Source organism: Kitasatospora sp. NPDC059722 (genome assembly GCF_042733235.1).
GTDB lineage: Bacteria > Actinomycetota > Actinomycetes > Streptomycetales > Streptomycetaceae > Kitasatospora.
Map to the genome: position 1 here is coordinate 5128 of NZ_JBHWGD010000018.1, position 48961 is coordinate 54088.

Consider the following 48961-nt stretch of genomic DNA (forward strand, 5'->3'; position numbering starts at 1 on the left):
CGGCGGTGGGGGCAGCCCCGGGGTTGCCATCCCGGCCCCCGGCCGCCCGGCGGACACCCCGGGCGGCCCCCCCCCGCGGGGGGGGGGGCGGCCCGCCGGGGGGGGGGCCCCCCCCCCGGCGTACGACTGTCACCGCATCAGTAGCGGTACTGCTCCGCCTTGTACGGGCCCTCGACCGGGACGCCGATGTAGTCGGCCTGCTCCTGGGTCAGGGTCGTGAGCTTCACGCCCAGCGCGTCCAGGTGCAGACGCGCGACCTTCTCGTCCAGGTGCTTCGGCAGCACGTACACGCCGATCGGGTACTGCTCGGTCTTCGTGAACAGCTCGATCTGCGCGATCGTCTGGTTCGCGAAGGAGTTGGACATCACGAACGACGGGTGACCGGTCGCGTTGCCCAGGTTCAGCAGACGGCCCTCGGACAGCACGATGATCGTCCGGCCGTCGGCCTTGCGCCACTCGTGGACCTGCGGCTTGACCTCGGTCTTCACGACGCCGTCGAGCTTGGCCAGACCGGCCATGTCGATCTCGTTGTCGAAGTGGCCGATGTTGCCCACGATCGCCTGGTGCTTCATCCGGGCCATGTGGGAGGCCATGATGATGTCCTTGTTGCCCGTGGTCGTGATGAAGATGTCGGCGGTCTCGACGACGTCATCCAGCGTGGCGACCTGGTAGCCGTCCATCGCCGCCTGCAGCGCGCAGATCGGGTCGATCTCCGTGACGATGACACGGGCGCCCTGGCCGCGCAGCGACTCCGCGCAGCCCTTGCCGACGTCGCCGTAGCCGCAGACGACGGCGACCTTGCCGCCGATCAGGACGTCGGTGGCGCGGTTGATGCCGTCGATGAGCGAGTGGCGGCAGCCGTACTTGTTGTCGAACTTCGACTTCGTCACCGAGTCGTTGACGTTGATCGCCGGGAACAGCAGCTGGCCGTCACGGTGCATCTCGTACAGCCGGTGCACACCGGTGGTGGTCTCCTCGGTCACGCCCTTGATGGTGGCGGCGACCTCGGTCCACTTGTTCGGGGTGTCCTTCAGGGTGCGGTTCAGCAGCTCCAGGATGATCCGGAACTCGTCGTTGTCCGCGGTGGACGGGTCCGGAGCGGCACCGGCCTTCTCGAACTCGACGCCCTTGTGGATCAGGAGGGTGGCGTCACCGCCGTCGTCCAGGATCATGTTCGGGGTCTTGCCGTCCGGCCAGGTCAGCGCCTGCTCGGTGCACCACCAGTACTCCTCCAGCGTCTCGCCCTTCCAGGCGAAGACCGGGACGCCCTGCGGGTTCTCCGGGGTGCCCTCCGGGCCGACCGCGATGGCCGCGGCCGCGTGGTCCTGGGTGGAGAAGATGTTGCACGAGCACCAGCGGACCTCGGCGCCCAGCGCGGTCAGGGTCTCGATCAGCACCGCGGTCTGCACGGTCATGTGCAGCGAGCCGGTGATGCGGGCGCCGGCCAGCGGCTGCGACGCCGCGTACTCGGCGCGGATCGACATGAGGCCGGGCATCTCGTGCTCGGCGAGCTGGATCTCCTTGCGGCCGAACGGCGCCAGGGAAAGGTCGGCGACCTTGAAGTCACCGGTGATGTCGGTCGACATGCGTCTGCTCCTCGCTGATGGGGTGGGGCAAGGCCAAGGTCCTGGGTGTGCGTCGCAGCGCGGCGGTGCCGTACGAGGGTGCACGGCCACGCCGGGGCGGCCGGGCCCGCTGTACCGGACCGGCTCCCTGTGCGCAGCACAAACCGTCGGAGGACCTCTCTCCCTCGACCGGGGCACACCCTACGGGTGCGGACCGCCGATCGACCGCCATCAGCAGCGACGTTCTGGCTCTGGTGACGAATCTACACCGGTGACCCACCGGCCGTTCCCGGTTACGGATTTTCGGGGCCCGGCCCGCCGGGCGTGGCCGCCGGGTCGGCTCCGGCCGCGGCCTTGGCCGCGCTGTACACGTCCGGCTCCAGGTAGATCGCCCGGGCGATCGGGACGGCCGCGCGCACCCGCTCCTCGGCGGCGTCGATGGCGGCCGCGACCCGGGCGGCGCTGTCCTCCGCGTTGACCGCGATCTTGGCGGCGACCAGCAGTTCCTCGGGGCCGAGGTGGAGCGTGCGCATGTGGATCACGCCGGTGACCGCGTCCCCGTCGACCAGGGCCGCGCGGATGCGGGCCACCGACTCGCGGTCGGCGGACTCGCCGAGCAGCAGCGACTTGGTCTCCAGAGCGAGCACCACGGCGATCAGCACCAGGAGGACGCCGATGCACAGGGTGCCGACGCCGTCCCAGACGCCGTCGCCGGTGATCACGGTGAGCGACACGCCGAGCAGCGCGAGCACCAGGCCGATCAGCGCGCCGGTGTCCTCCAGCAGCACCACGGGCAGTTCCGGCGCCTTCGCGGTGCGGATGAACTGCACCCAGCCCTGGCCGCCCTTGGCCTTCGCCGACTCGCGCATCGCGGTGAGGAAGGACCAGCCCTCCATCGCGATCGCGAACACCAGCACGCCGACGGCCCAGCCCCAGGAGTCCAGCGCCTCCGGGTGGCGCACCTTGTGCCAGCCCTCGTAGACCGCGAAGAGGCCACCGACGCTGAACAGCACGATGGCCACCAGGAAGCCGTAGACGTAGCGCTCGCGGCCGTACCCGAACGGGTGCTCCTCGTCGGCCGCCCGGCGCGCCCGCTTGCCGCCGATCAGCAGCAGCACCTGGTTGCCGGAGTCGGCCACCGAGTGGACGCCCTCGGCCAGCATCGACGACGACCCGGTGAAGCCGAAGGCGGTGAACTTGGCCACCGCGATCGCCAGGTTCGCCGACAGCGCCGCGATCAGCGCTTTCGTCCCACCCTCTGCACTCATGCGCTCACCGTAGCGTGCGCCTCTCCCGCGCCTGCTCCCTACGACTGCGCGGCGGCGAGTCCCAGGTAGACGGCGGCGAAGTCGGTCAGCGCGACGAGGTCGGCGAGCGCGTGCAGCGGCTCGGGCCGGGCGCTGGCGTACTCGGTGAGCCGGACGTCGTGGGCGGCGGCGAGGCGGTGCGCCCGGGAGACGCCGAAGGCGCGCGGGCCCTCGTCGTCCTCCGGCACCTCGGCCGGGCCCTCGTCCTCGTCCAGCGGGCCGCCGGGCGTGCCCGGGACGTGCCGCAGCAGCAGGACCTGGAGGTGCAGCGGGTCCGGCTCGTCGACGCGGTCGCGGAAGAAGTCGTCCGGGTCGGCGCCCGCGCCCAGCTGGCCGGTGAACATGCCCCGGTGCGCGGTGAGCACCTGCGGCAGCAGTCCGGGCAGCGCCGGGCGGCCGGCCCGGTCGGCCAGTTGCGCGGCGAAGCGGGTGACGACGGCCCCGGCGACGGCCCCCTCCGCCCACAGCAGCGGGACGGTCCCGGCCAGCCTGGCGGCCAGGCCCTTGGCCGGGTTGGTGTAGGCGGCGGCGTCTGGGCGGCAGCGGACGGCCGACGCGTCGAGGAGGTCGGCGGTGGCCGGGAGCGCGTCGTACGGCAGCTGGGTGACGCCGATCTTCTGGGCGAGCGCGAGCATCGGGGTCAGGTGGGCCCACAGCGCACCCGGGTCCTCGGCGGGCAGGTCCGGCTCGGCGGCGCGCTCGGCCGGCGGCTCGTCCTCGGGCCGCGCGGACGGCACGTACGGGAGCGGAAGGGCCCGCACCTGGAGCGCCGCCGCGGCGAGCGGGCTGCCCTCGGGCGCGGTGACGACGATCGCGCAGCCGCGCGCGTAGGCCTGCTCGGCGAGGCCGATCAGGCCCTGCTCGTCACCGTCGGCGGAGCTGATCACCAGCAGGTCGAGCGGTCCGGCCCAGCCGGGCAGCTGCCAGCCGAGCCCGGCGGTGAAGACGGGCGGGGCGCCGGCCCGGTCGGCGCGCGGGGCGGTGGCGTCGGCGGGCGGCAGCGGGGTGACGAGGCTGCCGGTGCCGGCCAGCGCGGCGAGGATCTCGCCCGCGGTCAGGGCGCTGCCGTGCCCGGCGACGAGGACGGCGCGCGGGCGGCCGTCGGGCCGCAGCCGGTCGAGGCCGGCCGCGTCGGCGAGCCGCAGCGCGGTGCGCACCCGCGCGCCGGAGCCGGCCAGCGCGAGCAGGGCGCGGTCTCGGTCGGCGCGCTGGAGGGCGGCCGGGTCGTCGAGCAGGGTGTCGTCGAGCATGCGGCGGTCCTCCGGCTGCGGTCGGCTGCGGTCCTGGGGGCGCTGAGCTGGCGGGGCGCTGGGCTGGCGGTGCGCTGGACTGGCGGGGCGCTGAGCTGGCGGTGCGGGGCTTCGCCCCCAAGGATCAGGCCGGGCGGCGGGCCTCGTCCACCAGGAGGACCGGAATGCCGTCGCGGACCGGGTACGCGAGGCCGCAGTCCGTACCGGTGCAGACCAGCTCGGGCTGCTCCTCGGTGCCGGACTCGGCGAGCGCGGCCCGGCACTGCGGGCAGACCAGGATCTCCAGCAGGAAGGATTCGAGCTTCAAGGGGCTCTCCAAGAGTCGGGAGGTGGCGCGGCGGGGGGGGGGCCCCCCCCCGCCCCCCCCCCCCCCCCCGGCCCCCCCGGCGCTCCGGCTCGGGCGCGTCGGCGCCCGGGGCGCGTCAGGCGCGGACGATCGCGAGGACGCCGTCGCGCAGCTCGGCCATCTTCGCCGGGTCCTTGGCCTCGACGTTCAGGCGCAGCAGCGGCTCGGTGTTGGACGCGCGCAGGTTGAACCACCAGTCCGGGCCGGCCACGGTGAGGCCGTCCAGCTCGTCGACGGTGGTGCCCTCCAGGCCGGCGTAGGCGGCGCGGACGGCGGCCGAGCGGTCGGCCTGGTCGGCGACGGTGCTGTTGATCTCGCCGGAGGCCGCGTAGCGGTCGTACTCGGCGGTGAGCGCGGACAGCGTGCCCGGCTGCCCGCCGAGGGCGGCGAGCACGTGCAGGGCGGCGAGCATGCCGGTGTCGGCGCGCCAGAAGTCGCGGAAGTAGTAGTGGGCGGAGTGCTCGCCGCCGAAGACGGCGTCGGTGACGGCCATCTCCTGCTTGATGAAGGAGTGGCCGACGCGGGTGCGCACCGGGGTGCCGCCGAGCTCGCGGACCACCTCGGGGACGGTCCAGGAGGTGATCAGGTTGTGGATGATCGTCGGCTCGGCCTCGCCGGCGGCCTGGGCGCGGGCGATCTCGCGGGCGGCGACCAGGGCGGTGATCGCGGACGGGGAGACCGGCTCGCCGCGCTCGTCGACGACGAAGCAGCGGTCGGCGTCGCCGTCGAAGGCGAGGCCGAGGTCGGCGCCGACCTCGCGGACCTTCGCCTGCAGGTCGACCAGGTTCTTGGGGTCGAGCGGGTTGGCCTCGTGGTTGGGGAAGGTGCCGTCCAGCTCGAAGTACATCGGGACGAGCTCGATCGGCAGGCCGTCGAAGACGGTCGGCACGGTGTGGCCGCCCATGCCGTTGCCCGCGTCGACGGCGACCTTCAGCGGGCGGATCGCGGTGAGGTCGACCAGGCCGAGCAGGTGGTCGGCGTAGCCGCGCAGGGTCTCCTGCTCGGAGAGCGCGCCGGGCTTGACGTCCTTGGCCGGGACGGTGACGGCGTCGTCCTCGCCGGTCCAGGACTCGACCAGCTCGCGGATCTCGGAGAGGCCGGTGTCCTGGCCGACCGGGGCGGCGCCGGCCCGGCACAGCTTGATGCCGTTGTACTGGGCCGGGTTGTGGCTCGCGGTGAACATCGCGCCGGGCAGGTCGAGCTTGCCGCTGGCGTAGTAGAGCTGGTCGGTCGAGCAGAGGCCGATCTGCACGACGTCGGCGCCGTAGGCCGCGGCGCCCTCGGCGAAGGCCCGGCTGAGCGACGGGGAGGAGGGCCGCATGTCGTGGCCGACCACGATCGCGGTCGCACCGGTGACCTGGACGAAGGCCGCGCCGAAGGCCCGGGACAGGCTCTCGTCCCACTGGTCCGGGACGACGCCTCGGACGTCGTACGCCTTCACGAGCTGCTTGAGGTCGCGCACTGCGGCTCCACCCTGGTCTCTGTGCTGATCGTTCACGATACGTCGGGGTCACCGCGCGTTCGGTCGACGGGACGCGGTGACGGTAGACGGGCAGCGTACCCGGGCCGGGGGAACGCCCCGTGCGGGGCGAGCCGTCAGTTGTCGGGCGAACGGAGGACCCGGAGGTGGCCGCGGCGGCCGCCCTCGGTGGACTCGCCCTCGGGGGCGCGGCCCTGACGGGGGGTCTGCGGGCGGGCGGCCTCGCGGACGGCGTTGGCGAGGGCCTCCAGGTCGTCGCTGCTGCGGCGCAGCGGCCCGGCCTCGGCGGCGAGGCGGACGACCTCCCAGCCGCGCGGGGCGGTGAGGCGCTCGGCGTGCTCGGCGCACAGGTCGTAGCAGTGCGGTTCGGCGTAGGTGGCGAGCGGGCCCAGGACGGCGGTGGAATCCGCGTAGACGTACGTCAGCGTCGCGACGGCCGGCCGGCCGCACGCGGTCCGCGAACAACGACGTACAGAGCTCACGAGGGTGGACGGTACAGCACTCCTCGCCGGGGAGCGAAGACCGCCTGCCCTCGTGGTGCGACGTGTCGCGCCGCGCGCCCCTCGGACTCCCCCTCCGCCGCGCCCGGGGGGCGCTTCGGCGCGGAGCCGCTCCTTCGACTGCTCCGCTCGCTCCGCTCGTTGCGGCGTACGCCCCCGCCCCGGGCGTTTCCCTGCCGGAGTGGTCCACTTCCGACCGTCCAAGGACTACCCTCGGCAGTGATATGGACAGCTCTGCACCGCAGTCATCGACGGGACCCTCGCGCCGACCCCGGCACCGCGACCGGCACGGCAGGGGGCTGCGCGGCCCGCTGGCACCGCCCCAGGTGCCGATCTCGCTCACCCGCTCCGAACTGTTCGACGACTACGTGCGCGAATCGGTGGAGCGTCTGGAGCGGCGTTGGCCGCAGCTGATCGAGGTGGAGTTCGCCGTCCAGGAGGTGCCGCTGCACGAGGCGGACGGCGCGGACTCCGAGGACGGCGTGCCGCTGGGGCGGGTGTCGCCCGGCAAGCAGGGGCGCAAGAGTCAGATCGTGGTGTACCGGCGGCCGGTGGAGATCCGGGCGAAGACCCGGGAGGACCGGGCGGCGCTGGTGCACGAGATCCTGATCGAGCAGGTCGCCGAGCTGCTCGGCCTGTCGCCGGACGCCATCGACCCGCGCTACGACGAGGAGTGACGCTCCGGGGGCCCGCAGCCGGGCCCCCGGAGCGCGCGGTCAGCGCTGGACGACGCCCGGGTCCTGGGAGGCCTGCGGGACCTTGACGGTGCTGCGGTCGTCCCGCAGCGCCTGGACGGTGAACATCGGCACGTCCTTGGCGGGGATCGCGAGCATCCGGGCGGCCACCACCGGGCCGCCGGAGGCGGTCTCCACGGTGAGCGCGAAGGAGCCGTTCAGCCCGCCGGGCTCGGGGGCCGGGACGGCGACCGTGGCACCGGCCGGCACCTGGACGTCCTTGGTCACCGGGGTGCCGCCGTTGCTGCCCGCCGAGGCGGTGACGTGGACGGTGGCGGCGTCGCCGGTCGACGTCAGGAACAGGGTGGACGCGCCGGCCCGGTTGTCGGCCACCGTGGCGCGGGCGCCGACCGGGGCACTGCCGGTGAGCCAGGCCGCGTCGGACTTGCCGTTGGAGCCGGCCCGGTCGATCCGGACCCCGGCGACGACCGGGGTGGGGTGCTTGTCGTCGCTGGGCGACAGCCGCAGCCCGGCCACCTCGTCGCGGGTGACCTTCCCGAGGTCGACGGCGGCGACCATGCCCGCCTTGACGTGGATGGACTCGTTGCCGGCCGGGGTGAACCAGCCGTTCTTGCCGGAGAGCTGGATCTTCAGGTCGGCGTCGTCGTCCGGCGACGCCCAGACGACCAGGCGGGCGGCCGAGGTGTCGGCGGGCAGGCCGGGCAGCACCTGGGTCGGGGCGGGCTCGACGGAGGACGGGATCCAGTCGGCGCCCTTGCTGCCGTCGGCGGCGTGCAGGAACGCGCCGAGCCGGCCGCTGCGGGCCACCACGTGCACGGCGAGGTCGGTGACCGGACCCTTGGTCAGCGTCGGCAGCAGGATCGACTGGGAGCTGCCGGGGGCGACGGTGATGCCGTTGGCGGCGTCGTTGTCGATCGGGCCCTTGTCGCCGTAGAGCTTGATGTCGACGACGGCGGCGGAGGACTCGGTGTTCACCAGGCTGACGTAGTCCGTCCGGTCGCCCGCGGTGCTGGCCCCGGCGAACCAGAAGCTGGTGCCGGCCGGGGTGCAGGTGACGCCGGACAGGCCGAGGCCGCGCTGCTCGGTGACCGTGGTGGTCTGCGAGACGGTGAAGCCGGGGGCGAGGGCGCCGGTGGCGAGGGCCCCGGTGCCGGGCGCGGTGTCGGCGTTGGCCGCGGGGGCCGAGACCGGGGTACCGGGCTTGGCCAGCGTCAGCCGGGCGTCGGCGGGTGCGCCGCCCTTGTCGGGGGCGGCCGAGCCGGTCGGCGCCGGGGTCGCGGGGGCGGACGGCGTGGCCGGGGCCGACGGGGCCGCGGTCGGGGGCGTCGCGGGCGCGCTGGCGTCGGAGAGCCAGCCGGCCCCGCCGGTGGCGGCGCCGGTGCCGGGCGGGGTGTAGGCGGTGAGCGTGGTCGAGCCGGTCAGGCCCTGGAGCGGCTGCGGGCAGACCGCCGCCGTCCGTTCGACCTGCGCGGTGGTCGCCGAGGCGCCGGTGTCGCCGGTCGCGGGGGCGGCCGGCGGACGGACCTCGGAGATGCCGAACACCACGGCGAGCACGGCCGCGGCCGCCAGCAGCGACTGCGTCGTGCGGCTGCCGCCCGAGCGCCCGGCGGGGCGGGCCGGCGCCGGGGCGCCGTCCGCGTCGGGGGCGGCGGCCGGAGCCGGCGGCGGGTAACCGCTCTCCTCGGCCTCGGCGGGCGCGGACTTCTTCCCGAAGGAGGGCTTCTTCATCGCGGGTCAGCTCCCCGATCCGTGGTGGTGCGGGTACCGGCCAGTCCCGTTGGGGTCGTTCGGGTCGTAGTAGGGCTCGGCCTGCGGCTGCCCCGGCACCCAGGGCTGCTGGTGCTCCGTCTGCTGGTAGGGGTCGTAGCCGTACTGCTGGTCCTGGTACGGCTGCTCGTAGCCCTGCTGCTGCTCGTAACCCTCTTGGGGGTAGGCCTGCTGGAAGTCCTGATGGGAGTGGGCCTGCTGCTGCTCGTAGCCCTGCTGGGCGTGGGCCTGGCCGCCGTACGGCGCGGCCGCCGGCTGCTGCGCGGCGTACGGGTCGTAGCTGTACGGGTCGGCCTGCTGGTACGTCTGGTACGGGTCCGTGTACGGCTCGGTGTCCTGGGCGGCCGCGGCCGCCTGGACGGCCTCCGTCATCGGATCGGCGGCGGGCTGCGGCGGCACCGCGCCCTCGTACACCCCGCTCTCCTCGGTGCCCGGCTCGGCGCCCTCGCCGCGCTCGGCCATCCGGCGGGCCCGGCGGCTGCCGGGGGCCGGGGCCTGCGCCTGGGCGGCGGCGGCCAGCGCGGCGGCGGCCACCACGTCCTCGGGCAGGTCGTCGTCCTTGTGGCTGCGGCGGCCGGGCAGGGCGAGGACCAGGATGGTCAGCCCGATCAGCACCTGCGCCCAGATCCAACCGGTGTGCAGCAGGCCGGCCTCGCGGGTGACGGACAGCTTGCCGCCGCCCGCCGGGAGCTTGAAGCCCTGCGCCCAGCCGTCGACCGTGGTCGGCTCCAGCGCGGTGCCGTCCAGGGTGGCCTTCCACTCGGGGGACGCGCTCTCGGCGAGCCGCAGCACCCGGCCGTCCGGGCCGGCCGCGACGGTCGTGGCGATGTCGCGGACGCCGGACGGGACGACCACGGGGGCCGCGCCGGGGGCGGTGATCACCGCGCGGACCGCCGCGGCGCCGTTGACCTGCCAGAGCGCGGCGGCACCGTCCTCGTTGGCCTTGACCAGACCGGGGGTGGCGTCCAGGACGTCCTTGAACACGTCGATCACCGGCCGCTCGACCACCACGTACGCGATGCCGTAGCCCGACAGGGCGCCGGCCTGGTCCGCGCCGGAGCCGGCCAGCAGGCTGCCGACCACCTTGTTCAGGCCGTCCTGGGTGCCGGTCGCCGGGTCGACGGTGGACTCGGACTGGCCGAGCGTCAGGCCGGCGCCGCGGACCAGGGTGTAGCGGACGGCTCCACCGCTCTTCTCCCCCGTCACGACGAGCGTGCGGGCGCGGTCGGTGGTGCCGGCCTCCTCCGCGACGAACGCGGGCACCTGGCTGGCATCGGCACGGTGCAGCGGACCGTCCGCGCCGGTCACCGCCCACCAGAGGCCGGTGCCCAGCGGGGCCAGCGCGGCCGCGGCCACCACGAGGGCGGCGACCGGCTGGCGCCAGCCGAAGGCGATGCCGGCCACGCGGGCGTTGGCGCCGTCGGCGCCGATCGCGGCGGCGGCCAGCAGGGCGATCCCGGCGACCAGGGTCGCCGGACCGGCCCAGGCGGGCACGGCCGGACCGCCCGAGGCGGGGGTCACGGAGGTGCCGGCCACGGCGACGGCGAAGACCATGCCCGCACCGGCCGCGCCCCACGCGGCGAGCACCGCGCGACGGCGGTCGGCGCGCAGCAGCGCCGCGAGCGCGGCGAGCACGACACCGGCCGACAGCCACACCGGGGGCACCCCGGCGCCACCCGGGTTGACGAGCACCAGGCCGACGGCGCCGGCGCCACTGCCGTGCAGGCCCGGCAGGCCCGCCTCCATCAGCAGCGACTGCGGGTGCGACAGCACCGTCAGCGACCACGGCGCGAGCACCGCCACCGGCAGCGCGAGCACCACGACGACGCGCAGCCCGAGCAGCCGCAGCGCGGCGCCGCCGGAGCCGAAGGCACCGCCGCGGACGACCGCGACCCCCAGCGTGGCCAGGCAGAGCGGAACCGCGAGCGCCCAGGTCAGCGGCACGAAGGCGGTGGCCAGGGTGAGCAGCAGGACGGTCATCCAGACCGGCCGCCAGCCGGGGCGGGCGCCCTTGGCAGCGCTCTCTTCGCGGATGCCGAGGCCGGCGGTGATCGCCGCGGCACGGGCCAGCGGCGGCAGCAGGACGGCGAGGACGGCGGTGCCGAGGCGGCCCTGCGCGAGCGCGCCGGTCGCGGCGGGCAGCAGCGCGTAGGCGGCGCTGGCCCAGGCGCGGACCAGCTTGGAGTCCAGCAGCGGACGCGAGACCAGGTAGGCGCTGACCGCGGCGAGCGGCACCGTCAGGAAGAGCAGCAGGGTGATCGCGAGGTCGGCGTGGCCGAAGAAGATCCAGGACAGGACGGCGAGCACGCCGAGGTACGGCGGTGCGGCGGCCGTGGAGCCGGTGCCGATCGGGTGCCAGGCGTCGGCGTACATCGACCAGAGGCCGCCGGCGCCGTCGGCGGCCGGCAGCAGGGCGCCGCCGAACAGCACGCCGCTGCCGAACAGACCGCGGCAGGCGACGAGGGCGAACACCAGCAGGGCCGCGAACAGGACGGGCGCGGGGCGCCGGGCGAGCTTCTTGATCAGCGCGAACTGCTCGACGACGAGGTCCTCGGCGTCGTCGTCGCCGCCGGCCTCCACCGAGCCGTGCCGGCCGACGTTGTCGTCCGCTCCCCCTATCCCGAGCGAGCTGATGACGCCCTCGACGGCGAGCCGGGTGGTCGCGCCGGGCGCCGGGAACAGCGTGCGGTCGTCCAGGGCGTCGGCGGCCCTGGTCCGGGCCCGGCGCTTGCGCGCGGCCAACAGCCGCGGCAGCCGGACGAGTTCGTGCCCGAGCCCGGCGAGCTCGTCGAAGGCCTGGCGCGGGTCCTTGCCCAGCAGGTTGGTGACGGCCCGCACCAGCGTGCCGAGCACCAGCCGCAGCAGGACGTAGGGGAAGAGCGCGCCCTTGCAGTTGGCGAGCAGGGTGTAGACGGCTCCGGCCTTGTCCACCCGGTGCGGGTGGGAGGCGCCGCAGTCGATGGCGCGGCGCTCGCGGCTGGCCGCCTCGGCGTGCCGCAGCACGGCGTCGGGGGCGACCACCACGCGGTGGCCGGCGGCGTTGACCCGCCAGCAGAAGTCGGCGTCGTCGCGCATCAGCGGCAGCGCCTTGTCGAAGCCGCCGAGCTCCTCGAAGACGTCCCGGCGCACCAGCATGCCGGCCGAGGAGACGGCGAGCACCGGGCGGACCTGGTCGTGCTGGCCCTGGTCCTGCTCGCGGCGGTCGAGGCCGGTCCAGCGGCGGCCGGAGCGGGCGATCGTGACGCCGACCTCCAGCAGCTGGCGGCGGTCGTACCAGCTGCGCAGCTTGGGGCCGACGACGGCGGCGCTCGGGGTGGAGTCGGCGACCTGGAGCAGGCGGCGCAGGGCGTCGGTCTGCGGCTCGCAGTCGTCGTGCAGCAGCCACAGCCACTCGACCGGCTGGGTCTCGCGCGGGCCGCCGCGGGCGAGGTCGTCCTCCTGGGCGAGCGGGTCGCCGAAGTCGTCCCAGCCGCCGGTGACCGGGTCGTAGCCGGAGGGGTCGAGCCGGTACGGGAGGTCCTCCGGGCGCAGCGGCGGGCTGTTGAAGACGGCCTCGGCGACGGCGGTGCCGAACCCGGCCCGGCGGCCGAGGATCAGGGGCCCGCTCTCGGGCAGCCAGTCGGCGAGGGTGTCGGCGAGCAGCTGCGGGGAGTTGTCGGTGGATCCGGTGTCGACCGCGAGCACCCGCTGGACCTGGCGGTCCTGGCCGAGCAGGCCGGCCAGGGCCTGCGGCAGCCAGCGGGCGCCGTCGTGCGAGACGATCACGGCGGTGACCAGGTGGCGCGGATAGGCGGGCGGCCTGGCAGCGGTGAAGCCGCTCTGGTGGCTGTAGACGGTCATCGAGTGCGCGGGCCCCAGTTCTCGGTGGACACAGCCGGTGAACGGCAACCGGATGGCGCACCACACTAACGGCTCCGGGTTGCGGCTCCGTCCACGGTGTCCGTGCGGGGACGGTGAAGGACGGCCCACGACCGTGCCCCGGCACGCGAAAGCGCCCCACCACCGCGGTGAGGCGCCCGTACAGCTGTGTGGTTGTCCTCCGTCACCGGAGGATCGGCGGGGGCCCGAAACCGCTCCGCCCGGACCGCGGCCCCGGCGGGCCGGACCGGTCCTCCGTCAGACCGCGCTCTTCTTGAGCCGCCGGCGCTCGCGCTCGGAGAGGCCGCCCCAGATCCCGAAGCGCTCGTCGTTGGCGAGGGCGTACTCCAGGCACTCGGAACGGACCTCGCAGGCGAGGCAGACCTTCTTCGCCTCGCGAGTGGAGCCGCCCTTCTCGGGGAAGAAGGACTCGGGGTCGGTCTGGGCGCACAACGCGCGCTCCTGCCAGCCGAGTTCCTCCTCGTCCTCCGCGATGCCGTCCCCGATCAACAGCTCAAAGAGCTCGCTCATGTGGCGCGCCTCCTCTGCCCCTACTTGGCGTCCCCGTGGTTGCCGTTGCCTCGTGCGGCCGACGACACGAGTGAAATTACAGTTGCGTCACTCTGGCTCAGTCAAGCCGAGCTCTGGTATTGGGGCCAGGATTCACTCCCCGGCACCAAGCCGTTACGAATAGTGTACATATCTGGACACATCGGACTTTTCGCCCAGATGCCCCGGACAGCTTCGAACCATCCGCAACCATCCGCCGAGTGACGCCCGGTCACCCTCACAGGCCGGTCATCGCCCTGCCTTCCCGGCGATCTTCCCATCGAAACATAGACGGTGATGAATCACCCCATCCGGTACTTCCGGACCGAACCCACCCGAATGCCGCATCTCCCGGTTTGACACCACCCCCGCGGATGCGGTCTCCTTTCCCCTATGTCAGAGTCCATGAGCCCCCGGAGCGGTTCCACGCTCCGCCGTGCCGTGAACTCTTGTTGTCGCCTCTGTTCCTGCTGTATCTAGGCGCCCGCGTCCCACCGCGCGCCGCCCCCAGGAAGCACAGAGGCCGCCCGCGATTCCCGCCCCAGGACATCCCGGATCCGGCTGATCCCTGACGAACCAGCCGCAGATCCGAGGACGACAGCCGTGCGCATGACCCGCATCCGCAAGCGGAACCGCGACCGCAACAAGCTCGCCCGCCGTGGGCCCCAGGCCGCCCGCCCCGCCGCCGCCCGCTGGGACGACGGCCTCTCCGACGTCTCCATCGCCGGGGACCCGCTCGCCTTCCCGCACCTCGCCCGCACCGACCTGCCCGCCCACCCCACCACCGTCGCCGGCTACGCCCGGCTGGTCCGCGAGATCGCCGCCGACCGCACCCGCTGGGAGCACCTCGTCCGCTACGACGCGCTCACCCGCTGGTACGCCCGGCTGGAGACCGGCCCCGGCTACGAGGTGTGGCTGCTCAGCTGGCTGCCCGGGCAGAGCAGCGGCTTCCACGACCACGGCGCGTCCTCCGGCGTCATGACCGTCGTCCAGGGCGAGCTCGTCGAGCGCTCCCTGACGCACGCCGGCGAGGGCGCCCGCGCCCTGCGCCCCGGCGGGCAGAGGGTCTTCTCCTCCGGCTACCTGCACGAGGTGGTCAACGGCGCGCTGGAGCCGGCCGTCTCCATCCACCTCTACAGCCCGGGCCTCACCGAGATGAACCAGTACGGCGGAGCGAACGCCGTCCCCGAGCAGCACCACGAGCGGCCCGCCGAGCAGGGCGCGGCGCAGGGCTCCGCGCACGGCCGGCCGGCGCAGGCCGGGACGTCTTGACCGAGGACTGACGGGCAGTCGGGCCGTGGCAGGATGGGCCCATGCGCATCGTGGCACTGGCAGGCGGAATCGGCGGGGCGCGCTTCCTGCGCGGACTCCTCGCGGCGGTCGACCCGCAGGACGAGATCACCGTCATCGGCAACACCGGCGACGACATCCACCTCTACGGACTGAAGGTCTGCCCCGACCTCGACACCGTGATGTACACCCTCGGCGGCGGCATCCACGAGGAACAGGGCTGGGGCCGGACCGACGAGACCTGGTCGATCAAGGCCGAGATGAAGGAGTACGGCGTCGGCCCCGAGTGGTTCGGGCTCGGCGACCGCGACTTCGCCACCCACCTCGTGCGCAGCCAGATGCTCACCGCCGGGTACAGCCTCAGCCAGGTCACCGAGGCGCTGTGCGTGCGCTGGAAGCCCGGTGTGCGGCTGCTGCCGATGAGCGACGACCGGGTCGAGACCCACGTGCGGATCACCGACGAGCAGGGCACCCGGGCCATCCACTTCCAGGAGTACTGGGTCAGGCTGCACGCCGCCGTCGACGCCGAGGCGATCATCCCGATCGGCGCCGACACCGCCAAGCCCGCGCCCGGCGTGCTGGAGGCGATCGCCGCGGCGGACGTCATCCTCTTCCCGCCGTCCAACCCGGTCGTGTCGATCGGCACCATCCTCGCCGTGCCCGGCATCCGCGGGGCCGTCGCCGCCGCACCCGCCCCCGTCGTCGGGCTCTCTCCCATCATCGGCGGGGCGCCGGTGCGGGGCATGGCCGACAAGGTGCTCGCCGCCGTCGGCGTCGAGGCCACGGCGGAGGCCGTCGCGCTGAACTACGGCTCGGAACTGTTGGACGGCTGGCTGGTCGACACCGCGGACGAGGGCGCCGTGAGCACCGTCGAGGCCGCCGGCATCGCCTGCCGGGCCGTCCCGCTGCTGATGACCGACGTCGACGCCACCGCCGAGATGGCGCGGGCCGCACTGGCCCTCGCGGAGCAGGTCCGGGCGTGACCGTCGAGATCCTCCCGGTCGGGGGACTGCCCGAGATCGAGGCCGGGGCCGACCTCGCCGCGCTGATCGCCAAGGCGGGGACGTACGAGGACGGCGACGTCCTGCTCGTCACCTCCAAGATCGTCAGCAAGGCCGAGGGCCGGCTCCTGCACGCCGCCGACCGCGAGGCCGCGATCGACGCCGAGACCGTCCGGGTCGTCGCCCGGCGCGGGCCCGCCCGGATCGTCGAGAACCGCAACGGCTTCGTCATGGCCGCCGCCGGAGTCGACGCCTCCAACACCGCCCCCGGCACCGTCCTCCTCCTGCCCGAGGACCCCGACGCCTCCGCCCGCGCGCTGCGCGCCGCGCTGCAGCGGCTCACCGGGCGGCGGCTCGCCGTGGTCGTCACCGACACCTTCGGCCGGCCCTGGCGCAACGGGCTCACCGACGTCGCCATCGGCGCCGCCGGGCTGTCCGTGCTGGAGGACCACCGCGGGCGCACCGACAGCCACGGCAACGAGCTCGTCCTGACCGTCACCGCCACCGCCGACGAACTCGCCGCCGCCGGCGACCTGGTGAAGGGCAAGGCCGGCGGCGTGCCGGTCGCGGTCGTCCGCGGCCTCGGACACCTCGTCACCGCCGAGGACGGCGAGGGCACCCGGCCGCTGGTGCGCCCCGCCGCCGATGACATGTTCCGGCTCGGCACCTCCGAGGCCCTGCGGGCCGCCGTCACCCTGCGGCGCACCGTGCGGGCATTCACCGACGAGCCCGTCGACCCGGGCGCCGTCCGCCGCGCCGTCGCCGCCGCCGTCACCGCGCCGGCGCCGCACCACACCACGCCGTGGCGGTTCGTCCTGCTGGAGTCCGCGGACACCCGCACCCGGCTGCTCGACGCGATGCTCGACGCCTGGCGGCGCGACCTGCGCGAACTCGACGGCTGGGACGACGCGAAGATCGCCCGCCGCACCGCGCGCGGCGACGTCCTGCGCAACGCGCCCTACCTCGTCGTGCCGTGCCTGGTCATGGACGGCTCGCACGACTACCCCGACCCGCGGCGCGCCGCCGCCGAACGGGAGATGTTCACCGTCGCCGCCGGCGCCGCCGTGCAGAACCTGCTGATCGCCCTCACCGGCGAGGGCTACGGCTCCGCGTGGGTCTCGTCCACCATGTTCTGCCGCGACACCGTCCGCACCGCCCTCGACCTCCCGGACACCTGGGACCCGATGGGCGCCGTCGCGGTCGGCCGCCCCGCCGAAGCACCGCGCGACCGCCCGGAACGCGGCGCGGACGCCTTCATCGCGGTCCGGTAGTCAGGGCGACCGCCGGTCACCTGCCGAAGCCCTCCATGTGACGGTCGAGATCGGCCAGGATCGACCCGTCACCGCCCTCGGACGTCGGCATGCCGTCGACTTCGTCGCCCATCGGATCCGTCCGGAAGGGGCGCACCGACTCGTCGGGCGAGGGTGAACCGAACAGGCCTGCCGGGGAGTTCGGCCGTGCTCGCGGCCGGGTCGTCCACGCCGTCGTCCATGGCATCGGCGTATTGGCGGCCTCCGTCAGCGGCCGCGGTGGTCGTTGGGGGTCAGGCGGGGGCCGTAGCGGGGGGCGCGGGCTCCGGTGGCCGTCAGGAGGCGGCAGACGCGGTGACGGTGGGGGCGGTAGGGCTCCAGGAGGGCGAGCATCCGGGCGTCGTCGCTGCGCGGGCGGCCGGCCAGGGCCCAGCCGACCAGGTTCGGCAGGTGGAAGTCGCCGACCGAGACCGCGTCCGCGTCGCCGTTGCTGCGCTGGAGGGTCTCGGCGGCCGTCCAGATCCCGACGCCCGGCACGGCGGTCAGGCGGGCGAAGGCCTCGGCGTGGTCCATCGCGGACGCCTCCTCCAGGCGGGGCGCCAGCCGGACCGCCCGCACGACCGTCGCCGAGCGCTTCGGGTCCACGCCCGCGCGGTGCCACTCCCAGCTCGGGAGGAGCGCCCACTCGCGGGCCGACAGTGCCACCCGCATGCCCTCCGCCGGGCCCGGCGCCGGGGTGCCGAAGTCCCGGAGCAGCGTCCGCCAGGCGCGGTAGGCCTCGTCGGTCGTCACCTTCTGTTCCAGGATCGCCGGGACGAGGGACTCCAGCACCAGGCCCGTCCTGGTCAGCCGCACGCCCGCCGTCCGGCGCTGGGCGTCCCGCAGCGGACCGGGCGGCAGCACCAGGCCCTCCGGGTCGTCCTCGGCCCCGAGCAACGCGGGCAGCCGGTCCAGCAGCCACCCGGCACCCGGGCCCCACGCCCGCGCCTCCACCTCGCCGGCCCCCGGGCGGGACAGCACGCGCAGCGTCCCGACACCGGCCGGGGTCCGGGACGCCCGCCAGACCGCTCCGTCACCGGTCGTCCGGTACGAGGGGTCGGCCGGGCCGCGGCGCAACGGGAGCAGCGTGCGGGCCGCGTCCAGCGGGAAGCCCGGCCGCCAGAGCCGCACCGACTCGCCGCCCGTCACTGCGTCGCCTCCTCCGCCGCCGTCCCCGACCATGGGGATATGAACGATACGCGGCTGCCGGACCTCTCCCCCTCGGACGAGAACGCGGTGCGAGCGCTCTACGACCGGGCCCTCGACGGGTGGAACCGGCAGGACGGCTCGGCCTTCGCCGGACCCTTCGCCGCCGACGGCGAGGTGATCGGCCACGACGGCACGCGCCACCGCGGGCGGTCGGCGATCGCGGCCGAACTCGGGCGGATCTTCGCGGACCACGTCACTCCCCGGTACGTGGCCGCCGTACGGCGCGTCCGGGGGCTCGGGCCCGGCGTGGCGCAACTGGACGCCGTCGCGGGGCTCGTACCGGCGGGGGCGGCGGACGTGGTGCCGGAGCTCAACTCGGTGCAGACGGTGATCGCCGTGAACGCGGGGGCGGGGTGGCGGATCGCGCTCCTGCAGACCACACCCGCCCGGTACGACCTCCGGCCGGACCTGGCGGCGGCTCTGACGGAGGAGCTGCGGGGGCTGGTGGGAGGCGACGCGGGGGCGAGGACGCTGAAGACGTGACGGGGAGCGCGAGGCGCTCAAACCGGATGGTCGCCGCGAACACGGGTGTCCGCCACGCCGCCCGGCGCCGGGTCCGGCGCCCCTCCCGGGGTCACACCCGGAGGCCGTAGGCTGGGGCGCACCATGACTGCGCCTTTCGCTGCCGATGCCCGCACCCCCGTCGAGCTGCTGCACGCATACCTGCGAGGTGGCACCCCTTCGGTCGATCCCGCGGCCCCGCTGGTCACCTTCTACGACGACGCCACCGGCGAACGGGTGGAGCTGTCCGCCCGGACGTTCGACAACTGGGTGGCCAAGACGGCCAACCTGCTCCAGGACGAGCTCAACGCCGGTCCCGGCGACCGCGCCGCCCTCCTCCTGCCCGCCCACTGGCAGAGCGCCGTCTGGCTGCTGGCCTGCTGGTCGGTCGGGGTGACGGCGGTGCCGGGCGGCGAGCCGGCCGCCGCCGATCTGGTGGTCAGCGGCCCGGATGGCCTGGAGTCCGCCCACGCCTGCGAGGGCGAGCGGGTCGCGCTGGCCCTGCGCCCGCTGGGCGGCCGGTTCCCGCAGCGCCCGGACGGCTTCCTCGACTACGCCGCCGAGGTGCCCGGCCAGGGCGACCGCTTCGCGCCGTACTCGCCGGTGACCCCGGACGCGCCCGCCCTGGAGACCGGTGTGGACGGCCTGCCGCTGAAGCTGACCGGTGAGCAGACCGTCGCCCTGGCCCGCGAGGGCGCCGTCCGGCTCGGGCTGAACCCGGGCGACCGCGTGATGTCCACGCTGTCGTACGACGACTGGACGGGTCTGGAGGCCGGCCTGCTGGCGCCGCTGGCGGCCGGCGCCTCGGTGGTGCTGTGCCGCAACTCCCAGGGCCTGACGGCCGAGCAGTGGGAGAAGCGGGCCGACTCCGAACGGGTGACACTGCGCCTCGGGTAACCCCCGCCGCCGGCCCGGCGGGTAGGGATCCCTGCCATGGCCGAGGACGACGACACCGCGCACACCCCGACCGACACTCCCCCGGACGCGCCCGGACGCCCCCGTCGGCGCCGGCGGTGGCTGATGATCACCGCCGGCGTCGTCGCGTTCCTGCTCGTGGCCACCGGCGTGCTGCTCTGGATCGCCTACCGCAAGCTCGACGGGAACATCCGCACGGACACGGCCACCGACAAGCTGCTCGCCAGGCTGGAGGCGGAGCGGCCGAGCCGGACCGCCGGGGCCAAGGGCGCCGAGAACATCCTGCTCATCGGCAGCGACGACCGCTCCGGCGCGAACGGCGCCTACGGCGGCGAGGCCGGCACCCAGCGCTCGGACACCACGATCCTGCTGCACCTGGCCGCGGACCGGAAGCACGCGACGGCCGTCTCCGTACCGCGCGACGTCATGGTCACCGTGCCCGCGTGCGAGAAGCCGGACGGCACCCGGAGCAAGCCCGCGCTCATGCAGTTCAACTGGGCGTTCGAACTCGGCGGTCCGGCCTGTTCGATCCGCACCGTCGAGCAGCTCAGCGGCATCCGGATCGACCACTACGTGATCCTCGACTTCAGCGGCTTCAAGTCGATGGTGGACGCGGTCGGCGGCGTCGAGGTGTGCGTCCCGCAGGCGATCCACGACAAGGACGCCAAGCTCGACCTGCCGGCCGGGCGCCAGACCCTCCAGGGCGAGCAGGCGCTCGGCTACGTCCGCGCCCGGGAGAGCCTCGGCGACGGCAGCGACACCCAGCGGATGGGCCGTCAGCAGCAGTTCCTGGCCTCGCTGATCCGCAAGGTGCAGTCGCAGGGCGTCCTGCTGAACCCGGCGAGGCTGTGGCCGGTGCTGGACGCGGCCACCTCCTCCGTCAAGGCGGACGGCGGGCTGTCCTCGCTCGGCGAGCTCTACGACCTCACCCAGGACCTGCGCGGCATCCCCTCGGCGGACGTGGTGTTCCTGACCGCGCCGCGCCGCCCGTACCGCTACGACTCGGACCGGGACGAGTTCGTGGAGCCGCAGACCGGCCAGCTGTTCGCCGCGCTGCGCGACGACCGGCGGATCACCGTCCGGCCGCCCGGCTCGGAGCCCACGCCCACGGCCGGCGCCTCCCCCGCGTCGGACGGGGCCGCCGCGGCCGGGCCCTCGGCCTCGCCGACGGCCGGCGCCTCGCCCGTCTTCGAGGGGCGCACGGCCGACGTGGACGCCTGCGCGCAGCACTGACCACCCTCCGAACTTTACGCTCCGATTACCTGCGTGTGACGGACATCATACCCGGAACAATTCCCCCGTTCGGCTCGTCTACTGTGTCCGGATCGGCCCATCGCCCCGGTGTGCCGCACCACCGTGACCGGCCGGACGTAGGGAATCCCGTGCAGAAGGACAAACCGAAAACCGGTGAGTACAGCGGGCAGGGCCACCGGACGGCGCAGCGGCGGGCGGCCGCCGCCAGGCGCACGCGGCGCCGGCGCCGGACGCTCAAGTGGACGGCCGGGACGGGCGCACTGGTCATGGCCGCCGGCTGCGGCGGGGCGTACTACCTGTACGAGCACTTCAACAACAACCTGACCTCGGTCAAGGTCCAGCTGGGCGACGAGGCCGAGCGGCCCAGGGCGGCCGGGGACGCGCTGAACATCCTGGTGCTCGGCACCGACAGCCGCGAGGGCCTCGGGAGCGACTACGGCGACGCGGGCAGCTCCGGGCACGCCGACACCACGCTGCTCTTCCACGTCGCCAAGGACCGCTCCAACGCGACGGTGATCAGCATCCCGCGCGACCTGATGGTGCCGATCCCGGAATGCCGGGCGCCGGACGGCAAGTCGATACCCGGCTCCGCGCGGGACATGTTCAACAACAGCCTGGGGCAGGCGGGCCGGGACCCGGGCTGTTCCTGGAAGACCGTCGAGAAGGTCACCGGGATCCGGGTCGACCACTTCGTCCAGGTGAACTTCGAGGCGGTGAAGACGCTGTCCACCGCAGTCGGCGGGGTCGAGGTGTGCGCCGCGAAGGACATCAACGACCCGAAGTCGCACCTGAGGATGACCAAGGGCCGGCACGTCGTCCAGGGCGACGACGCGCTCGCGTTCGTGCGCACCCGGCACGTGGTCGGGACGGGCGGCGACCTCAGCCGGATCCCGCTCCAGCAGCAGTTCATCAGCTCGATGATCCGCAAGGTCAAGGGCGACGACACCCTGACCAGCCCGGCCAAGCTCTACAAGCTCGCGGACGCCGCCACCAAGGCGCTCACCGTCGACTCCGGCATCGGCAGCGTCGACAAGCTCAAGGACCTGGCGCTGGACATCAGCGCGGTGGACACCAAGAACATCACCTTCGCCACCGTGCCGGTGCTCGACGACCCGAAGGACGAGAACCGGGTGATCCTCAAACAGCCGGACGCCGGCCGGCTGTTCTCGATGATCGCGGCCGACCGCTCGTTGACCGAGACCTCGCAGGGCGCCACCGCCGCCCCCGCCGCACCGGAGACCACGGCCGCGCCGGGCACGCCCGCGGCGCCGGCGGTGGACCCGAAGGACGTCCAGGTGACCGTCCGCAACGGCAGCGGGGCACAGGGACAGTCGGGCGCGACCGTGGACAGACTCAGGGCCAAGGGCTTCACCAAGGCCGCGACGGGCCCCAACGCGCCTGTGGCGGCCACCAGTTCGATCGCGTACCCGGCCGGGCAGGAGGAGGCGGCGACCACACTGGCCGCCGCCCTCGGACTGCCCGGCGACGCCGCTCGGCCGGATCCGAAGGCCGCCGCGAAGGGGCCGCTGGTGCTGGTGCTCGGCAAGGACGCCCTCGCGGCGCCCGCCGCACCGTCCGCGGCGCCGGCGGAGGCCCCGGCCGACCTCCAGCGGGTGCAGGCCGACGACACCGACGTGTGCGCGAAGTAGCTTTCCTACGAGGGCTGCTGGAGGCGGGTGAGGATGCCGTCCGCCGCGACGAAGCGGTCGCCGGTGCGGGGGCAGTGCCAGTGCCCCCCGCCGACGGAACGGAGGGGTTCGCCGGTGCGGCCGACCCACTTGATCCGACGGGCGGGGACGCCGGCGACCAACGCGTGGTCCGGGACGTCGCGGTGGACCACGGCGCCCGCCGCGACCAGCGCCCAGCGGCCGACCGTCACCCCGGCGACCAGGACGGCCCGGGCACCGATCGAGCAGCCCTGACGGAGCGTCACCCCCTCGGCGCGCCAGTCGGATCGACGCTTCAGCCGGCCTTCCGGCTCGATCGCGCGCGGGTAGCGGTCGTTGGTGAGGACGACGGCCGGGCCGATGAACACCCCGTCCTCGATCACGGCCGGCTCGTACACCAGCGCGTGGTTCTGCACCTTGACCCGGTCGCCGATGCGGACGCCGGGGCCGATGTAGGCGCCCCGGCCGATGATGCACTCGGCGCCGAGCACCGCGTGCTCGCGCACCTGGGCGAGGTCCCAGACCGTCGTCCCGGGGCCGATGGCGGCCCGCTCGTCCACGTCCGCGCTCGGCGCGATGCGCGGGCCGGCCGCGGACCCGCCCTCAACCGTCCCCATGGGGGACGACCCTAGTGCCGTGGCCGGGGTCGCGCGAGCGGATCAGCGCGCGTCGGCGAGGACGTTGTCCGGGGTGGGCGCGGTGCTGCCGATGACCTTGCGGGCCAGCGAGCGCGGCGACGTGAGGAAGCCGAAGCCCCAGCTGAGGTGCATGGTCGCGAGGGCCACCGGGAGCAGCGCCTTCGCCTTGGCGGACAGGCCGCGGCCCTCGACCACCGAGCCGCCGAGGATCCCGAGCAGGTACGCGCCGGGCGCCGCGAGGAAGACCGGGTGGACGGCGGCACCGAGCACCAGGCCGAGCGTGACGCCGAGGAACGCAGCCGGCGGGGCCAGGTAGCGCAGGTTGACCGAGCCGCGGTGGTAGCGGGTGACCACGCGCCGCCAGCGGCCGTAGTCCTTGTACTGCTTGGCGAGGGCGCGGACCGACGGCCGGGGGCGGTAGGTGACCTTGAGCTGCGGGGTGAACCAGATCAGCCCGCCGTCCTGGCGGATGCGGTAGTTCAGCTCCCAGTCCTGGGCGCGGATGAACTCCTCGTTGTAGCCGCCCAGCTTCTCCAGCACCTCGCGCCGGAACACGCCGAGGTAGACGGTGTCCGCGGGGCCGGCCAGGCCGCCGGTGTGGAAGGCGGCGTTGCCGACGCCGATCTTGGAGGTCATCGCGGCGGCGACCGCGTTCTCCCACTCCGTCTCGCCCTCGGCGTGCATGATGCCGCCGACGTTGGCCGCCTCCATCTCGTCCAGCAGGCGGACGGCGGTGGCGACGTAGCCGGGGGTCAGCAGGCCGTGGCCGTCCACGCGCACCACTATCGGGTGGCGCGAGCCGCGGATCGCCGCGTTGAGACCGGCCGGCGTGCGGCCGGTGGGGTTCTCCACGGTCCGGACCCGGGGGTCCTCGGCGGTGAGCTCGGCGGCGATCTCGGCGGTGCGGTCGGTGGACGGACCGAGGGCGATCACCACCTCCATCGGGCCGGCGTACTCCTGCTCCAGGATGTGCCGGACGGCCGTGCGCAGGTGACGTTCCTCGTTGAGCACCGGCATGATCACGGAGACCGCCGGCAGCTCCTCAGCAGCCTTGGTGTTCATCGCCGCCAACCGTACCGGTCAGCGGAGGTAGTGGACGACCGTGAAGGCGGCGAAGCCGAGCAGCGCGATCCGGTTGAGGACGTGCTGCGGACTGCCGAGCCGGTCCGGCAGCCGGACGGACGGCCGCAGGTCGGGCCGGTGGGCGGCGGTGGCGACGGTCCTGGCCAGTTCCCGCGGGTCGCAGCGGTCGCCGAAGTGGCCGGCCAGCCAGGCCGCCGGGCGGCTCGCCACGGTGACGTCCTGGCCTGAGCGCAGCTGGACGGTGAGGGCGTTGCGGTGCACGGCGGCGGCGTTGATCTCCTGCCACCGGAAGACGCGGCTGCGCAGCGTGGTGGCGACCCGCAGGCCGTCCCGGTCGACGACCATCTGCCAGGACAGCGGGCGGGCGCAGAAGAGGATCCCGACGCAGCCCGTCCAGAGCGGGCGGACCAGGCCGTTCCACCAGCCGTCGGCGTCGAGGAGGACGACGAGCGCGGCGAGCAGGACGGCGGCGGCCGGGCCGGCCGCGGCGCGCAGGACGAACGGCATCTCCCAGCGGCGGGCGGTCATCGGCTCGGTGCCGGGGCCGGGTTCGGGGGCGGCGGCGACCGTCTCGGCGGTCAGCGCGGAGACCGTCAGGTCCGGGTTCCGGTAGCGCCGGCGGTCCCGGCCGAGCCGGGGGTCCCTCGGGGCGGGGGCGACGACAGCGGCGAGCCAGTGCGGCTCGTGCTCCAGCAGGCCGGGGCGGACGAGGAGTTGGCGTTCCGGGCCGTCGGGGCCCTGGTAGAGCACGGCGTCGACGCTCAGCTCGGCGCGCGCGAGGCGGGCGGCGGCTTCGGTGGGCGGGAGGGGGATCCCGGGGTCGTGGTCGTGGTGGTCGTGGTGGTCTTCCTCGTCCCCGTCTTCTTCTTCGTCGTGGATGTCGAGCGCGTAGTCGGGGTAGAGGAAGTCGCCCTCCATGTCCGGGGTCTGCTCGCGCTGCGGCACCCACCCGGGGCCGGTGCCGTCCCCGGCGCCGTACCGGGCCCACCGGTAGCCCTCGTCCTCGACCAGCCGCCACAGCGCGGGCCCGCCCGGCGGGCCGTCCAGCGGCTCCACGAGCAGGTCGCCCCCGCTGTCGGCCCGGACCCGGACGGCGAGCGCGGGGGCGGAGCCCGCGAAGGCGGGCCGCCGGCGCCGGGCCTCGGCCCCGGCGGCGGAGGCGAGCACCAGCAGGCCGGTCAGCGCGACGAGGCCGGCGCCGAAGACGTCCTCCACCGGGCTGTACTCGACGCCGGCGGCGCGGGCCCAGTCGCCGTCCACGAGCAGCGGCACGGCGTCGCCGGGCTGCGGCGGCCGGGCGAAGGTGAGGTCGAGCCCGACGGTGCGTTCGGGGCCGCCGCCGGGCGGGCGGTAGCGGACGGTCAGCACGCCGTCCTCGTCGGTGGCGCCGGCCGTGCCGGTGACCGCCGTCGCCCGGCCGCGGTGGTCGGCCTCCCCGGCCTCCGCCCAGAGCCCGTACAGCGGGATCACCAGCGCGACGGCCAGCAGCACGGCGCCGAGCGCGCGGCGCACCACGGGCGGGCGGCCGGGGGTGACGGGCGACGGAGCGCCCGCGGCGGTCCACGGGTACGGGACGGGCGGGGCCATCAGCTCGTCGAGGTCCTGGCGGGCGCGGCGGCGGCCGAGTTCGGCGCCGACCAGCACGACGGACAGCAGGACGTGCACCAGGACCGCCGTCCAGCGGCCGGCGGTGGTGACCAGTCCGTCCGGGACGTACCAGAGCACCGCGAGGACGGCCGGCGGCACCAGCGCCCGGGCGCGGACCCGGGCGAGCAGCAGGATCGTCTCGGCGATCACCGACCAGGCGGCGATCTCGTCGCCCCAGGTGTCGGCGCAGATGCCGGCGGCGTTGCAGTGCGTGCCGGTCGGCTCGACGGCGGTGGCGAAGGCCACGAAGGCGATCGGGACCAGGGCGAGCCAGCGGCTGTCGAGCCGCCGGAAGCGGTGGGCGGCGCGCCAGCGGTCGGCGGCGGCCGTGGTGAGGGGCGCGGCGCTGGGCAGGGGCGGGGCGTCCGGGGCGACCATCGGACGATCATCCCAGCCCGGTGGGTGCGGGGACGCCGCAGGGGCCGGGTGCTCGTTCGCACCCGGCCCCTGCGCCCCCGTTCCCCCGTTCCCCCGTGCTCCCCCGATTTTCCCGGCGTCCCCCGCCGCCGGGTCAGTCCGTCGCGATGGCCGCGAGGACGTTCATGCGCCCGGCCCGGAAGGCCGGGAAGAGGGCCGCGAACAGGCCGATCACCACGGAGGAGACCAGCGTCACGGCGATCGTGGTGGTCGGGACGGAGAGCGTGTCCAGACCCTGGTCGCGCAGCACCTGCTGGGCGGTGACGCCCCAGGCGAGGCCGAGCACCGTGCCGAGGACCGCGCCGAAGACCGCGATCACCACGGACTCCAGCCGGATCATCCGGCGCAGCTGGCGGCGGGAGAGCCCGATCGCCCGCAGCAGGCCGATCTCGCGGGTCCGCTCGACCACCGACAGCGCCAGGGTGTTGACGACGCCGAGCACGGCGACCGTGATCGAGAGGCCGACCAGCCCGTAGATCAGGTAGAGCAGGGTGTTGACCTGGGACTGGACGAGCTCCTTGTAGCCGGCCTGGTCCTTGACGGTCAGCTGCGGGTACTCCTTGAGCGCGTCCTGCAGGGCGGTCAGCGTCTTGGCGACGTCGGCGCCGGAGGCCGCCTTGGCGTAGAAGACCCGGTCGACGGGCTGGTCGGCGGCCGGGACCACCTTGGCCATGGTCGCGGTGTCGACGAAGGAGGCGTCGCCGTAGAGCGACTTCTTGCCGAACACCACGCCGACGGTCAGCTGCTGGGTGTACCCCTTGCCGTAGGTCACGGTGACGGTGTCGCCGACCTTGAGGCCGTTGTCCTTCGCGAAGTTCTCGCCGATGCCCAGCGAGCCGCGGGCGATCGAGTCGGCCGTGCCGGACGCGACCGGGAGGTGGAAATCCGTGCCGAAGAAGCTCGGCGGCACGGCGGCGATCCCGGCCTTCTTGCTCTTGCCGTCGGCGAGCTGGACCTTCGCGTCGAAGTCCTTCTCGGTGGTGACGTGGTCGATGCCCGGGGTCCTGCGGACCGCGTCCGTCATCTCGGCGGTGATCGGCGCGCCGCCGCCGCGGACGATGTAGTCCACGCCCACCGAGCGGTCGATCTGCGCGCTGGCCGAGGTGACCGCAGAGGCGCTGAACACCGAGGAGCCGATCACCAGCGCCAGGCCGATCATCAGCGCGGCGGCGGTGGCGCCGGTGCGGCGCGGGTTGCGCGTCGCGTTGCGCTGGGCGAGCTTGCCGGACGGGCCGAACAGGGCCGGCAGGAGGGCGCCCAGCACCCTGATGACGGCGGTGGCCAGCAGCGGGCCGAGCACCACGAAGCCGATCAGGGTCAGCAGCACGCCGAGGCCCAGGTACTGCCCGCCGGTCGCCGCCTTCTCCGCCTTCGCGGCGAGCACCAGCAGACCGCCGCCGCCCAGGGTGAGGACGAGGCCGAGGACCGTACGGACCGCGTTGGCCCGCGCCTCGGCCGGGGTGCCGTGGTCGCGCAGGGCGGCCATCGGCGCGATCCGGCCGGCCCGGCGGGCCGGGATCCAGGCCGCGACGACGGTGATCAGGATGCCGACCGCGTACCCGGCGACGAAGACGTCCGGGCCGATCTGCAGGTCGCTCGCCTTGAGGTCCATGCCGATCGCGTTCATCAGCTGGATCAGGCCGACCGCGATGCCGAGGCCGGCCCCGATGCCGAGGGTCGAGCCGAGCACGCCCAGGATCAGCGCCTCGGCCAGCACCGAGCCGTTGACCTGGCCGCGGCTGCCGCCGATGGCGCGCAGCAGGCCGATCTCCCGGGTGCGCTGGGCGACCAGCATCGAGAAGGTGTTGATGATCAGGAAGCCGCCGACGAGCAGCGAGACGCCGGCGAAGCCGAGCATCGCGTACTTCATGAAGTCGAGGCCGCTGCCGATGCTCTTGTTGTTCTCGTCCTTCTGCTCGGCCGCGGTCTTGACCTGGTAGCCGCCGCCCAGCGTGGCGAGGGTGTCGGTCTTGAGCTGCGCGTCGCTGCGGCTGCCGTCGCCGAAGGCCTCGACGGAGGTGTAGGCCGCCTCGCCGAGCAGCACCTGCTGCGCGGTCGGGGTGTCCAGGAAGGCGAGCGCCGCACCCGGGTTGGTGGTGGTGAAGGTCGCGATGCCCGCGATGGTGAACTCGTGCTTGCCGCTCGCGTTGTCGACCCGCACCTTGCCGCCGAGGCCGAGCTTGGCCTTCTTCGCGGTGTCGGCGTCGAGCACCAGCTCGCCCGCGTTCTGCGGCACGTGGCCGGAGGTGATGCGCACCGGGTTGCGCGGCGTGTCCGCCCAGTTGCCGACCAGGGTCGGGGCGCCGCTGGTCGGGCCGATCAGCTTGTTGGTGGCCGGGTCGACCAGGATCGCGTCGCCGACCATGACCTGGCCGACGGCCGTCTTCACGCCGGGCACCGCGGCGACCTGCTGGGCGAGCGCGACCGGGAGCACCGGCGGCTTGTCGCCGGGCTGCTGCTGGTCGTCCTCGGCCGGCTTCGGCGGCTGGACGGAGACGTCCGAGGCGGTCGCGGCGAAGAGCTTGTCGAAGGTGCTGGTCGCGGTGTTGGAGAAGACCAGGGTTCCGGAGACGAAGGCGACCGACAGCACGACGGCTATCAGGGAGAGCGCCATCCGGCCCTTGTGGGCGAAGAAGCTCCGCAGTGACGTCTTGAGGATCATGATGCGTCGTCCCGCCCGCTCAGCTCGTGCGCTTGCCGTCGAAGCGGCGCATGCGCTCCAGGACGGAGTCGGCGGTCGGGGAGTGCATCTCGTCGACGATCACGCCGTCGGCGAGGAAGAGCACGCGGTCCGCGTACCCGGCGGCGACCGGGTCGTGGGTCACCATGACGATGGTCTGGCCGAGTTCGTCCACCGAGCGGCGCAGGAAGGTCAGCACCTCGGCGCCGGCCCGGGAGTCGAGGTTGCCGGTGGGCTCGTCGCCGAAGATGATCTCGGGGCGGGCGGCCAGGGCTCTCGCCACCGCGACGCGCTGCTGCTGGCCGCCGGAGAGCTGGGTCGGGCGGTGCTTGAGCCGGCCGGCCAGGCCGACGGTCTCCACCACCTGGGCCAGCCAGGCCTCGTCGACCCTGCGGCCGGCGATGTCCATCGGGAGCGTGATGTTCTCCAGCGCGTTCAGCGTGGGCAGCAGGTTGAACGCCTGGAAGATGAAGCCGATCTTGTCCCGGCGAAGCCTGGTCAGCTGCTTGTCCTTGAGGCCGGTGATCTCGGTGCCGCCAATCCGGATCCGCCCGCCGCTGACCGTGTCGAGGCCGGCCAGGCAGTGCATGAGGGTCGACTTGCCGGAACCGGAGGGGCCCATGATCGCGGTGAAGCGACCGCGCTGGATGTCGACGTCGACCGCGTCCAGCGCGGTGACCTTGGTCTCGCCCGCGCCGTACGCCTTGGTGACCTGGCGGGCCGAGGCGGCGACGGCGGACTCGCCGCCGGGAAGCTGGTGGTCGAACACGGCTGCTGCTGCCGTCGTCACTGGAGTCTCCTAAGGAATGGCCCACCCGTTGGCCCCCAGCCTGGTCGTCCCCACCTGTCCGGCGACATGGTGGAAGCGGTAGTCCTCGACCGGGGGTTGTCCCCACCCTGCCCGGCGCACCGGGCCGCCGACCCGAGGAAATCGGGCCGGCTCCGGACGGGCGGGGATGTATGAACCACGTTAGGAGCGGCGGACGGAGCGCTCGTCCTCCGCCGGGATGAAGCGGGCCAACGGGAGTTGTACGGGGTGCGGCGGCCCTCCCCCTAGGGGTCGCCGCGGCCCTTCTCGGGGACGCCCCGTACGGGCCCCCGGCCGCGGCTCGTCAGCCGGCCAGGGCGGGGGCGGCGAGCCGCTCCAGCGCCACCGCGAAGCCGTCGACGACGGGGGCGAGCAGCGCCTCGGTCTCGCGCTCGACGACGGTCGTCCCGTCCTCCCCGGCGGTGACGTGGCGGTCGAGCACGAACCAGCCCTGGGTGACGTGGCCGGCGCCCATCGAGCTGAGGACCGGACGCAGCGCGTAGTCCACGGCGAGGACGTGCGCGGGCGAGCCGCCGGTGGCGAGCGGCAGGACGGCCTTGCCGGCGAGCGCGTACTGCGGCAGGACGTCGAGCAGGGCCTTCAACAGGCCGGAGTACGCGGCCTTGTAGACGGGGGTGCCGATCACGACGCCGTCGGCCCGGGCGAACAGCTCGACGGCGGCGGCGATCTCGGGATGGTCGAAGTCGCCCGAGAGCAGGGCGTGCGCGGGCAGGTGGCGGGCCTCGAACGGGATCACGTGGTGGCCGCGGGCCGCGAGCCACCCGTCCACGTGGCGCAGGAGGCGGGTGGTGCGGGAGGTCGCGGACGGGGAGCCGGAGACGGACAGGACGGTGGCCATGGGTTCACCTCTGCGGGAAGCGGGGACGACGCGGTGCGGCGGCGCTGCCGCTGCGGCGGAGCGGCGGTGCTTCCGCCGCCCGGGGAAAGGGAGTTGGGGAATTCGACGGGGCGCGCGTCAGCCACGACAGAGCGAACGGGACACACGCTTGAGGTCGACGTGCCGCCGACGCGTGAGGGTCCTTCGCTGATCCATGCCAAAAATGCAAACACGGCGTGTTCGGGGCGGTCAAGAATCGTTTCGGCAGGTGAACGCCGGAGTGGGACGGATCACTCCGGCGAGCCGGCGCCCGCACGGGCGTGCGCACGCGCGGAAGTTGCGGCGGAACGATCCGGCACGTGCATCAAAACTGCTACAAGAGGCCTGGTGGAGCCCCCGGGGGGAGTCAGGCCGGACGCCTTCGGGCATCCTCGTCCACATGAACACGTGGCAGGAGGGCCGCCCGAGCGGCGGCGGGAACCCGTACAACGGCGGGACCCCGTACGGCGGCGGCGACGGGGGCGGCGCGTACGGGCGCAGCGGGGGCGGCACGTCGGCCGAGCCGCCGCTGCCGGCCGGGCTGAACCCGCGCGGGCCGGGTGCCCCGGCGCCGCGCCGGCCCGAACCCTCCCGCACCGGCGGCGTCCCGCCGCAGGGCCCCGGCCGGCCCGACGGTCCCGGCCGCCCCGGTGGTCCGGGCGGTCCGGGTGGCCCTGGTGGTCCGGGCGCCCCCGGCGGCACCCGCCCGTCCGCGCCGGGCCCCGCCGGGCGCAGGGGCTGGTCGAAGGGCCGGATCGCCAAGTGGACGGTCTTCGGCCTGCTCGTCGCGATCATGGTGACGGCCGTCTCCACCTACTTCTGGGCCGACTCCAAGATCAACCACGACAACGTGCTCGCCGACTACCCCGGCCGCCCGGCGGCCGGCAAGGGCACCAACTGGCTGATCGTCGGCTCGGACAGCCGCGAGGGCCTCACCGACGCCCAGGAGGAGAACCTCCACACCGGCCACGACGTCGAGGGCAAGCGCAGCGACTCGATGATGATCCTGCACGTCGGGGACAACGGGAACACCCTGCTGAGCGTGCCGCGCGACTCCTGGGTGCCGATCCCGGAGTACAAGACCAGCAGCGGCAAGACCCTCAAGGGCACCAACTCGAAGATCAACTCGGCCTTCGCCAACGGCAACGGCCGGCTGCTCGTCCAGACCATCGAGCTGAACACCGGCATCCGCATCGACCACTACGCCGAGATCGGCTTCTCCGGCTTCGTCGGCATCGTCGACGCGGTCGGCGGCGTGCAGATGCACATCGACCAGGACATCAAGGACCGGGACTCCGGCCTCGACCTCAAGGCCGGCGACCAGACCCTCAACGGCACCCAGGCCCTCGCCTTCGTCCGCCAGCGCCACCAGATGGCCGACCAGGACCTCGGCCGGATGCGCAACCAGCAGAAGTTCCTCGCCGCCCTGGCCCACCAGGCGGCCTCCCCGGGCACGCTGCTCGACCCGTTCACCTTCTACCCGCTGGTCGACGCCGGCCTCGGCACGCTGATCGTCGACAACGACACCGGCCTCACCGACCTCGGCTCGCTCTTCCTCGCGATGAAGGACGTCAACGGCGGCAGCGGCAAGACGCTGACCATCCCGATCTCCAACCCGGACTTCCGCACCACCACCGGGGAGTCGGCGGTCAAGTGGGACTCCGCCAAGGCCAAGCAGGTGTTCGACGCCTTCAAGAACGACACCCCCGTGCCGGACGTCAAGTAGCGGACCCACCCGCCGCTCCACCGCCGCCACCGCCTCCTGGGCCGCCTGGTCCAGGAGGCGCTCGCGTTCTCCGGGACGGACGTGCCGGCCGCCGCCGGCCGGGCCCCTACCGGCCGATCGGCTGCAGGCCGGTCACGTACTCCGGGAAGCGCACCAGCCACTCCCCCTCGCCGTCGCCGGCGCCCCCGGCCTCGGTCGGGCCCGAGTAGCCGTAGTGGATCTCCCGCGCGCGGCCGCCGTCCACCCAGCGGGCGTCCGCCAGGTGCACGGCGAGGGCGGCCGGGTGCTGCGGATCGGGGCGTTCGAGGACGAGCTCGTGCTCGGTCTCGCCGGGGCGGAAGGCGACCACCGTCTCGCTGGTGCGGCGGCGCGGGCGCCCGCCCGCCCGGTACGTCCAGTACGCGGCGACGGTGACCGTCAGCGTGCCGTCCGGGCTCCCCGGCTCCGGGCGGACGTACTCCTCGTCGGGCACCCACCGCGCGTGGTGGCGGATGTCGTCCGGGCCGCGCCGCTCGTCCCAGCGCACCCAGTAGCTCGCCACGCGCTTGACCGTCATCACCTCGCGCGAGACGCGGACCGGGACGCGCGCCGGATTGGCCGGCTCGCCCGCCGCGAGGGAGACCACGGTGACCTGCTCGTACGTCACCTCGGCGTCGTCGAGGCCCTGCCCCATCGCTTCCATCGGCTGCTCCATCGGTGAACCACCTTGGCGGAGAGTGGAGTTGAGCGCGGCTCGGCCGCGCGAGGAGAGCCTACGGCGACCGCGCGGACACCCGGAGTGATTGTGTGATTCCGGCCCGGACGGCCGGGGCCCGGCGCTACCCTGCCCCCCGTGGACGAACGAAGCGGCACCGGAGCGCTCCTGGGGCGCGGGCGGACGGCCGACGTCTTCGCCCTGGACGGACACCGGGTGCTGCGCCGGTACCGGGACGGCAGCGACGCGTCCGGCGAACTCGCCGTGATGCGGCACCTCGCGGAGCACGGCTACCCGGTGCCCGGGGCGAGCCCCGGGGCCGCGCCCGGCGAACTCGTCCTGGAGCGCCTCACCGGCCCGACGATGCGCGACGCCCTCGTGGCGGGCGAGCTCGCGCCCGGAGCGGCCGGCGAACTGCTGGCCGGGCTGCTGCGGCGGCTGCACGCCGTCCCGGCCCGCACGGGCACCGACCCGGCGCACCGGATCCTGCACCTCGACCTGCACCCGGAGAACGTGCTGATGACGCCGCGCGGGCCGGTGGTGATCGACTGGGCGACGGCCGCGGAAGGCCCGCCCGCCCTGGACATGGGCACGTCGGCGCTGATCATGGCGGAGGTCGTACTCACGCTGCCCGCCGGCCTCGCGACGGCCGCCCGGGCCGTGCTGGCGGCGCTGGTGCGGCACCTCGGCGGGCCGGGCGACCTCCCCGCCGCCCGGGCCCGCCGGGCCGCCAACCCGACCCTGGACGCGGCGGAGGTGGCCCGGCTCGACGCGGCGGAGGCGCTGGCACTCGGCGTGGCCGGCCCGGAGGCGCGCGGCGGGCGGCCGGAGCGGCCCTGACGCCCTCGGCCCCACCGGCGCCACTGCGCGGGCACCAGCCCGCGCAGCGGTAGACCTTCGGGCGTCAGCGCGGGCCCTGCGGGATGCGGTCCAGCGCGATCCCGAAGCGGGTGCGATAGGCCGCCAGGGCCTCGTCGTCGGTGAGCGTCAGCTCGCTGCGCTCGCCGGCCGGGGTGGTGGTGATCAGGCGGTTGCCGGCGATGGTCGCCCGGCCGCCGTCGGCGGTGAGCATCGAGCAGGTCGTCGAGCGGGTGAACGGGGAGTCCGGCGAGGTGGTCTGCCACCAGCAGGTCGGGCGGAAGTCGGCGAGCTCGTACGGGCGCAGGCCCAGCCGGTACTGCGGCGTGCCGTCCAGGAGGACGTCCAGGTCTCCGTGCGCGCCGGCCGGGACGAGGGTGAACGTGCCGTGGGCGTCGGCCTGTTCGCCGCGTCCGTCGAGCCGCAGCGGGCCGCGACTGAAACGCCCGAAGCCGACGTCGACCAGCCACGGCTCGTCGAGGTCCACCCGCAGCGCGAGGTGGTCGAACGGCGGTCCCGGCCGCTCGCCGTCGAAGACACGGGCGGCCAGCAGGCTCACCCGGTAGCCGAGCGAGCCGAGCAACTCGGCGAAGAGGCCGTTGAGTTCGTAGCAGAAGCCGCCGCGGCGGGCGGTCACGACCTTCGCCACCAGGGCGTCCGGGTCGAGGACGACGGGCTCGCCGAGGTGGATGCTCAGGTTCTCGAACGGGACGGCCCGCAGGTGCGCGAGCTGGAGCCGGGCGAGCGCCTCCGGGGACGGCGCGCCGGGCTCGGGGAGCGCGATGCGGTCGAGGTAGGCGGACCGCTGGGCGGCGGTGAGGCCGCCGTACGGCTGCTCGGTGCGTGGCGCGTGATCCATCCGACCATTCCACCCGGACGCGGGCCGGTCGGCCATCGTCCATTGGTCCTACGCCCTCGGCCCCACCCGCACTGCCGCTGCGCGGGACGTCGGGCCGGCCGACTTCCCGCGCAGCGGGCGGAAGAGCTAGCCCGCGTAGCGGTAGACCTTCGAGTCCCGGGCCTGGAAGCCGGCCCGTTCGTAGAGGCGGTTCGCGGCCTCGCGGGACGGCCGGGACGTCAGATCCAGGGTCCGGGCGCCGGCCTCGCGCGCCAGCCGCACGGCCTCGTCGGTCAGGGCCGCGCCGACGCCCTTGCCGCGCGTCTCCGCGTCGACGACCACGTCCTCGATCCGCGCCCGCAGGCCGGACGGGAGCGGGGACAGCACCAGGGTCAGCGTGCCGACGATCACCCCGTCGAGGCGGGCGACCAGCAGCGTGTTGGAGTCGCAGGCCACCAGGTGGGCCAGCGCCGCGTGGTCCAACGGCTTGGCCGAACCGGACAGCTGCGGGAGCAGACCGGCGAACGCGGCCACCAGCTCGTCGGTCGCCTCCCGGACGACCTCGACATCAAGACTCATGCGCCCACCTCGCTGCGCTCGGCGGGGGCATTCGCCCACACGCACCTCTCGACCATTCGCTCGCTCATGGCGCTGGACCCTAGCCGCGCCGTCCCTCGGGTGCGCCGCTTTCCGGCGCACTGGTCGCGACGCGCGGGTGAACTGGCCGAATTCCGTTGCAGTAACGGCCAGTTGATCACCACCCCACTCCGCCCCCTCACAGCGCGCGGGCCGCCGCCCTGAACCGGTACGCGGTGGCGGACGGGTCCTGCGCCGCGAACAGCACGGCGAGCAGGTGGTCGACGGCGGCGGCATCCAGGATCCGCAGCAGCGTGGTGAGTTCGGCCTCCGGCGCGTCGGCGAGGAGCTCGTCCGCGCCGGCGAGGACGACGAGCACCCGGGGCGGCGGCCGGTCCGGCTCCCCGGCGGGGTGCAGGACGTCGCCCAGGCACTCCTCGAAGGCGTCCCAGTTGTGGCCGAAGTACGCGGGGAAGTCGAGGGCGCGCGCCCAAGCTGTGAGCAGGCCGGCCTTGGTGCGGCACGCGCCGCCGTCGATCGCGACCCGGCGGACGTCCCCGGCGGGGACGCGGGCCAGGCCCGCCCACGGGTGCCCGGGGAACAGGTCCCACCGGGCCCCGGCGAGCAGTCTCTCCGGTGGGCTGGGGTGCGTCACGACGGTAGCTCTACCGCCCCGCCCGCCGGCGCCGGACGCCGCCGCGCCGGGGGCTCACCCGGCCGGCCGACGGGTCCGGTGCGGCAGCGCCTCGGCATGCGGGAACGCGTCCGGACGGACGCCCGGAAACGCCACCGCCCCGAGTGGGAAGTCGGCGGATCCGACTTTCCACGACGGGGCGGTACGCGGTACCGGGTCGGCCGGGCGGGAGCCCGGCCACGCACCGGTGATTACTCGACGATGCCGGACTTGGCGATGGTGACCTTGGCCGAGGTGCGGCCGCTCTGCGAGCCCTTGGACTCGATGAGCTTCACGATGTCCATGCCCTCGACGACCTCGCCGAAGACGACGTGCTTGCCGTCCAGCCAGTTGGTGGCGATGGTGGTGATGAAGAACTGCGAGCCGTTGGTGTTGCGGCCCGCGTTGGCCATCGAGAGCTGGCCGGCCTTGGTGTGCTTGATCTCGAAGTTCTCGTCCGCGAACTTCTCGCCGTAGATGCTGCGGCCGCCGGTGCCGTTGTGGTTGGTGAAGTCACCGCCCTGCAGCATGAAGTCGGGGATGACGCGGTGGAAGCCGGAGCCCTCGTAGCCGAAGCCGTTCTGGCCGGTGGCGAGCTCGCGGAAGTTGCGGGCGGTGACCGGGACGACGTCGTCGTACAGCTTGAAGACGATCCGGCCGGCGGGCTCGTCGTTGATCGTGATGTCGAAGAAAACGTTGGAAGCCATGCAGGGATCATGGCACGACCGACGCTCCGACGCGCGACACCCCCGACGGTCCGGCGCCACCTCGGTGTCGTCCCGTACCGCCCCGCCGCACCGGGCACGGACGTTACGATCGGGGTCGGCTTCGAGCGGGGCGGGCGTTCGATCGCGACGACGGGGTGGGCGGCATGCGGATCGGTGAACTGGCCCGGCGCACGGGCGTGAGCGAGCGCTCCCTGCGCTACTACGAGAAGCAGGGCCTGCTGGCCCCCGACCGCACCCTGGGCGGGCACCGGGACTTCCCGGACGGCGCGGTGGACCGGGTCATCCTCATCCAGGAGCTGTTCGCGGCCGGACTGCACAGTCGCAAGATCTACGAGATCCTCCCCTGCATGCGGGACGCCGACGGCGGCCCGAACGAGATCGCCACCCCGCTGCTGGTCGAGGAGCTCACCGCCGAGCGGGAGCGGATCGACCGGATGATCGCCGACCTGGTCCGCTCGCGCGAGGTCCTGGACGAGGTGATCCAGACCGCCTCCGGCCGCCCGGCGCTCGGCCCGGCCGGGCGCGAGGCGCGCTAGCGGGTCCCGTCCGGCGCCCGGTCGGGCCGGGGCTCCTTCAGCTTGCGCCAGACCGTCTCCAGCGCGGCGATGTCGGCGTCGTCGAGCCGGTCGTCGAAGACCGGCGCGAGCACCGCCCGCCGGGTCGCGTCGGCCTCGGCGAACGCGGCCCGGCCCTGCTCGGTCAGTTCGATCCGCACCGAGCGGGCGTCCGAGTCGGAGGCCGAGCGGGCCACCAGTCCGCGCCCGGCGAGGGCGTCGACCACCCGGGACACCTGGCTGCGGCTGAGCATCGTCTTCGCCCCGAGGTCGGAGGCGGCGACCGGCTCCCGCTGCCCGTTGAGCCACAGCATCACCTCGAACCAGGACAGCGGCAGCCCGTGGACCCGGGCGAGCTCCCGGTCCACCCGGGCGGCCAGCGTGGCACCGGCCCAGACCAGCCCGTAGAAGGCGTGATCGCGCTCCGGCAGCGGGCCCAGGGTGAGGTCGGCACGGTTCATGCCGTTCATCGTACCGAGTTGCGTGCGCATGCACAGATTCCCGGCGCGGCACCGACGTGGTCGGTAGCATCACCGGCATCGGGCGCCCGCACACGGCGTACGACCGGGGAGGGACGAGGCGATGGACGACACGGCCGGCCGGATCGGGGTCTACCTGGCACACCCGCGGCCGGGCAGCTTCAACCACGCGCTGCACGACGCCGTCGTGGCCGAACTGCGCGGGCGCGGCTGCGACGTGCGCGCCCACGACCTGTACGCGGAGGGGTTCCCCGCCCTGCTCACCGCCGAGGAGACCGGCACCGTCAACGCCGCCGACGCGCCCGCCGACCCGCAACTCGCGCTGCACCGCGCCGAAGTGGCCACCCTCGACGCCCTCGTCCTGATCCACCCCAACTGGTGGGGCATGCCGCCCGCCGTCCTCACCGGCTGGGTGCAGCGCGTGCTCGCGCCCGGCGTCGCGTACAAGCTCGGCACCGCCGACGGCGAACCCGCCGGGCTGCTCCGGGCCGGCCGGGCCCTGGTCCTCAACACCTCCGACACCCCGGAGGAGCGCGAGCGCACCGAGTTCGGCGATCCCCTCCAGCGGATCTGGGCCGCCTGCGTCCTCCCGTACGTCGGCGTCACCGACGTCCGCCGGACGGTCTTCCGCACCGTCACCGACGCCCAGGCCACGACCCGCGCCGCCTGGCTCGACCAGGCCCGCGCCGAGGCGGCGGCCCTCCTGCGGTGACCGCGCGGGCGCGGTGACACGATGGGCGGATGCTCCTCGAAGACTCCTCGCACCGGCTCGACCTGCGGCCGCACAGCTACCAGTTCGGGACGGCGCGCGGTGAGGGCTACGACGACAACTGGCTGGTGATCGCCGGCGCCGTGGCCGTGCCCGAGGGGGCGTGGCGGTTCGTCGAGGCGTGCCTGACCACCTGGGAGGCGCGGGAGATCTCCGCGGTGGCTGCGGGCCGCCGCCGACCCGGCCCGCAGCCCGGGCGCGCTCGACTTCACCGAGCCGCTGCTGACCTTCGGCCTCGCCGAGGAGCAGCCCGCGGACGGGCGGCGGCTGGTGCGGGTCCGCTTCGCGCTGGAGGCCGCGCCGCCGTGGGTGGACCTCGACGCCGAGGACGCCGAGGACGAGGACGCCGACAGCGACGAGGACGGGGACGACGTGTGGCCCGGCCACACCGCCGAGTTCCTCCTCGCCCCCGCCGAGCTCCGCGCGGCCGCCGACGCCTGGGACGCCGAGCTCGCGCCCTTCCCCGAGCGCTGAGCCCCGGCCTCAGGCCGGGTCCAGCTCCAGCTCCGCCACCGCGTCGTCGCCGCTCGTCTCGCCGGTCGGCCGGAAGCCCAGCCGGGCGTAGAACTCGGCGGGACCGTCCGGCCCGGGGTGGTACGTGACGGTGACGCGGGTGCCGCCGCGGCGGCGGACCTCCGCGCACACCTGCTCCACCGCGAAGCGCCCGTAGCCGCCGCCCTGCCGGTCGGCGTCGACGAGCAGGCGCCAGAGGCCCGAACGCGGCCGGTCCCCCGCCTTGTCGGGGTAGAACGTGATGTCGAAGAAGGCCATCACGAACCCGACCATCCGCTCGCCGTCGAAGATCAGCCGGGGCCACGCGGTGTCGCCGTGGACGTACGCCTCCGCGAGCGACTTCACCACCGATGCCACCAGCCCCTCCTGGTCCGGCCGCACCCGCAGGGCGAGGGCGGCGTCGAGGTTGGCCGGGGTGACGGGTGCGAGGCGCAGGTCGGAGGTCATGGCCGTCAGCCTACGAAGCGAACGGCCCCGCGTCGCCCGGATTTCGGCCGGCCCCGGCGTCAGCGCGTGAACACCAGCGAGACGTTGTGCCCGCCGAAGCCGAACGCGTTGGTGAGCGCGACCGGCACGGCCCCGGTGCGCGGCGCGCCCGCGACGACGTCGAGCTTCACCGCCGGGTCGAGCCGCTCCAGGTTGGCGGTGGCCGGCACGACCCCCTCCCGGACGGCGAGGACGGCCGTGAGGGCCCCGAGCGCGCCGGCCGCCCCGAAGAGGTGCCCGGTGAGCGACTTGGTGGCGGTCACGGCCGGGTGCAGCCCGATCGCCTCGGTGACCGACTCCGCCTCGGCGAGGTCGCCGATCTGGGTGGAGGTCGCGTGGGCGTGGACGAGGGCGACGTCCTGCGGGGCGAGCCCCGCCTCGGCCACCGCGCGCCGCATGGCCCGGACCTGGCCCTCGGCCGCCGCCGCGGTGATGTGGTGGGCGTCGGAGGTGACGGCCGCGCCGGCCAGGGCGGCATGCGGGCGGGCGGCCCTGGCGGCGGCGAACTCGGCGCGCTCCAGGACGAGGACGACCGCGCCCTCGCCGATCACGAAGCCGTCCCGGTCGACGTCGAACGGCCGGGAGGCCCTGGTGGGCTCGTCGTTGCGGGTCGAGTGGGCCTTGGCCTGGGCGAAGCCGGCCATCGGGAGCGGGCAGATGCAGGCCTCGGCGCCGCCGGCGACGACGACGTCGGCGCGGCCGAGCCGGATCAGGTCGAGGCCGAGGGCGATCGCCTCGGCGCCGGAGGCGCAGGCACTGACCGGGGTGTGCGCGCCGGCCCGCGCGCCGAGCTCGATGCTGACCCACGCGGCCGGGCCGTTGGCCATCAGCATGGGCACGGTGTGCGGGGAGACCTTGCGGACGCCGGAGGCCTCCAGCACGTCGTCCTGCGCGAGCATGGTGACCGCGCCGCCGGTGCCGGTGCCGATGACGACGGCGAGGCGCTCCGGGTCGACCTCCGGGGAGCCCGCGTCGGCCCAGGCCTGCCGGGCGGCGATCAGCGCGATCTGCTCGCAGCGGTCCAGCCTCCGGGCCTGGACGCGGTCCATCACCTCGGACGGCTCGACCTTCAGCCGGCCGGCGATCCGGGCGGGCAGGTCCGCGGCCCAGGCGTCCTCGATGGCCGCGATCCCGGACTGCCCGGCCAGCATCGCGGCCCAGGTCGAGGGGACGTCCCCGCCGAGCGGCGTGGTCGCCCCGAGACCGGTGACGACCACGTGGCCGGCGCCGGCGGCACCGCTGTCGGCATTCATGAAATCTTTCCCCCTACGTTTATTGAGAGGCCACAAATCGAAACCGCCCTCCGTGCCGATGGGCCCGGAGAGCGGTCGAACCCTGTGCCACTCTGACAGGGGATTGAGGGATCTTCAGAGGCCGGAGAGCACCGATTCGGGTACGGCCCCTTTGTAGGTTTCCTTTAGTTTGCGAGGTCGGCGAAGTCCGTCCCGCGGCCGACCGCCTCCCACGCCTCGGCCTCCTTGCGGGCACGGTCGAGCTGTCCCAGGACCCCGTCGACGGCGTCACTGCCGAGCGCGAGCCGCAGCGGCGTGTGCTCGGCGTCCAGGGCGGCGAGGATCGCCGCGGCGGCCTTGGCCGGATCCCCGGGCTGCTTGCCGTCGGAGTCCGGCAGGCCGGTGCGGACCGGGCCGACGACCGGGTCGTAGGCGGCGATCGGGGTGGCGTGCGCGAGGGCGCCGCCGCCGGCGAAGCCGGTCCGGAACGCACCCGGCTCGACGATCAGCACCTTCACCCCGAACCCGGCGACCTCCTGCGCCAGCGCCTCGGACAGCCCCTCCAGCGCGAACTTGGTGGCCGAGTACGCCCCCACCCCGGGGAACGAGAACCGCCCGCCCATGCTGCTCATCTGCACGACCGCCCCCGAGCCCTGCGCCCGCAGGTGCGGCAGGACGGCCCGGGTGAGCGCGGCCGGCCCGAAGAAGTGCAGCTCCATCAGGTCCCGCAGCTCGCGGTCGGTGTACTCCTCGACGGCGCCGATCAGGCCGCGCCCGGCGTTGTTCACCAGGACGTCGATCCGGCCGAACCGCTCCAGCGCCTCCGCGACGGCCGCCGGGATCCGCTCCCCGTCCGTCACGTCCAGCCGCACCGGCACGACCCGCCCCGGGTGCGCGGCGACCAGCCCGTCCAGCGCCTCGGGCCGTCGGGCCGCCGCCACCACGCTGTCCCCGGCGGCGATCGCGGCCTCGGCGATCGCCTGCCCGAAGCCGGAGTTCGCCCCGGTGATCAGCCAGACCCGCCCGGCCGCCCGCTTCTCGTTGCTCATTCCCCATGCCCTCCGTATGCCGTGCACCACAAGGAAGTTGACGATCATTTATACGTCAGGCCGGCGGCCGGGGCCCGACCCGCCCCGGAAACGCCGGAGCCCCCGGCCGACGGTGATCGGCCGGGGGCTCCCGGAACTTCGAGGTCGTGTGCGTTACGGCAGGTTGCGGGCCATGACGATGCGCTGGACCTGGTTGGTGCCCTCGTAGATCTGCGTGATCTTCGCGTCGCGCATCATCCGCTCCACCGGGTAGTCCCGCGTGTACCCGTACCCGCCCAGCAACTGCACCGCGTCCGTCGTGATCTCCATCGCCGCGTCCGACGCGAAGCACTTCGCCGCCGCACCGAAGAACGTCAGGTCCCCATCCCCGCGCTGCGACTTCGCCGCCGCCGCGTACGTCAGCTGACGCGCCGCCTCCAGCTTCATCGCCATGTCCGCCAGCATGAACTGGACCCCCTGGAACTCCGCGATCGCCTTCCCGAACTGCCGGCGCTCCTGCACATAGCCCTTCGCGTAGTCCAGCGCCCCCTGCGCGATCCCGACCGCCTGCGCCGCGATCGTCACCCGCGTGTGGTCCAGCGTCCGCATCGCCGTCGCGAAACCCGTCCCCTCCGCACCGATCATCCGGTCCGCCGGAATCCGCACGTTGTCGAAGTACACCTCACGCGTCGGCGACCCCTTGATCCCCAGCTTCTTCTCCGGAGCACCGAACGACACACCCGCATCGCCCTTCTCCACCACGAACGCCGAGATCCCCTTCGACCGCTTGTCCGGGTCCGTCACCGCCATCACCGTGTAGAACTCCGACACACCCGCGTTCGTGATCCAGCGCTTCACCCCGTTCAGCACCCAGAAGTCACCGTCGCGCACCGCACGCGTCCTCATCCCCGCCGCGTCCGAACCCGCCTCCGGCTCCGACAGGCAGTACGAGAACATCCCCTCACCACGCGCCAGAGCCCCCAGGTACTTCGCCTTCAGCTCCTCCGAGCCCGACAGCTGCACCGGCAGCGACCCCAGCTTGTTCACCGCCGGGATCAACGACGACGACGCGCACACCCGCGCGACCTCCTCGATCACGATCACCGTCGCCAGCGCGTCCGCCCCCGCACCCCCGTACTCCTCCGGCACGTGCACCGCGTGCAGGTCATTGCCCTGCAACGCCTCCAGCGCCTCCTGCGGGAACCGGCCCTGCTCGTCCACCTCCGCCGCGAACGGAGCGATCTTCGCCTCGGCCAGCCCGCGCACCGCCTCACGGAGCATCCCGTGCTCCTCGGAGATACGGAAGAGATCGAAGTCAGCCGCGCCTGCGCTGCCCGCCATGATGCCGCCTCGCCACAGTGATCGAAGGATCCGGTTGGTTACCGTCGAGTAGAGATCCTAGGGCTCCGACCTGCGACTGCCTAGCGTTTCCGGCCCCCGGCGGGCCCCGGACGGGCGGCCTCCGGCGGAGTCCGGGGGACGGATAGCATCAGGGCACCCACTCATGGTCGAGTCCGCACAAAGGGGAACCCGTGACCCTCCGCATCTCCGTGATCGGCACCGGCTACCTCGGTGCCACCCACGCGGCCGCGATGGCCGAGTTCGGCTTCGAGGTGCTCGGTCTGGACATCGACCCCGAGAAGATCGCCACACTGACCGCCGGCCGCGTCCCGATGTACGAGCCGGGCCTGTCCGAGCTGCTGCTCAAGCACGTGGCCGGGCACGAGGGCTCCACCGGCCGGCTGCGCTTCACCACCTCCGTCGAGGAGGTCGCGGAGTTCGCCGACGTCCACTTCGTGTGCGTCAACACCCCGCAGCGCAAGGGCGAGTTCGCCGCCGACATGTCCTACGTGGACGCCGCGATCGACGGCCTCGCGCCGCACCTGTCGCGCCCGGCCCTGGTGGTCGGCAAGTCCACCGTGCCGGTCGGCTCGGCCGGCCGGCTGGCCGAGCGCCTCGCCGCCCTGGCGCCGGTCGGCGCCGACGCCGAACTCGCCTGGAACCCGGAGTTCCTGCGCGAGGGCTTCGCCGTCCAGGACACCCTGCGCCCGGACCGGATCGTGGTCGGCGCGCACAGCGAGCGCGCCGAGCGGCGGCTGCGCGAGGTGTACGCCGAGCCGATCGGGGCCGGAGTGCCGTTCGTGGTCACCGACTACGCGACCGCGGAGCTGGTGAAGACCGCCGCCAACTCCTTCCTGGCCACGAAGATCTCCTTCATCAACGCGATGGCCGAGGTGTGCGAGGCGGCCGGCGCCGACGTCACCCAGCTCTCCACCGCGCTCGCCTACGACGAGCGGATCGGCGGCAAGTTCCTCAACTCCGGCCTCGGCTTCGGCGGCGGCTGCCTGCCCAAGGACATCCGGGCGTTCATGGCCCGGGCCGGCGAGCTCGGCGCCGACCAGGCGCTGACCTTCCTGCGCGAGGTCGACTCGATCAACATGCGCCGCCGCTCCCGGATGGTGGAGCTGGCCCGCGAGCAGTGCGGCGGCGGCTTCCTGGGCCGCCGGGTGGCCGTGCTCGGCGCCGCCTTCAAGCCCAACTCGGACGACATCCGGGACTCCCCCGCGCTCAACGTCGCCGCCCAGATCCAGCTCCAGGGCGCCCAGGTCACCGTCTACGACCCGAAGGCCATGGACAACGCCCGCAAGATGTTCCCGGGCCTGACCTACGCCGACTCCCCGCTGGAGGCCGCCGAGGGCGCCCACGTGGTGCTGCACCTGACCGAGTGGCAGGAGTTCCGCACCCTCGACCCGGCCGTCCTCGGCGCGGTCGTCGCCGAGCGCCGCCTCCTCGACGGCCGCAACGTCCTCGACGCGGACGCCTGGCGCGCCGCCGGCTGGACGTACCGCGCCCTCGGCCGGCCCAGCTAGGGAATCCCGCACCCCGGCACGTCGTTGGGACCGTCATGACGAGCTACGGCGACGACGCGACGGTCCGCGACATCCTCACCGGCACGGGCGACACCTGGGCGGTGGTCGGCCTGTCGAACAACACCGCGCGCGCCGCGTACGGCGTGGCCGCCGTGCTCCAGCGCCACGGCAAGCGGATCGTGCCCGTGCACCCGAAGGCCGAGACGGTCCTCGGCGAGCCCGGCTACGCGTCGCTGGCGGAGGTGCCGTTCCCGGTCGACGTCGTCGACGTGTTCGTCCGGTCCGAGCTGGCCGGCGAGGTGGCCGACCAGGCGGTGGCCGTCGGGGCGAAGGCGGTCTGGTTCCAGCTCGGCGTCGTCGACGCGGCGGCGTACGAGCGGACGACGGCCGCCGGGGTCTCGATGGTCATGGACAGGTGCCCGGCCATCGAGTTCCCCCGGCTCGGCTAGTGGCGTGGCCGGACGGGTCCGGCGATCAGGCCGGGGCGGCGCCGTCCAGCTGCGCGATCGTCGCGATGGACGGGCCCCGGGTGGCCCGCAGCCCGGCCGCGGCGGACTCCGCGTCGCGCAGGACGCGGACGGCGTTGTGCCAGGTGAGCTTGGCCAGGTCGGCCTCCGACCAGTGGCGGCGCAGGAGTTCGGCGACGAGGTTCGGATAGCCGGCGACCGAACCGAGGCCCTCGGGCAGGAACGCGGTGCCGTCGAAGTCGCCGCCGATGCCGATGTGGTCGATCCCGGCGACCTCGCGCATGTGGTCGAGGTGGTCGGCGACGGTGGACGCGGTGGTGACCGGCCGCGGGTGGGCGGCCTCGAACTCGCGCTGGCGGGCCATGCCCGCGGGGGTGGTGTCCAGCGGGTGGAGGCCGTGGGCGCGCATGTTCTCGTCGGCCCGCAGGGTCCACGCGGCGGCCTCGGCGTGGATGAACTTCGGCACGAAGGTGGCCATCGCGACGCCGCCGTTGCCGGGCAGCTGCGCGAGGACGTCGTCCGGGACGTTGCGCGGGTGGTCGCAGACCGCGCGGGACGACGAGTGCGAGAAGACGACGGGCGCCTCGGTGACCCGCAGGGCGTCGCGCATGGTGTCGGCGGAGACGTGCGAGAGGTCGACCAGCATGCCGAGCCGGTTCATCTCCCGGACGACCTCCTCGCCGAAACGGGTGAGCCCGCCGGCCACCGGCTTGTCGGTCGCCGAGTCGGCCCACGGCACGTTGTCGTTGTGGGTGAGGGTCAGGTAGCGGACGCCGAGCTCGTACAGGGCCCGCAGGGTGGCGAGCGAGCAGTCGATGGAGTGGCCGCCCTCGGCGCCCATCAGGGAGGCGATGCGGCCCTCGGCGCGGGCCGCCTCGATGTCGTCGGCGGTGCGGGCGAGCCGGAGCCGGTCGGGGTAGCGCGCGACGAGGGCGTGGACGAAGTCGACCTGCTCCAGCGTGGCGCTCACGGCGTGGTCGCCGGCCAGCCGGGTGGGCACGTAGACGGACCAGAACTGCGCGCCGACCCCGCCCTCCGCGAGGCGGGCGAGGTCGGTGTGCAGGCGGTCGCTCTGGTCGGCGGCGAGGTCGAGCGCGCCGAGGTCGTACCCGGCCTGCTCGCGCATCGCCCAGGGGAGGTCGTTGTGGCCGTCCACGACGGGGGCGGTGCGCAGGAGGGCCCGCGCACGGTCCAGCGGGGTGGGGAAGTCCAGCTCAGAGGTCATGCGACCTGTTCTACCCCACCCCGCCGCGCCGCCTACTTGGCGAAGCCGAAGGAGTCCGAACCGGCCACCTTGGCGCGGAGCTTCTTGCCCTTCTCGGTGGCCTGGGTGTTGAGCTCGGCCTGGAAGTCGGTCATCCGCTCGGTCAGTTCGGGGTCGAACGCGGCGAGCATGCGCACCGCGAGCAGGCCCGCGTTGCGCGCGCCGGCCACCGAGACGGTCGCGACCGGCACGCCGGCGGGCATCTGGACGATCGACAGCAGGCTGTCCATGCCGTCCAGGTAGCGCAGCGGCACCGGGACGCCGATGACCGGCAGCGGCGTGACGGAGGCGAGCATGCCCGGCAGGTGGGCGGCGCCGCCGGCACCGGCGATGATCGCCTTGAGCCCGCGCTTGTGCGCGTTCTCGCCGTAGGCGACCATCTCGCGCGGCATCCGGTGGGCGGAGACGACGTCGACCTCGTAGGGGATCTCGAACTCGTCGAGGGCCTGGGCGGCGGCCTCCATGACGGGCCAGTCGGAGTCCGAGCCCATGACGATGCCGACGACGGGGTTGGTGTCGCTCATTCGGTGATCGTTCCTCGCAGGTAGGCGGCCGCGTGGCGGGCGCGCTCGCGGACGTCGTCGAGGTCGTCCCCGAAGACGTTGACGTGGCCGACCTTGCGGCCGGGCTTCACGTCCTTCCCGTACATGTGGATGCGCAGGCCAGGGTCGCGGGCCATGCAGTGCAGGAAGGCGTGGTACATGTCCGGGTAGTCGCCGCCGAGGACGTTGACCATGACGGTCCACTTGGCGCGCGGCCGGGGGTCGCCGAGCGGGAGGTCGAGGACGGCCCGCAGGTGGTTCTCGAACTGGGAGGTGACCGCGCCGTCCTGGGTCCAGTGGCCGGAGTTGTGCGGGCGCATGGCCAGCTCGTTGACCAGGATCCGGCCGTCCCGGGTCTGGAACAGCTCGACGGCGAGGTGGCCGGTGATGCCGAGGTCGCCGGCGATGCGCAGGGCGAGCTGCTGGGCCTCGTCGGACAGGGCCGGGTCGAGGTCCGGCGCGGGGGCGGTGACCTCGGCGCAGACGCCGTTCTCCTGGACGCTCTCCACGACCGGGTAGGCGACGGCCTGGCCGCTGGGCGAGCGGACGACGTTGGCGGCCAGCTCGCGGACGAAGTCGACCTTCTCCTCGGCCAGGACCGGCACGCCCGCCAGGAACGGCGCCTCGGCCTCCTGCTCGTCGTCGACGACCCACACGCCCTTGCCGTCGTAGCCGCCGCGGACCGTCTTCAGGACGACGGGGTAGCCCTCGCCCTCGGCCGCGAAGGCGGTCACGTCGGCCGGGTCGGCGACGATCCGGTGCCGGGGGCAGGGCACCCCGATGGCGTCGAGCCTGGCCCGCATGACGCCCTTGTCCTGGGCGTTGACCAGCGCGTCCGGACCGGGGCGGACGGCGATGCCGTCGGCCTCCAGCGCCCGCAGGTGCTCGGTCGGGACGTGCTCGTGGTCGAAGGTGATCACGTCGCAGCCGGCCGCGAAGCGGCGCAGGGTGTCGAGGTCGCGGTAGTCGCCGAGCACAACGTCGGAGACGACCTGCGCCGCGGAGTCCTGGGGGGTGTCGGCGAGGAGCTTGAACCTGACCCCGAGCGGGATACCCGCCTGGTGTGCCATGCGGGCCAACTGCCCGCCGCCGATCATGCCCACCACTGGAAAATTCACATTGCCCGGGGAAGTCACCCGGCCAGGATATCCGGGCCGATCGGGGGCGATGGAGCCGCTGGTGGCAAGGCCGGAGGGGCCCTCCGGGTGGACGCGCGTAGATGTCAACCGGGGGCGCGAGGGGCTGAGCCGTTCGGCGGAACCGGGTAGCCTGGACGGCCAGGTCCTGGTCTACGCAGTCCGATCATGTGCGTGCACGCAGGGCACAAGGGGCGGGCACCGTCCCGACGCACCGCCCTTTCGACCGCACGCACATGGAGGCAGCCCGGTATGGCCACGACCGCAGCTCCGAGTCCCACACTCGTGCAGAAGATGCGCGGACTCACGGGAGAAGCCGTGAAGTTCGGCATCGTCGGCCTGAGCGGCGTGGTGGTCAACTTCCTGGTGTTCTGGGTCTGCATCAACGGCCTGCACCTGGCCTCGCTGCGCTCGAACATCGCCGCGACGCTGATCGCGATCGCCACCAACTACCTCGGCTACCGCTACTGGCTGTACCGGGACCGCGACGCCGCCTCGCGCAAGCGCGAGATCACGCTGTTCCTGGTGTTCAGCGGCATCGGCATGCTGATCGAGACCGGCGTGCTCGGCACCTCGGTGTACCTGCTCGGCCTGGACTCGCACTTCGAGCAGCTCGGCGCCAAGCTGGTCGGCCTCGCGCTGGGCACCGTGTTCCGCTTCGTCTCGTACCGCACCTGGGTGTTCAAGGCCATGCCCGAGGCCGAGCCGCAGGCCCCGCACGCCACCGGCAGCGAGCTGGCCGCGCAGGCCGAGCTGATGCTGGCCGCCGAGGAGATCCGGTACGCCAAGGCGGAGTGATCCTCCGCACGTCCACGCCGTGGGGGGGGGGGGGCGCCCCCCCCCCCCCCCCCCCCCCCCCCCCCCCCCGCCGCGGCCGCCCCCCCCCCCCCCCCGCCCCGCGCGCCCCCCGCGCCCGGCCGCAGCGCCGCGCCGCG

General features: G+C 74.1%; 46 protein-coding genes. 16 read left to right on the forward strand and 30 right to left on the reverse strand.

What is annotated here, in order from left to right; all coding sequences use genetic code 11:
* Nucleotides 1-137 precede the first annotated feature (137 nt).
* The 6 genes from ahcY to ACFV4F_RS14505 all read right to left on the reverse strand — a co-directional run bounded on the left by ahcY (nt 138) and on the right by ACFV4F_RS14505 (nt 6430).
* Complete coding sequence (ahcY, locus tag ACFV4F_RS14480) at nt 138-1586, reverse strand: adenosylhomocysteinase (protein ID WP_380442009.1); 1449 nt, start codon at nt 1584-1586, stop codon at nt 138-140.
* A 272-nt stretch (nt 1587-1858) separates the two neighbouring features.
* Nucleotides 1859-2833 carry a cation diffusion facilitator family transporter gene (locus tag ACFV4F_RS14485; protein WP_380442012.1) on the reverse strand — a complete coding sequence of 325 codons (975 nt, stop codon included), beginning with the start codon at nt 2831-2833 and terminating at the stop codon, nt 1859-1861.
* Between the two features lie 38 nt (nt 2834-2871).
* Nucleotides 2872-4122: an SIS domain-containing protein gene (locus ACFV4F_RS14490; RefSeq protein ID WP_380442015.1), complete on the reverse strand. Its 1251-nt coding sequence runs from the start codon at nt 4120-4122 to the stop codon at nt 2872-2874.
* 124 nt (nt 4123-4246) lie between these two features.
* Nucleotides 4247-4429, reverse strand: coding sequence for a Trm112 family protein (locus tag ACFV4F_RS14495; protein WP_380502458.1), 183 nt, complete (start codon nt 4427-4429; stop codon nt 4247-4249).
* A 115-nt stretch (nt 4430-4544) separates the two neighbouring features.
* The gene (locus ACFV4F_RS14500; RefSeq protein ID WP_380442018.1) at nt 4545-5930 is read right to left on the reverse strand and encodes a phosphomannomutase/phosphoglucomutase; all 1386 of its coding nucleotides are present in this window, start codon (nt 5928-5930) and stop codon (nt 4545-4547) included.
* A 134-nt stretch (nt 5931-6064) separates the two neighbouring features.
* Nucleotides 6065-6430 carry a DUF3499 domain-containing protein gene (locus ACFV4F_RS14505; protein ID WP_280686050.1) on the reverse strand — a complete coding sequence of 122 codons (366 nt, stop codon included), beginning with the start codon at nt 6428-6430 and terminating at the stop codon, nt 6065-6067.
* 242 nt (nt 6431-6672) lie between these two features.
* Here ACFV4F_RS14505 and ACFV4F_RS14510 point away from each other — a divergent pair, with 242 nt between their 5' ends.
* Nucleotides 6673-7125 (forward strand): metallopeptidase family protein, encoded by a 453-nt coding sequence (locus ACFV4F_RS14510; RefSeq protein ID WP_380442021.1) that lies wholly within the window; start codon nt 6673-6675, stop codon nt 7123-7125.
* A gap of 39 nt (nt 7126-7164) precedes the next feature.
* On the opposite strand, the gene ACFV4F_RS14515 is transcribed toward ACFV4F_RS14510, so the two are convergent.
* From ACFV4F_RS14515 to ACFV4F_RS14525, 3 genes are all read right to left on the reverse strand, one after another.
* Nucleotides 7165-8871, reverse strand: coding sequence for a DUF5719 family protein (locus ACFV4F_RS14515; RefSeq protein WP_380502461.1), 1707 nt, complete (start codon nt 8869-8871; stop codon nt 7165-7167).
* A 6-nt stretch (nt 8872-8877) separates the two neighbouring features.
* Nucleotides 8878-12750, reverse strand: coding sequence for a glycosyltransferase (locus ACFV4F_RS14520; protein WP_380502464.1), 3873 nt, complete (start codon nt 12748-12750; stop codon nt 8878-8880).
* Nucleotides 12751-13026: 276 nt separating this feature from the next.
* Nucleotides 13027-13299: a WhiB family transcriptional regulator gene (locus tag ACFV4F_RS14525; protein WP_030062195.1), complete on the reverse strand. Its 273-nt coding sequence runs from the start codon at nt 13297-13299 to the stop codon at nt 13027-13029.
* 621 nt (nt 13300-13920) lie between these two features.
* Here ACFV4F_RS14525 and ACFV4F_RS14530 point away from each other — a divergent pair.
* Genes ACFV4F_RS14530 through ACFV4F_RS14540 form a run of 3 tightly spaced genes read left to right on the forward strand, consistent with a single transcriptional unit; the run spans nt 13921 to nt 16879 of the window.
* Nucleotides 13921-14589 carry a cysteine dioxygenase gene (locus ACFV4F_RS14530; protein WP_380502466.1) on the forward strand — a complete coding sequence of 223 codons (669 nt, stop codon included), beginning with the start codon at nt 13921-13923 and terminating at the stop codon, nt 14587-14589.
* 41 nt (nt 14590-14630) lie between these two features.
* Nucleotides 14631-15590 (forward strand): 2-phospho-L-lactate transferase, encoded by a 960-nt coding sequence (gene cofD / locus ACFV4F_RS14535; RefSeq protein ID WP_380442029.1) that lies wholly within the window; start codon nt 14631-14633, stop codon nt 15588-15590.
* Entirely contained in the window at nt 15587-16879 is a 1293-nt protein-coding gene (locus tag ACFV4F_RS14540; protein ID WP_380502469.1) for a coenzyme F420-0:L-glutamate ligase, read from the forward strand. Before cofD ends, ACFV4F_RS14540 begins: the two co-directional genes overlap by 4 nt.
* A gap of 16 nt (nt 16880-16895) precedes the next feature.
* Here ACFV4F_RS14540 and ACFV4F_RS14545 read toward each other — a convergent pair whose 3' ends face one another.
* Both ACFV4F_RS14545 and ACFV4F_RS14550 read right to left on the reverse strand, forming a co-directional pair.
* Nucleotides 16896-17105: a hypothetical protein gene (locus ACFV4F_RS14545; protein WP_380502472.1), complete on the reverse strand. Its 210-nt coding sequence runs from the start codon at nt 17103-17105 to the stop codon at nt 16896-16898.
* A 20-nt stretch (nt 17106-17125) separates the two neighbouring features.
* Entirely contained in the window at nt 17126-18079 is a 954-nt protein-coding gene (locus tag ACFV4F_RS14550; protein WP_380502476.1) for a DNA-3-methyladenine glycosylase family protein, read from the reverse strand.
* Nucleotides 18080-18085: 6 nt separating this feature from the next.
* On the opposite strand from ACFV4F_RS14550, the gene ACFV4F_RS14555 reads away from it, so the two are divergent.
* The 4 genes from ACFV4F_RS14555 to ACFV4F_RS14570 all read left to right on the forward strand — a co-directional run bounded on the left by ACFV4F_RS14555 (nt 18086) and on the right by ACFV4F_RS14570 (nt 22425).
* On the forward strand, nt 18086-18589 hold the full coding sequence (locus ACFV4F_RS14555) for an SgcJ/EcaC family oxidoreductase (RefSeq protein ID WP_380442035.1): 504 nt from the start codon (nt 18086-18088) through the stop codon (nt 18587-18589).
* A gap of 123 nt (nt 18590-18712) precedes the next feature.
* Complete coding sequence (locus ACFV4F_RS14560; protein ID WP_380442037.1) at nt 18713-19504, forward strand: TIGR03089 family protein; 792 nt, start codon at nt 18713-18715, stop codon at nt 19502-19504.
* Nucleotides 19505-19540: 36 nt separating this feature from the next.
* Nucleotides 19541-20755 (forward strand): LCP family protein, encoded by a 1215-nt coding sequence (locus ACFV4F_RS14565; RefSeq protein ID WP_380497266.1) that lies wholly within the window; start codon nt 19541-19543, stop codon nt 20753-20755.
* A 149-nt stretch (nt 20756-20904) separates the two neighbouring features.
* Entirely contained in the window at nt 20905-22425 is a 1521-nt protein-coding gene (locus ACFV4F_RS14570) for an LCP family protein (protein WP_380502478.1), read from the forward strand.
* A gap of 5 nt (nt 22426-22430) precedes the next feature.
* On the opposite strand, the gene ACFV4F_RS14575 is transcribed toward ACFV4F_RS14570, so the two are convergent.
* The 6 genes from ACFV4F_RS14575 to ssuE all read right to left on the reverse strand — a co-directional run bounded on the left by ACFV4F_RS14575 (nt 22431) and on the right by ssuE (nt 30575).
* A complete protein-coding gene (locus tag ACFV4F_RS14575) occupies nt 22431-23060 on the reverse strand; it encodes an acyltransferase (RefSeq protein ID WP_380502481.1) in 630 nt (209 codons plus the stop codon).
* A 42-nt stretch (nt 23061-23102) separates the two neighbouring features.
* Nucleotides 23103-24143 (reverse strand): glycosyltransferase family 2 protein, encoded by a 1041-nt coding sequence (locus tag ACFV4F_RS14580; RefSeq protein ID WP_359973141.1) that lies wholly within the window; start codon nt 24141-24143, stop codon nt 23103-23105.
* Nucleotides 24144-24161: 18 nt separating this feature from the next.
* The gene (locus tag ACFV4F_RS14585; protein WP_380502483.1) at nt 24162-26189 is read right to left on the reverse strand and encodes a hypothetical protein; all 2028 of its coding nucleotides are present in this window, start codon (nt 26187-26189) and stop codon (nt 24162-24164) included.
* 133 nt (nt 26190-26322) lie between these two features.
* Nucleotides 26323-28893, reverse strand: coding sequence for an ABC transporter permease (locus ACFV4F_RS14590; protein ID WP_380502597.1), 2571 nt, complete (start codon nt 28891-28893; stop codon nt 26323-26325).
* A gap of 16 nt (nt 28894-28909) precedes the next feature.
* Nucleotides 28910-29698, reverse strand: a complete 789-nt coding sequence (locus tag ACFV4F_RS14595; protein ID WP_380442047.1) for an ABC transporter ATP-binding protein — start codon at nt 29696-29698, stop codon at nt 28910-28912.
* A gap of 322 nt (nt 29699-30020) precedes the next feature.
* Nucleotides 30021-30575, reverse strand: a complete 555-nt coding sequence (gene ssuE / locus ACFV4F_RS14600; RefSeq protein WP_380497262.1) for an NADPH-dependent FMN reductase — start codon at nt 30573-30575, stop codon at nt 30021-30023.
* Nucleotides 30576-30993: 418 nt separating this feature from the next.
* Between ssuE and ACFV4F_RS14605 the strand changes: the two genes are divergently transcribed.
* A complete protein-coding gene (locus ACFV4F_RS14605; RefSeq protein ID WP_380442051.1) occupies nt 30994-32319 on the forward strand; it encodes an LCP family protein in 1326 nt (441 codons plus the stop codon).
* Between the two features lie 106 nt (nt 32320-32425).
* Here the strand turns inward: ACFV4F_RS14605 and ACFV4F_RS14610 are convergent, their stop codons facing one another.
* Complete coding sequence (locus tag ACFV4F_RS14610; RefSeq protein ID WP_380442053.1) at nt 32426-33013, reverse strand: hypothetical protein; 588 nt, start codon at nt 33011-33013, stop codon at nt 32426-32428.
* Between the two features lie 138 nt (nt 33014-33151).
* Here ACFV4F_RS14610 and ACFV4F_RS14615 point away from each other — a divergent pair, with 138 nt between their 5' ends.
* Nucleotides 33152-33853, forward strand: a complete 702-nt coding sequence (locus ACFV4F_RS14615; RefSeq protein ID WP_380502486.1) for a phosphotransferase — start codon at nt 33152-33154, stop codon at nt 33851-33853.
* A gap of 64 nt (nt 33854-33917) precedes the next feature.
* On the opposite strand, the gene ACFV4F_RS14620 is transcribed toward ACFV4F_RS14615, so the two are convergent.
* The 4 genes from ACFV4F_RS14620 to ACFV4F_RS14635 all read right to left on the reverse strand — a co-directional run bounded on the left by ACFV4F_RS14620 (nt 33918) and on the right by ACFV4F_RS14635 (nt 36665).
* Nucleotides 33918-34730: an arylamine N-acetyltransferase gene (locus tag ACFV4F_RS14620; RefSeq protein WP_380502489.1), complete on the reverse strand. Its 813-nt coding sequence runs from the start codon at nt 34728-34730 to the stop codon at nt 33918-33920.
* 126 nt (nt 34731-34856) lie between these two features.
* A complete protein-coding gene (locus ACFV4F_RS14625) occupies nt 34857-35288 on the reverse strand; it encodes a GNAT family N-acetyltransferase (protein ID WP_380502491.1) in 432 nt (143 codons plus the stop codon).
* Nucleotides 35289-35484: 196 nt separating this feature from the next.
* Nucleotides 35485-35940: a barstar family protein gene (locus ACFV4F_RS14630; protein WP_380502494.1), complete on the reverse strand. Its 456-nt coding sequence runs from the start codon at nt 35938-35940 to the stop codon at nt 35485-35487.
* A gap of 230 nt (nt 35941-36170) precedes the next feature.
* Nucleotides 36171-36665 carry a peptidylprolyl isomerase gene (locus ACFV4F_RS14635; RefSeq protein ID WP_380442063.1) on the reverse strand — a complete coding sequence of 165 codons (495 nt, stop codon included), beginning with the start codon at nt 36663-36665 and terminating at the stop codon, nt 36171-36173.
* A gap of 164 nt (nt 36666-36829) precedes the next feature.
* Here ACFV4F_RS14635 and ACFV4F_RS14640 point away from each other — a divergent pair, with 164 nt between their 5' ends.
* Nucleotides 36830-37222 carry a MerR family transcriptional regulator gene (locus ACFV4F_RS14640; protein ID WP_380502497.1) on the forward strand — a complete coding sequence of 131 codons (393 nt, stop codon included), beginning with the start codon at nt 36830-36832 and terminating at the stop codon, nt 37220-37222.
* Here the strand turns inward: ACFV4F_RS14640 and ACFV4F_RS14645 are convergent.
* Nucleotides 37219-37701, reverse strand: a complete 483-nt coding sequence (locus ACFV4F_RS14645) for a MarR family winged helix-turn-helix transcriptional regulator (protein WP_380442066.1) — start codon at nt 37699-37701, stop codon at nt 37219-37221. The genes ACFV4F_RS14640 and ACFV4F_RS14645 overlap by 4 nt on opposite strands.
* A 121-nt stretch (nt 37702-37822) precedes the next feature.
* On the opposite strand from ACFV4F_RS14645, the gene ACFV4F_RS14650 reads away from it, so the two are divergent.
* Nucleotides 37823-38431, forward strand: a complete 609-nt coding sequence (locus ACFV4F_RS14650) for an NAD(P)H-dependent oxidoreductase (protein ID WP_380502500.1) — start codon at nt 37823-37825, stop codon at nt 38429-38431.
* Between the two features lie 327 nt (nt 38432-38758).
* On the forward strand, nt 38759-38962 hold the full coding sequence (locus tag ACFV4F_RS14655; protein ID WP_380502503.1) for a hypothetical protein: 204 nt from the start codon (nt 38759-38761) through the stop codon (nt 38960-38962).
* A 9-nt stretch (nt 38963-38971) separates the two neighbouring features.
* Here the strand turns inward: ACFV4F_RS14655 and ACFV4F_RS14660 are convergent, their stop codons facing one another.
* The 4 genes from ACFV4F_RS14660 to ACFV4F_RS14675 form a co-directional block, all read right to left on the reverse strand.
* Nucleotides 38972-39448 (reverse strand): GNAT family N-acetyltransferase, encoded by a 477-nt coding sequence (locus ACFV4F_RS14660; protein ID WP_380502506.1) that lies wholly within the window; start codon nt 39446-39448, stop codon nt 38972-38974.
* Nucleotides 39449-39507: 59 nt separating this feature from the next.
* Nucleotides 39508-40740, reverse strand: coding sequence for a beta-ketoacyl-[acyl-carrier-protein] synthase family protein (locus tag ACFV4F_RS14665; RefSeq protein ID WP_380442073.1), 1233 nt, complete (start codon nt 40738-40740; stop codon nt 39508-39510).
* Nucleotides 40741-40904: 164 nt separating this feature from the next.
* The gene (locus ACFV4F_RS14670; protein ID WP_380497249.1) at nt 40905-41768 is read right to left on the reverse strand and encodes an oxidoreductase; all 864 of its coding nucleotides are present in this window, start codon (nt 41766-41768) and stop codon (nt 40905-40907) included.
* Nucleotides 41769-41921: 153 nt separating this feature from the next.
* Nucleotides 41922-43088, reverse strand: coding sequence for an acyl-CoA dehydrogenase family protein (locus tag ACFV4F_RS14675; RefSeq protein ID WP_380502509.1), 1167 nt, complete (start codon nt 43086-43088; stop codon nt 41922-41924).
* A gap of 191 nt (nt 43089-43279) precedes the next feature.
* Between ACFV4F_RS14675 and ACFV4F_RS14680 the strand changes: the two genes are divergently transcribed.
* Both ACFV4F_RS14680 and ACFV4F_RS14685 read left to right on the forward strand, forming a co-directional pair.
* Nucleotides 43280-44617 (forward strand): UDP-glucose dehydrogenase family protein, encoded by a 1338-nt coding sequence (locus ACFV4F_RS14680; RefSeq protein ID WP_380502511.1) that lies wholly within the window; start codon nt 43280-43282, stop codon nt 44615-44617.
* A gap of 35 nt (nt 44618-44652) precedes the next feature.
* On the forward strand, nt 44653-45066 hold the full coding sequence (locus ACFV4F_RS14685) for a CoA-binding protein (protein WP_380442081.1): 414 nt from the start codon (nt 44653-44655) through the stop codon (nt 45064-45066).
* Nucleotides 45067-45091: 25 nt separating this feature from the next.
* Here ACFV4F_RS14685 and ACFV4F_RS14690 read toward each other — a convergent pair whose 3' ends face one another.
* The 3 genes from ACFV4F_RS14690 to ACFV4F_RS14700 are packed head-to-tail and all read right to left on the reverse strand — an operon-like array spanning nt 45092 to nt 48008.
* Complete coding sequence (locus tag ACFV4F_RS14690; protein WP_380502514.1) at nt 45092-46309, reverse strand: dipeptidase; 1218 nt, start codon at nt 46307-46309, stop codon at nt 45092-45094.
* 32 nt (nt 46310-46341) lie between these two features.
* Nucleotides 46342-46872 (reverse strand): 5-(carboxyamino)imidazole ribonucleotide mutase, encoded by a 531-nt coding sequence (gene purE / locus ACFV4F_RS14695; protein ID WP_380442085.1) that lies wholly within the window; start codon nt 46870-46872, stop codon nt 46342-46344.
* A complete protein-coding gene (locus ACFV4F_RS14700; protein ID WP_380442087.1) occupies nt 46869-48008 on the reverse strand; it encodes a 5-(carboxyamino)imidazole ribonucleotide synthase in 1140 nt (379 codons plus the stop codon). Before ACFV4F_RS14700 ends, purE begins: the two co-directional genes overlap by 4 nt.
* Before the next feature lie 270 nt (nt 48009-48278).
* On the opposite strand from ACFV4F_RS14700, the gene ACFV4F_RS14705 reads away from it, so the two are divergent.
* Entirely contained in the window at nt 48279-48824 is a 546-nt protein-coding gene (locus tag ACFV4F_RS14705; protein WP_380502516.1) for a GtrA family protein, read from the forward strand.
* Nucleotides 48825-48961 lie beyond the last annotated feature (137 nt).

What these genes read in the sequence shown, in the direction of transcription:
- ahcY (WP_380442009.1), bottom strand. Translation starts at nt 1,586, where the DNA reads ATGTCGACCGACATCACCGGTGACTTCAAGGTCGCCGACCTTTCCCTG.
- ACFV4F_RS14485 (WP_380442012.1), bottom strand. Translation starts at nt 2,833, where the DNA reads ATGAGTGCAGAGGGTGGGACGAAAGCGCTGATCGCGGCGCTGTCGGCG.
- ACFV4F_RS14490 (WP_380442015.1), bottom strand. Translation starts at nt 4,122, where the DNA reads ATGCTCGACGACACCCTGCTCGACGACCCGGCCGCCCTCCAGCGCGCC.
- ACFV4F_RS14510 (WP_380442021.1), top strand. Translation starts at nt 6,673, where the DNA reads ATGGACAGCTCTGCACCGCAGTCATCGACGGGACCCTCGCGCCGACCC.
- ACFV4F_RS14515 (WP_380502461.1), bottom strand. Translation starts at nt 8,871, where the DNA reads ATGAAGAAGCCCTCCTTCGGGAAGAAGTCCGCGCCCGCCGAGGCCGAG.
- ACFV4F_RS14520 (WP_380502464.1), bottom strand. Translation starts at nt 12,750, where the DNA reads ATGACCGTCTACAGCCACCAGAGCGGCTTCACCGCTGCCAGGCCGCCC.
- ACFV4F_RS14525 (WP_030062195.1), bottom strand. Translation starts at nt 13,299, where the DNA reads ATGAGCGAGCTCTTTGAGCTGTTGATCGGGGACGGCATCGCGGAGGAC.
- cofD (WP_380442029.1), top strand. Translation starts at nt 14,631, where the DNA reads ATGCGCATCGTGGCACTGGCAGGCGGAATCGGCGGGGCGCGCTTCCTG.
- ACFV4F_RS14545 (WP_380502472.1), bottom strand. Translation starts at nt 17,105, where the DNA reads ATGCCATGGACGACGGCGTGGACGACCCGGCCGCGAGCACGGCCGAAC.
- ACFV4F_RS14550 (WP_380502476.1), bottom strand. Translation starts at nt 18,079, where the DNA reads ATGGTCGGGGACGGCGGCGGAGGAGGCGACGCAGTGACGGGCGGCGAG.
- ACFV4F_RS14555 (WP_380442035.1), top strand. Translation starts at nt 18,086, where the DNA reads ATGAACGATACGCGGCTGCCGGACCTCTCCCCCTCGGACGAGAACGCG.
- ACFV4F_RS14560 (WP_380442037.1), top strand. Translation starts at nt 18,713, where the DNA reads ATGACTGCGCCTTTCGCTGCCGATGCCCGCACCCCCGTCGAGCTGCTG.
- ACFV4F_RS14565 (WP_380497266.1), top strand. Translation starts at nt 19,541, where the DNA reads ATGGCCGAGGACGACGACACCGCGCACACCCCGACCGACACTCCCCCG.
- ACFV4F_RS14575 (WP_380502481.1), bottom strand. Translation starts at nt 23,060, where the DNA reads ATGGGGACGGTTGAGGGCGGGTCCGCGGCCGGCCCGCGCATCGCGCCG.
- ACFV4F_RS14580 (WP_359973141.1), bottom strand. Translation starts at nt 24,143, where the DNA reads ATGAACACCAAGGCTGCTGAGGAGCTGCCGGCGGTCTCCGTGATCATG.
- ACFV4F_RS14585 (WP_380502483.1), bottom strand. Translation starts at nt 26,189, where the DNA reads ATGGTCGCCCCGGACGCCCCGCCCCTGCCCAGCGCCGCGCCCCTCACC.
- ssuE (WP_380497262.1), bottom strand. Translation starts at nt 30,575, where the DNA reads ATGGCCACCGTCCTGTCCGTCTCCGGCTCCCCGTCCGCGACCTCCCGC.
- ACFV4F_RS14605 (WP_380442051.1), top strand. Translation starts at nt 30,994, where the DNA reads ATGAACACGTGGCAGGAGGGCCGCCCGAGCGGCGGCGGGAACCCGTAC.
- ACFV4F_RS14610 (WP_380442053.1), bottom strand. Translation starts at nt 33,013, where the DNA reads ATGGAGCAGCCGATGGAAGCGATGGGGCAGGGCCTCGACGACGCCGAG.
- ACFV4F_RS14620 (WP_380502489.1), bottom strand. Translation starts at nt 34,730, where the DNA reads ATGGATCACGCGCCACGCACCGAGCAGCCGTACGGCGGCCTCACCGCC.
- ACFV4F_RS14625 (WP_380502491.1), bottom strand. Translation starts at nt 35,288, where the DNA reads ATGAGTCTTGATGTCGAGGTCGTCCGGGAGGCGACCGACGAGCTGGTG.
- ACFV4F_RS14635 (WP_380442063.1), bottom strand. Translation starts at nt 36,665, where the DNA reads ATGGCTTCCAACGTTTTCTTCGACATCACGATCAACGACGAGCCCGCC.
- ACFV4F_RS14640 (WP_380502497.1), top strand. Translation starts at nt 36,830, where the DNA reads ATGCGGATCGGTGAACTGGCCCGGCGCACGGGCGTGAGCGAGCGCTCC.
- ACFV4F_RS14645 (WP_380442066.1), bottom strand. Translation starts at nt 37,701, where the DNA reads ATGAACCGTGCCGACCTCACCCTGGGCCCGCTGCCGGAGCGCGATCAC.
- ACFV4F_RS14650 (WP_380502500.1), top strand. Translation starts at nt 37,823, where the DNA reads ATGGACGACACGGCCGGCCGGATCGGGGTCTACCTGGCACACCCGCGG.
- ACFV4F_RS14660 (WP_380502506.1), bottom strand. Translation starts at nt 39,448, where the DNA reads ATGACCTCCGACCTGCGCCTCGCACCCGTCACCCCGGCCAACCTCGAC.
- ACFV4F_RS14665 (WP_380442073.1), bottom strand. Translation starts at nt 40,740, where the DNA reads ATGAATGCCGACAGCGGTGCCGCCGGCGCCGGCCACGTGGTCGTCACC.
- ACFV4F_RS14670 (WP_380497249.1), bottom strand. Translation starts at nt 41,768, where the DNA reads ATGAGCAACGAGAAGCGGGCGGCCGGGCGGGTCTGGCTGATCACCGGG.
- ACFV4F_RS14675 (WP_380502509.1), bottom strand. Translation starts at nt 43,088, where the DNA reads ATGGCGGGCAGCGCAGGCGCGGCTGACTTCGATCTCTTCCGTATCTCC.
- ACFV4F_RS14685 (WP_380442081.1), top strand. Translation starts at nt 44,653, where the DNA reads ATGACGAGCTACGGCGACGACGCGACGGTCCGCGACATCCTCACCGGC.
- ACFV4F_RS14690 (WP_380502514.1), bottom strand. Translation starts at nt 46,309, where the DNA reads ATGACCTCTGAGCTGGACTTCCCCACCCCGCTGGACCGTGCGCGGGCC.
- purE (WP_380442085.1), bottom strand. Translation starts at nt 46,872, where the DNA reads ATGAGCGACACCAACCCCGTCGTCGGCATCGTCATGGGCTCGGACTCC.
- ACFV4F_RS14705 (WP_380502516.1), top strand. Translation starts at nt 48,279, where the DNA reads ATGGCCACGACCGCAGCTCCGAGTCCCACACTCGTGCAGAAGATGCGC.